Annotated in this window: 51 protein-coding genes, 1 tRNA gene and 1 pseudogene (2 of these 53 running past the window's edge); 33 read left to right on the forward strand and 20 right to left on the reverse strand. The window is 67.6% G+C overall.

Annotated elements, in window-relative coordinates; genetic code table 11:
• The 6 genes from AC3WXD_RS09990 to AC3WXD_RS10015 all read right to left on the reverse strand — a co-directional run.
• On the reverse strand, positions 1-206 hold the start of the coding sequence (locus AC3WXD_RS09990; RefSeq protein WP_454731411.1) for an ABC transporter ATP-binding protein. Its footprint begins 637 nt before the window's first position; the window shows 206 of its 843 coding nt (coding positions 1-206); it begins with the start codon at positions 204-206; the stop codon falls past the left edge of the window.
• Positions 203-1,240 carry a branched-chain amino acid ABC transporter permease gene (locus AC3WXD_RS09995; RefSeq protein ID WP_454731410.1) on the reverse strand — a complete coding sequence of 346 codons (1,038 nt, stop codon included), beginning with the start codon at positions 1,238-1,240 and terminating at the stop codon, positions 203-205. Before AC3WXD_RS09995 ends, AC3WXD_RS09990 begins: the two co-directional genes overlap by 4 nt.
• A gap of 4 nt (positions 1,241-1,244) precedes the next feature.
• Complete coding sequence (locus AC3WXD_RS10000; protein ID WP_020201210.1) at positions 1,245-2,111, reverse strand: branched-chain amino acid ABC transporter permease; 867 nt, start codon at positions 2,109-2,111, stop codon at positions 1,245-1,247.
• A gap of 161 nt (positions 2,112-2,272) precedes the next feature.
• Positions 2,273-3,460, reverse strand: a complete 1,188-nt coding sequence (locus AC3WXD_RS10005; protein WP_020201209.1) for an ABC transporter substrate-binding protein — start codon at positions 3,458-3,460, stop codon at positions 2,273-2,275.
• A gap of 92 nt (positions 3,461-3,552) precedes the next feature.
• Entirely contained in the window at positions 3,553-4,368 is an 816-nt protein-coding gene (locus AC3WXD_RS10010) for an alpha/beta fold hydrolase (RefSeq protein WP_059413089.1), read from the reverse strand.
• A 46-nt stretch (positions 4,369-4,414) separates the two neighbouring features.
• Complete coding sequence (locus AC3WXD_RS10015) at positions 4,415-6,046, reverse strand: benzoate-CoA ligase family protein (protein ID WP_492323613.1); 1,632 nt, start codon at positions 6,044-6,046, stop codon at positions 4,415-4,417.
• 455 nt (positions 6,047-6,501) lie between these two features.
• Between AC3WXD_RS10015 and AC3WXD_RS10020 the strand changes: the two genes are divergently transcribed.
• The 3 genes from AC3WXD_RS10020 (at position 6,502) to AC3WXD_RS10030 (ending at position 7,786) form a co-directional block, all read left to right on the forward strand.
• A complete protein-coding gene (locus AC3WXD_RS10020) occupies positions 6,502-6,891 on the forward strand; it encodes an MbcA/ParS/Xre antitoxin family protein (RefSeq protein ID WP_020201206.1) in 390 nt (129 codons plus the stop codon).
• Positions 6,851-7,603, forward strand: a complete 753-nt coding sequence (locus AC3WXD_RS10025) for an RES family NAD+ phosphorylase (protein WP_492323614.1) — start codon at positions 6,851-6,853, stop codon at positions 7,601-7,603. Before AC3WXD_RS10020 ends, AC3WXD_RS10025 begins: the two co-directional genes overlap by 41 nt.
• A gap of 107 nt (positions 7,604-7,710) precedes the next feature.
• Positions 7,711-7,786 (forward strand) — tRNA-Met (locus tag AC3WXD_RS10030).
• Between the two features lie 214 nt (positions 7,787-8,000).
• On the opposite strand, the gene AC3WXD_RS10035 is transcribed toward AC3WXD_RS10030, so the two are convergent.
• Positions 8,001-8,399 (reverse strand): hypothetical protein, encoded by a 399-nt coding sequence (locus AC3WXD_RS10035; RefSeq protein WP_492323615.1) that lies wholly within the window; start codon positions 8,397-8,399, stop codon positions 8,001-8,003.
• A 79-nt stretch (positions 8,400-8,478) separates the two neighbouring features.
• Between AC3WXD_RS10035 and AC3WXD_RS10040 the strand changes: the two genes are divergently transcribed.
• From AC3WXD_RS10040 to AC3WXD_RS10105, 14 genes are all read left to right on the forward strand, one after another.
• Complete coding sequence (locus tag AC3WXD_RS10040; protein WP_492323616.1) at positions 8,479-10,968, forward strand: type VI secretion system Vgr family protein; 2,490 nt, start codon at positions 8,479-8,481, stop codon at positions 10,966-10,968.
• Positions 10,969-10,970: 2 nt separating this feature from the next.
• Entirely contained in the window at positions 10,971-12,914 is a 1,944-nt protein-coding gene (locus tag AC3WXD_RS10045) for a T6SS effector phospholipase Tle3 domain-containing protein (RefSeq protein WP_492323617.1), read from the forward strand.
• Entirely contained in the window at positions 12,914-13,603 is a 690-nt protein-coding gene (locus tag AC3WXD_RS10050; protein WP_492323618.1) for a T6SS immunity protein Tli3 family protein, read from the forward strand. The genes AC3WXD_RS10045 and AC3WXD_RS10050 overlap by 1 nt, the downstream gene beginning before the upstream one ends.
• Positions 13,600-14,292 (forward strand): T6SS immunity protein Tli3 family protein, encoded by a 693-nt coding sequence (locus AC3WXD_RS10055; protein WP_492323619.1) that lies wholly within the window; start codon positions 13,600-13,602, stop codon positions 14,290-14,292. The genes AC3WXD_RS10050 and AC3WXD_RS10055 overlap by 4 nt, the downstream gene beginning before the upstream one ends.
• A complete protein-coding gene (locus AC3WXD_RS10060) occupies positions 14,289-14,546 on the forward strand; it encodes a PAAR domain-containing protein (protein WP_420993832.1) in 258 nt (85 codons plus the stop codon). The genes AC3WXD_RS10055 and AC3WXD_RS10060 overlap by 4 nt, the downstream gene beginning before the upstream one ends.
• The gene (locus tag AC3WXD_RS10065; protein WP_492323620.1) at positions 14,543-15,937 is read left to right on the forward strand and encodes a hypothetical protein; all 1,395 of its coding nucleotides are present in this window, start codon (positions 14,543-14,545) and stop codon (positions 15,935-15,937) included. The genes AC3WXD_RS10060 and AC3WXD_RS10065 overlap by 4 nt, the downstream gene beginning before the upstream one ends.
• A 375-nt stretch (positions 15,938-16,312) precedes the next feature.
• The gene (locus AC3WXD_RS10070) at positions 16,313-16,897 is read left to right on the forward strand and encodes an NUDIX hydrolase (protein ID WP_020201204.1); all 585 of its coding nucleotides are present in this window, start codon (positions 16,313-16,315) and stop codon (positions 16,895-16,897) included.
• A gap of 49 nt (positions 16,898-16,946) precedes the next feature.
• The gene (aat, locus tag AC3WXD_RS10075; protein WP_492323621.1) at positions 16,947-17,699 is read left to right on the forward strand and encodes a leucyl/phenylalanyl-tRNA--protein transferase; all 753 of its coding nucleotides are present in this window, start codon (positions 16,947-16,949) and stop codon (positions 17,697-17,699) included.
• A 76-nt stretch (positions 17,700-17,775) separates the two neighbouring features.
• Positions 17,776-18,606, forward strand: a complete 831-nt coding sequence (locus AC3WXD_RS10080; protein WP_059413093.1) for an arginyltransferase — start codon at positions 17,776-17,778, stop codon at positions 18,604-18,606.
• A gap of 85 nt (positions 18,607-18,691) precedes the next feature.
• Positions 18,692-19,726 (forward strand): quinone-dependent dihydroorotate dehydrogenase, encoded by a 1,035-nt coding sequence (locus AC3WXD_RS10085; RefSeq protein WP_020201201.1) that lies wholly within the window; start codon positions 18,692-18,694, stop codon positions 19,724-19,726.
• 126 nt (positions 19,727-19,852) lie between these two features.
• The gene (locus AC3WXD_RS10090) at positions 19,853-20,914 is read left to right on the forward strand and encodes an aldo/keto reductase (protein ID WP_020201200.1); all 1,062 of its coding nucleotides are present in this window, start codon (positions 19,853-19,855) and stop codon (positions 20,912-20,914) included.
• Positions 20,915-21,252: 338 nt separating this feature from the next.
• Positions 21,253-22,224: an ABC transporter substrate-binding protein gene (locus tag AC3WXD_RS10095; RefSeq protein WP_059413096.1), complete on the forward strand. Its 972-nt coding sequence runs from the start codon at positions 21,253-21,255 to the stop codon at positions 22,222-22,224.
• Between the two features lie 148 nt (positions 22,225-22,372).
• Entirely contained in the window at positions 22,373-23,266 is an 894-nt protein-coding gene (locus tag AC3WXD_RS10100) for an ABC transporter permease (protein ID WP_020201198.1), read from the forward strand.
• A gap of 1 nt (position 23,267) precedes the next feature.
• Complete coding sequence (locus AC3WXD_RS10105; protein ID WP_020201197.1) at positions 23,268-24,062, forward strand: ABC transporter ATP-binding protein; 795 nt, start codon at positions 23,268-23,270, stop codon at positions 24,060-24,062.
• Between the two features lie 68 nt (positions 24,063-24,130).
• Here AC3WXD_RS10105 and AC3WXD_RS10110 read toward each other — a convergent pair whose 3' ends face one another.
• From AC3WXD_RS10110 to AC3WXD_RS10120, 3 genes are read right to left on the reverse strand one after another with little or no spacing between them, the layout of a single operon-like run.
• Positions 24,131-24,415 (reverse strand): hypothetical protein, encoded by a 285-nt coding sequence (locus tag AC3WXD_RS10110; protein WP_492323622.1) that lies wholly within the window; start codon positions 24,413-24,415, stop codon positions 24,131-24,133.
• Positions 24,412-25,824, reverse strand: a complete 1,413-nt coding sequence (locus AC3WXD_RS10115) for a LutB/LldF family L-lactate oxidation iron-sulfur protein (RefSeq protein ID WP_029043220.1) — start codon at positions 25,822-25,824, stop codon at positions 24,412-24,414. The genes AC3WXD_RS10110 and AC3WXD_RS10115 overlap by 4 nt, the downstream gene beginning before the upstream one ends.
• A 40-nt stretch (positions 25,825-25,864) precedes the next feature.
• A complete protein-coding gene (locus AC3WXD_RS10120) occupies positions 25,865-26,590 on the reverse strand; it encodes a (Fe-S)-binding protein (RefSeq protein ID WP_492323623.1) in 726 nt (241 codons plus the stop codon).
• A gap of 248 nt (positions 26,591-26,838) precedes the next feature.
• Between AC3WXD_RS10120 and AC3WXD_RS10125 the strand changes: the two genes are divergently transcribed.
• The 3 genes from AC3WXD_RS10125 to AC3WXD_RS10135 all read left to right on the forward strand — a co-directional run bounded on the left by AC3WXD_RS10125 (position 26,839) and on the right by AC3WXD_RS10135 (position 29,991).
• Complete coding sequence (locus AC3WXD_RS10125; protein ID WP_020201193.1) at positions 26,839-27,627, forward strand: IclR family transcriptional regulator; 789 nt, start codon at positions 26,839-26,841, stop codon at positions 27,625-27,627.
• Between the two features lie 196 nt (positions 27,628-27,823).
• On the forward strand, positions 27,824-28,552 hold the full coding sequence (locus AC3WXD_RS10130; RefSeq protein ID WP_020201192.1) for a FadR/GntR family transcriptional regulator: 729 nt from the start codon (positions 27,824-27,826) through the stop codon (positions 28,550-28,552).
• A gap of 26 nt (positions 28,553-28,578) precedes the next feature.
• Positions 28,579-29,991, forward strand: coding sequence for an FAD-binding oxidoreductase (locus AC3WXD_RS10135; protein ID WP_492323624.1), 1,413 nt, complete (start codon positions 28,579-28,581; stop codon positions 29,989-29,991).
• Between the two features lie 119 nt (positions 29,992-30,110).
• Here the strand turns inward: AC3WXD_RS10135 and pbpG are convergent, their stop codons facing one another.
• Positions 30,111-31,070, reverse strand: coding sequence for a D-alanyl-D-alanine endopeptidase (pbpG, locus tag AC3WXD_RS10140; protein ID WP_020201190.1), 960 nt, complete (start codon positions 31,068-31,070; stop codon positions 30,111-30,113).
• Here pbpG and AC3WXD_RS10145 point away from each other — a divergent pair.
• Positions 31,063-31,326, forward strand: a complete 264-nt coding sequence (locus AC3WXD_RS10145) for a hypothetical protein (protein ID WP_231586543.1) — start codon at positions 31,063-31,065, stop codon at positions 31,324-31,326. The two genes, pbpG and AC3WXD_RS10145, sit on opposite strands and share 8 nt — an antisense overlap.
• Before the next feature lie 233 nt (positions 31,327-31,559).
• Here AC3WXD_RS10145 and AC3WXD_RS10150 read toward each other — a convergent pair whose 3' ends face one another.
• From AC3WXD_RS10150 to AC3WXD_RS10160, 3 genes are read right to left on the reverse strand one after another with little or no spacing between them, the layout of a single operon-like run.
• Positions 31,560-32,261 carry a nitroreductase gene (locus AC3WXD_RS10150; RefSeq protein ID WP_020201189.1) on the reverse strand — a complete coding sequence of 234 codons (702 nt, stop codon included), beginning with the start codon at positions 32,259-32,261 and terminating at the stop codon, positions 31,560-31,562.
• A 45-nt stretch (positions 32,262-32,306) separates the two neighbouring features.
• Entirely contained in the window at positions 32,307-32,765 is a 459-nt protein-coding gene (locus AC3WXD_RS10155; protein WP_492323625.1) for an acyl-CoA thioesterase, read from the reverse strand.
• A gap of 59 nt (positions 32,766-32,824) precedes the next feature.
• Complete coding sequence (locus AC3WXD_RS10160) at positions 32,825-33,754, reverse strand: histone deacetylase family protein (protein ID WP_492323626.1); 930 nt, start codon at positions 33,752-33,754, stop codon at positions 32,825-32,827.
• A 428-nt stretch (positions 33,755-34,182) separates the two neighbouring features.
• Here AC3WXD_RS10160 and phaP1 point away from each other — a divergent pair, with 428 nt between their 5' ends.
• Positions 34,183-34,764 (forward strand): TIGR01841 family phasin PhaP1, encoded by a 582-nt coding sequence (gene phaP1 / locus AC3WXD_RS10165; RefSeq protein WP_020201186.1) that lies wholly within the window; start codon positions 34,183-34,185, stop codon positions 34,762-34,764.
• A gap of 303 nt (positions 34,765-35,067) precedes the next feature.
• On the opposite strand, the gene AC3WXD_RS10170 is transcribed toward phaP1, so the two are convergent.
• Entirely contained in the window at positions 35,068-35,421 is a 354-nt protein-coding gene (locus AC3WXD_RS10170; RefSeq protein ID WP_020201185.1) for a carboxymuconolactone decarboxylase family protein, read from the reverse strand.
• 141 nt (positions 35,422-35,562) lie between these two features.
• On the opposite strand from AC3WXD_RS10170, the gene AC3WXD_RS10175 reads away from it, so the two are divergent.
• From AC3WXD_RS10175 to AC3WXD_RS10185, 3 genes are all read left to right on the forward strand, one after another.
• Positions 35,563-35,874 carry an ArsR/SmtB family transcription factor gene (locus tag AC3WXD_RS10175; protein WP_029043217.1) on the forward strand — a complete coding sequence of 104 codons (312 nt, stop codon included), beginning with the start codon at positions 35,563-35,565 and terminating at the stop codon, positions 35,872-35,874.
• A 26-nt stretch (positions 35,875-35,900) separates the two neighbouring features.
• Complete coding sequence (locus AC3WXD_RS10180; RefSeq protein ID WP_059413105.1) at positions 35,901-36,428, forward strand: rhodanese family protein; 528 nt, start codon at positions 35,901-35,903, stop codon at positions 36,426-36,428.
• Between the two features lie 66 nt (positions 36,429-36,494).
• Positions 36,495-36,692: a YgaP family membrane protein gene (locus tag AC3WXD_RS10185; protein ID WP_020201182.1), complete on the forward strand. Its 198-nt coding sequence runs from the start codon at positions 36,495-36,497 to the stop codon at positions 36,690-36,692.
• Positions 36,693-36,910: 218 nt separating this feature from the next.
• On the opposite strand, the gene lpdA is transcribed toward AC3WXD_RS10185, so the two are convergent.
• The 4 genes and pseudogenes from lpdA to aceE form a co-directional block, all read right to left on the reverse strand.
• Positions 36,911-38,686 carry a dihydrolipoyl dehydrogenase gene (gene lpdA, locus AC3WXD_RS10190; protein WP_492323627.1) on the reverse strand — a complete coding sequence of 592 codons (1,776 nt, stop codon included), beginning with the start codon at positions 38,684-38,686 and terminating at the stop codon, positions 36,911-36,913.
• A gap of 28 nt (positions 38,687-38,714) precedes the next feature.
• Positions 38,715-39,332: an Ntn hydrolase family protein gene (locus AC3WXD_RS10195; protein WP_020201180.1), complete on the reverse strand. Its 618-nt coding sequence runs from the start codon at positions 39,330-39,332 to the stop codon at positions 38,715-38,717.
• 105 nt (positions 39,333-39,437) lie between these two features.
• A pseudogene (gene aceF, locus AC3WXD_RS10200) lies at positions 39,438-41,103 on the reverse strand (dihydrolipoyllysine-residue acetyltransferase).
• 163 nt (positions 41,104-41,266) lie between these two features.
• On the reverse strand, positions 41,267-43,954 hold the full coding sequence (gene aceE, locus AC3WXD_RS10205; RefSeq protein ID WP_020201177.1) for a pyruvate dehydrogenase (acetyl-transferring), homodimeric type: 2,688 nt from the start codon (positions 43,952-43,954) through the stop codon (positions 41,267-41,269).
• 396 nt (positions 43,955-44,350) lie between these two features.
• Here aceE and AC3WXD_RS10210 point away from each other — a divergent pair, with 396 nt between their 5' ends.
• Positions 44,351-46,966 (forward strand): PAS domain S-box protein, encoded by a 2,616-nt coding sequence (locus tag AC3WXD_RS10210; protein WP_059413109.1) that lies wholly within the window; start codon positions 44,351-44,353, stop codon positions 46,964-46,966.
• A 144-nt stretch (positions 46,967-47,110) separates the two neighbouring features.
• Complete coding sequence (locus AC3WXD_RS10215; protein WP_020201175.1) at positions 47,111-47,743, forward strand: response regulator transcription factor; 633 nt, start codon at positions 47,111-47,113, stop codon at positions 47,741-47,743.
• A 70-nt stretch (positions 47,744-47,813) separates the two neighbouring features.
• Here AC3WXD_RS10215 and AC3WXD_RS10220 read toward each other — a convergent pair whose 3' ends face one another.
• The gene (locus tag AC3WXD_RS10220; RefSeq protein WP_454732457.1) at positions 47,814-48,488 is read right to left on the reverse strand and encodes an energy-coupling factor ABC transporter permease; all 675 of its coding nucleotides are present in this window, start codon (positions 48,486-48,488) and stop codon (positions 47,814-47,816) included.
• A gap of 147 nt (positions 48,489-48,635) precedes the next feature.
• Here AC3WXD_RS10220 and folD point away from each other — a divergent pair, with 147 nt between their 5' ends.
• The 6 genes from folD to AC3WXD_RS10250 all read left to right on the forward strand — a co-directional run.
• On the forward strand, positions 48,636-49,487 hold the full coding sequence (folD, locus tag AC3WXD_RS10225; protein ID WP_020201173.1) for a bifunctional methylenetetrahydrofolate dehydrogenase/methenyltetrahydrofolate cyclohydrolase FolD: 852 nt from the start codon (positions 48,636-48,638) through the stop codon (positions 49,485-49,487).
• A gap of 91 nt (positions 49,488-49,578) precedes the next feature.
• Positions 49,579-51,672, forward strand: a complete 2,094-nt coding sequence (locus tag AC3WXD_RS10230; RefSeq protein ID WP_492323628.1) for a M3 family metallopeptidase — start codon at positions 49,579-49,581, stop codon at positions 51,670-51,672.
• Between the two features lie 186 nt (positions 51,673-51,858).
• Complete coding sequence (gene hutC / locus AC3WXD_RS10235) at positions 51,859-52,572, forward strand: histidine utilization transcriptional repressor HutC (protein WP_020201171.1); 714 nt, start codon at positions 51,859-51,861, stop codon at positions 52,570-52,572.
• A 135-nt stretch (positions 52,573-52,707) separates the two neighbouring features.
• Positions 52,708-55,440: a cation-translocating P-type ATPase gene (locus AC3WXD_RS10240; protein ID WP_492323629.1), complete on the forward strand. Its 2,733-nt coding sequence runs from the start codon at positions 52,708-52,710 to the stop codon at positions 55,438-55,440.
• A gap of 68 nt (positions 55,441-55,508) precedes the next feature.
• Complete coding sequence (locus tag AC3WXD_RS10245; RefSeq protein ID WP_454731399.1) at positions 55,509-55,865, forward strand: type II toxin-antitoxin system RelE/ParE family toxin; 357 nt, start codon at positions 55,509-55,511, stop codon at positions 55,863-55,865.
• Positions 55,862-56,081, forward strand: the 5' portion of a protein-coding gene (locus tag AC3WXD_RS10250) for a helix-turn-helix domain-containing protein (protein WP_020201168.1). It continues 65 nt past the right edge of the window; only the first 220 of its 285 coding nucleotides appear in the window; the start codon lies at positions 55,862-55,864; its stop codon lies off the right edge, out of view. Before AC3WXD_RS10245 ends, AC3WXD_RS10250 begins: the two co-directional genes overlap by 4 nt.

Raw genomic sequence — 56,081 nt, forward strand, 5'->3', positions numbered from 1 at the left:
ACGTCGCGCCCCTGCAATTGCAGCAAGCCCGCGGACGGCGGCAATTCGCCCGACAGCATGTTGATCAGCGTGGACTTGCCCGCGCCGTTGGTGCCGATCACGGCGTGGATCTCATGCAAGGCGAGGTCGATGTCCACCTCGCCCACCGCGGTAAGGCCGCCGAAGCGGCGCGTCAGCCTGCGCGCCGACAGGACCGGTGCGTTCATCGCGATTCTCCTTGTCCGCGGCGCGCCCGCGGCAGCGCCAGCACGCGCGCCAGGCTGACCAGCCCGTGCGGCAGCAGCGCCACCGCCACGATGATGAAGCCGCCCATCAGCAACTGCCAGTGCCGGGTCAGCGTGCTGAACCACTCCGCCAGCAGCACGAAGGAAAAGGCGCCCAGCACGGCGCCGGCCAGGCTGCCGGCGCCGCCCAGGATCACCATCAGCATGGCATTGCCGGACTGGTGCCAGGACGCGATCTCCGGATTGACGAAGCCATACTGGATCGCATACAGATAGCCCGCCAGCCCGGCGAAGGTGCCGGCCACCACGAACGCGCCGAGCTGGTAGCGGTAGGTGGCGTAGCCCGCCGCGCGCATGCGCTGCTCGTTGTGGCGGATGCCCACCAGCGCGTGGCCGAAGCGCGAGCGCAGCACCAGCGCCAGGCCCGCCACGGTGAGCACCAGCGCGCCGAGCACCAGCCAGTAGAAATGCGCGACGTCGTTGACGTCGAACGGGCGCGCGCCGAGCAGGTCGAATTCCGGCCGGAAATAGATATAGGTGCCGTCGCTGCCGCCCGCGATCCTGGTGTCGTGGAACACGAAGAACACCATCTGCGCGAACGCCAGCGTGACCATGATGAAATACACGCCGCGCGCGCGCAGCACCAGCGCGCCCACCACCAGCGCCAGCGCCGCCGCCGCGGCGAGCGCGCCGAGCAGCAGCAGCCAGCCGTTGCCGGGCCCGGCCTGCGGCGCCAGCATCGCGGTGGCATAGGCCGCCACCGCGAAATAGGCCGCGTGCCCCAGGCTGACCAGCCCGGCATAGCCGATCAGCAGTTGCAGCGACAGCGCGAAGATGGCCATGATCATGACCTTGCTGAGCAGCTCGATATAGAAGCGCTGCCCCTGCTCGCCCAGCAGCAGCGGCAGCGCGGCCAGCAGCGCGAACAGCGCCAGCCAGCCCAGGCCGCCGCGCCACGGCGCCGCGCCCGCGCGCAGGCGCGGCGCGCCCTCCAGTGCATTGATGTCGCCCGGCATATGCCTACCCCGCCTTGAACAAGCCCTGGGGTTTCCAGAGCAGGATGAGTGCCATCAGCAGGTAGACCAGCACGCCCGAGGCCTCCTGCCAGAACACCTTGCCGAAGGTGTCGACGAATCCCAGCAGCAGCGACGCCACCAGGGCGCCCTTGACCGAGCCGATGCCGCCGATCACCACCACCACGAAGCACACGATCAGCACCTGCCCGCCCATGCCCGGGTAGACCGACGACACGGGCGCCGCGATCATGCCGGCCAGCACCGCCAGCGCCACGCCGAGCGCGAACACGAAGCGGTACAGCACCGTCACGTTGATGCCGAGCGACTGCACCATCTCGCGGTTGGTGGCGCCGGCGCGGATCATCATGCCCAGCCGCGTGCGGCGGATCACCACGTACATGGCCGCGGCCACCAGCAGGCACACCGCCGAGATGAACAGGCGGTAGACCGGGTAGGTCATCTCGTTGCCGATCGGCAGCGCCCAGTCGAGGAACGGCGGCACCGTCACGCCATGCACGTCGTCGCCCACCAGGATGCTGCGCATTTCCTCGAAGACCAGGATCAGGCCGTAGGTCATCAGCACCTGCTGCAGATGCTCGCGCTGGTAGAGATAGCTGAAGAACGCCCACTCCAGCACATAGCCGAACGCCACCGCCAGCACGATGCCGAGCGGGATGGCGGTCAGCAGGCTGCCGGTCAGCCCGGCCAGCGTGAAGGCCAGGTAGGCGCCCAGCATGTAGAAGCTGCCGTGGGCGAGGTTGATCACGCCCATGATGCCGAAGATCAGGGTCAGGCCGCTGGCCACGAGGAACAGCAGCAAGCCGTACTGGATGCTGTTAAGGCACTGTATGAAGAAGGAAACGATGTCCATGCGGCAAGGCGGCAGCCCGGTTGCGAAACGAGGAAGGCGGGAAGAAGGACCGCGGGAAGACGGAACGCGCGAAGCAGGCCGGACCCGGACCGGGCCGCCGCGCCCGCGGCTGGCGCGAAAGACGCGCAGATGCGGAAAGCGCGGCGCCGCGGCCCGGGCGCTCAGATCCGGCAGCCGCGCGCCGGGTCGGCCAGCGCCTTGACGGCGATGCCACCGACCTTGTTCTCGCGGCCGTCGACCTTGCGCAGGTAGAAGTCCTGCACCGGGTTGTGCGCCTTCGACAGCGTGAACGAGCCGCGCGGGCTGTCCACCCGGGTCAGCTCCATCGCCTTGACCACTTCGGCCTTCCTGGTCATGTCGCCCTTGACCGCGCTGGCGCCGGCGGCCAGCAGCTGGGCCGCGTCGTAGCCCTGCACGGCGTACACGTCCGGCTGCAGCTTGTAGGTCTTGGCGTAGCCCAGGCGGAAGCTCTGGTCGCGCGGGTTGGCCAGGCCGTCGGCATAGTGCAGCGTGGTTTCCAGGCCCTGCGCGGCCGCGCCCTGCGCCTCCAGCGTGCCGTCGGTGAGGAAGCCCGAGGCGTAGAGCGGGATCTTTTCCTTGAGGCCCGCCGCGGCCCAGTCCTTGACGAACTTCACGGCGCCGCCGCCGGCGAAGAACACGAACACGGCGTCCGGCTTGATCGACGCCACCTCGGTGATGAGCGCCTGGAACTCGACGTTGGGGAACGGCAGGCTCAGTTCCTTCACCACCTTGCCGCCCTTGGCCTCGAAGGCTTCCTTGAAGCCCTTGACCGACTGCTCGCCGGCCGCGTATTTCCACGTCAGCGTGACCACGCGCTTCATGCCGCGCTCGGCCAGCACGTGGCCCATCGCGTAGCCGGGCTGCCAGTTCGAGAACGAGGAGCGGAAGATGTTCGGCCCGCACAGCGGCCCGGTGGCTTCGTCCACGCCCGCGTTGGGGATGATCAGCAGCGTGTTGTTTTCCTTGGCCACCTTGACGATGCCCATCTGCACGCCCGAATGGACCGTGCCCACCACCACGTCGACCTGGTCGCGCTTGATCAGCTTGCTGGCGTTCTCGGGCGCCTTGGCCGGATCGGATTCGTCGTCCACCTTGAAGTATTCGATCTCGCGCCCGCCGAGCCTGCCGCCCTGCTCCTGCACGTACATCCTGAAGCCGTTCTCGATGGCGTTGCCGAGCGAGGCGTAGGTGCCGGTGTAAGGCAGCATGAAGCCGACCTTGATCTTGCCGCTGCCCTGGGCGGCGGCGGTGCAGGCAAAGGATGCGGCGAAAGATGCGGCGATGGCAAGGCAAGCGGGGGCCAGCCCGCGCGCTGTGAAGCGATGCATGGACGTCTCCTGGTGGTCAAGCCGATTTCCGTCGCCGTGGCTGGCATCGCCGGACGGCGGGGTTGCCGCGGGCCGGCGCGCAGGGCGCGAAATTATTTTAGGTATGAAGTATGTGCCGTTATAAACCGGACCGCCGCCTCCGTCAACGGTCCCGGCTGGTCGCGGTGCGGGGAGTGTGCGCACCGCGCGAGTTTAAGCAGGACGGTTTGCGGCGCATATCGATGGATACCCTCGATCTGCATCATGGTCCCGTACTCGTCGTCCTCGCCCTGCACCGCCAGCACCGGGCAGCGCAGCTGCGGCAGCAGCGGGCGCAGGTCGAAGGCGCGGAAGGCGGGATCGAGCCAGATGTCGTTCCAGCCCCAGAAGGCGGAGTCCACGTCGTCGTGATGGCGCGCGAGCTTGCCGCGCAGGTCGGTGTTGAGGTAGGTCTCGCGCGTGGCGCGGATGCTCTCGACCGAGACGTCCTCGACCAGGATGTGCGGCGCCAGCACGGTGATGCCGTCCACCGCCTGCGGGAAGCTGGCCGCGTAGATCAGCGCGATCGAGCCGCCGTCGCTGTGGCCGAACAGCCAGGGCGCGCCGCGGCCGCGGCCGGGCCCGATGTCGAGCGCGTCGAACAGCGCGGGCAGCGCTTCGCGCGCCTGCCGGTGCATGAAATCGACGCCCCATTTTTCCTCGGCCGGGCGCGGCGTGGAGCGGCCATATCCGTAGCGCGACAGCACCAGTCCGCGGAAGTCGCCGGCCTCGCACAGCGCGGCGGGATAGTCGCGCCACAGGCTCACCGAACCCAGCCCCTCGTGCAGGAACACCAGCAGCGGCCGCGCCTCGCGCTGCGGCCTGAGCCACTGCACTTCCATGTGGATACGGCGCCCGTCGAAGGGAATCTCAACCAACTCGCTTTGCATGCCTCTTTGCCTCTGCTTCCGTTCTGTTGTCTTCAATCCGCTGCGTTCAGCCCGCCGCGCCGGCTTCCTCGCGCTGGCGCAGGCGGAAGCGCTGGATCTTGCCGGTGGCGGTCTTGGGCAGCTCCGCCACGCACTCGATCTGGCGCGGGTATTTGTAGGGCGCCAGCCGCGACTTGACGAAGGCCTGCAGCTCGGCCGCCATGCCATCGTGCCAGGACTGGCCCGGGCGCGGCACCACGAAGGCCTTGGGCTTGACCAGCCCGTCGGCATCGCTCACGCCGATCACCGCGGCCTCCAGTATCGCCGGGTGCTGGGCCAGCACGGCCTCCACCTCGAACGGCGAGACGTAGATGCCGCCGACCTTGAGCATGTCGTCGCTGCGCCCCGCGTAGATGAAATAGCCGTCGGCGTCCTGCCGGTACTTGTCGCCGCTGCGCGTCCACTCGCCCACGAAGGTGTCGCGGCTCTTGTCGCGGTTGCCCCAGTACATCAGCGCCGCGCTCGGCCCCTTGATGAACAGGTCGCCGATCTCGCCGGGCGCGCACGACTGGCCGGCTTCGTCGAGCAGCTTCAGCTCGTAGCCCGGCACCGGCTTGCCGGTGGTGCCGTAGCGCACCTCGCCGGGCCGGTTCGACAGGAAGATGTGCAGCATCTCCGTGGAGCCGATGCCGTCGAGGATGTCGCAGCCGAAATGCGCGCGGTAGCGCTCGCCGATGTCCCGCGGCAGCGCCTCACCGGCCGAGGTGCACACGCGCATCGACACCTGCGCGCGCGGCGGCAGTTCGGCCGCCGCCAGCATGCCGGCGTAGAGCGTGGGCACGCCGCAGAACACGGTCGGGCGCTGCTCGCAAAGACGGCGGAACACGGCCTGCGGCGTGGGGCGCTCGGCCATCAGCACGGTGGTGGCGCCGACCGACAGCGGGAAGGTCAGCGCGTTGCCCAGGCCGTAGGCGAAGAACAGCTTGGCCGCGGAGAACACCACGTCGTCCTCGCGCAGCGCGAGTATCTGGCGCGCGTAGAGATCGGCGGTATGGAACAGGTTGGCGTGCGTGTGCACGGTGCCCTTGGGGCGGCCGGTGGAGCCGGACGAATAGAGCCAGAAGGCGATGTCGTCGGGCCGCGTGGCGGCAGCCTGCGGCAGCGGCGCGCCCCGCGCCGCCATCGCGGCCACACTGTCCGTATCGTCGCTCGCCTCGCCATCCGCTTCGCCATCCGCGGGCGCGGCGAGGATGAAGGCCGGCGCGGTGCCCGCGCGGGCGGCGGCCTCGCGCAGCACGGCCGCCAGCGGCGCCGACACCACCACGGCGCGCGCGCCGCTGTGCTCCAGCATGTAGGCGTAGTCGTCGGCGGTCAGCAGCGTGTTGACCGCCACCGGCACCACGCCAGCCAGCAGGCAGCCGAGAAAGGCCGTGGGGAAATCGACGGTGTCGAGCGCGCATAGCAGCAGGCGCTCCTCCGGGCGGATGCCGGACGCCAGCAGCGCCGAGGCGAAGCGGCGGCAGCGCGCATCGAGCGCCGCGTAGCCGAGCGCGCCGGCGTCGTCCACATAGGCGGTCTTGGCGCCGCGGCCGGCGGCGAGGTTGCGGCCGAGCAGGTCGGCGGCGGCGTTGTAGCGGGCCGGCAGCACGGCCACGGCCGCTCCGGCCGGCGCTTGCGGGGGGGCCACTGGGGGCGTCATGTCTCCACTCCTCCAAGCCGTGCCCCGCCTTGTGCGCAAGGGCGGCGGGGTGGCGGCATCCGGTTGGTGCTTGGTCGGCAGCCTGCTTGTCTGCCTCTTTTGACAATGCATTTTATTGCATATCAATCATTATGCAATCAGAGAAATGCACTATATGGCAGGATCGATGCGTCGCTTATCATCGCCGCCCCCGACATATCGCAGCGGCCTTGCCTTTGCCGCTTGACCGGATGCCTTGGGCACCCCGCGCGGGAGAGCCGCCCCATCGAAAGGCATTATTTTGCATATCACGAGACAAGCAAGAATGGAAAGCGCACATCCGGGCAGACCGTGCGCGCCTTGGCCGCAAAGACCTCCGGCAACGCGGGCATGGGAGATACCCGAAAGGTGTGCTTTAGTGCTTCCCTTGCGAAACATGGCACCTATAATGTTTCTCAAGAAACAGGAGCGAGGCGATGCAAACCAGGCAACTCCCCGAGCGCGATCCCGCCGGCGGTCCCGACCCCGGCACCACCCTGACCAAGGCGGTCATGCGCGCCGCCGGCTTTCTCGGCATCAGCCAGGCAGGCGTGGCCAGCGTGCTGGGCATCAGCACGGCCTCGGTGTCGCGCATGGCCTCCGGCGGCTATGTGCTCGACGCGCATCGCAAGGAATGGGAGTTCGGCGTGCTGTTCGTGCGCCTGTTCCGCTCGCTCGACGCCATCCTCGGCCACAGCGACCAGGCCCGCCTCTGGCTGGCCAACGAAAACCTGGCGCTCGGCGGCAAGCCGGGCGAACTGATCCGCACAACCGAGGGCCTGGTACGTGTCGTCCACTATCTGGATGCCACCCGCGGTCGCGTCTGAGCGCCGGCCGTTCGCGCTGACGCTCTGGCGCGCGGTGGAGGCGCAGCACGTGGTCTCGACCATGCCCCTGGTCGACAGCCTCGAGGAGCAGGCCGTGCTGGAGGCCGTGCTCGACGCCGGCAAGCCCGCCGTGCCGGCCGAGGCGCGCCATCTCCATTACCTGCTGTTCACGCCGTTCCGCTATCCGCCCTCGTCGTGGGGCTCGCGCTTTCGCGGCCCGCAGGACCCGGGCGTGTTCTATGGCGCCGAGCAGGTCCGCACCGCGTGCGCGGAGCTCGGCTATTGGCGCTGGCGCTTCCTGCGCGACAGCCCGGCGCTGCCGCGCATCGACGCGCGCCCGCACACGCTGTTCCAGGTCAGCGTGCGCACCGACGGCATCGCGCTCGACGCGCCGCCGCTGTCCGAGCACGCGGCCCGCTGGACCGACCCCGACCACTACGATGCCTGCCATGCGCTGGCGCGCGCCGCGCGCGAGGCCGGCCTCGGCATGATCCGCTACAGCTCGGTGCGCGATCCCGAGCACGCCCCCTGCGCCGCGCTGCTGACGCCGCGCGCGTTCGCCGAGCCGCAGCCGCTGACCACCACCACCTGGATGCTGACGGTGCGGCCCGACCGCGTGATCTGGCAGCGCGACGACCTGCTTCAGCGCGACAGCTTCCAGTTCCCCGCCGCGCCGTGGCAGGCGCCCGCCGCGGACGGCGCGCAGGACTGAGCGCCGTCGGGTCCGCGTGGCGGGGCCGCCGCCTCGCCTAGCAGGGAATTGTGAATCGGGTGTTGCAATGCAAAAGGAATAGCCTTATAATCTTTTTCTTCGACGGACGCGGGGTGGAGCAGTTGGCAGCTCGTCGGGCTCATAACCCGAAGGTCGCAGGTTCAAGTCCTGCCCCCGCAACCACATCCCAAATGTGTAGCAGATTTCACATCGCTAGCCATTTGCCTACGGGATCGCCAAAGACCCCGTAAATACCCCCTCTTGCCGCACAATCGACCCGATCAGTTGGGCGACTGCCTCGCGGACTAGCCCAATCCTCTCGACTGACAATTCCCTCAGCAGTTCGCGCAAGTGCGTCACCTTGGCGTGAGTCCGGGAACGAAGTCACCGCCTTTCGCTAGACATGGGCCCGCGCCGCTTTCAATTCCCGCTGCTCAGCCTGCAAAGCATCCGCTTTGACCTGTGCCCAGGCGAACTCATCATCGCTTCCACGAAATTCGAGAGATTTTTCTCGACCACGGCCAGCCGTGGCGTGCATTTTCGCGTCTCCTCGCCGTAGCGCATGATTTGCGACGGCGTAGCGGAATATCCCGCGCGCTGGAATTTGTTCGTCCGCCCACACCTGCCAATAGAAATAATTCGAGTAAATTGCGATTTCCTTAATTCTGATTTCAATCAATTCGAGCTTTTTTTGGGAAACGTCCCATATCACATTAGATGTCACTTCCGTACCATTCCATACGTATTGATATGCCTTCATGCGGGCGCAGAAATTGCCCCGCAAAACAGCCGCCATCGGCGGACTGCGAGGGCGGCTATCCAACCTGGCACGACACACCAGGCGTAACGGCATGGCGAAAACGGAGTGAACACCGATGGCGGAAGGTTTTAGCGAAGTCAGGACAATCGGCGCCCGCGCGTTCAATGCACTGACTACCGGACGGCAGCCGTACTTTCTCGAAGTGCCCGGCACGGCAAACGCCGTCGCACTGTCCGTGGTGTCGTTCGAAGTGGTGGAACGGCTGGGCTCCCCCTACAGCGTCACCATCCAGTTGACACACCCGCTGGCACTGGAACGGGCGGACTATCTGGGCAAGCCCGCGGCCTTCCTGATCGATCCCGCAGACGGCACTGAGCCACGCAAGTTTGCGGGCTGCATCACCCACTTCAGCCAGACCCGGCAGACCCGCGATTTCTACGGCTACGAGATCGTGGTCGAGCCGCTGGTCGCGCGACTGTCGCTCACACGCGCCAGCCGCATCTATCAGCAGAAGACCGCCCCGCAGATCATCGAGGCAATCCTGCGCCGTCACGGCCTGCAAGGCCACCAGTTCGCCTTCAAGACACGCCGCACGTACAGGCAGCACCCTTTTCGCATGCAGCACCAGATGGACGATTGGTCCTATATCCGGCTGCTCATGGAGCAGGAAGGCCTGTATTGCTACTTCGCCCCCGGCGAGTTCGGCGAGATGGTGGTGTTCGGCGACGACATCGACCATTACCTTTACCAGCCCGAACTGCGGGTGCCCTACCGCGAGACAGCCGGACTGGAGTCCGGCCGGGAAGCGGTGTTCTCGCTCAGGACGCACGCCAAGACCATACCGGAATCGTTCCGCGTCGCAGACTACAACCCCGACAAGGCCTGGGAGCGTCCCACTGGCGAGGCGAACGTCGTCCGCAAGGAGAAGACGACCTACGGCCAGTCCTACGTCTACGGCACGCACCACCTGGACTTCGGGGAGGCCCGGTGGGAGGCGCAGTTGCGCCATGAGGCGGAGTATGCCGGGCAACTGATCTACGCGGGCGAGAGCAATGTGCTGGCACTGTGTCCGGCGCGCATCCTGCGCCTGGACCGCGCACTGCCCGATGCGCCCAACGGACAGGTGATTACCGAGGTCATCCACAGCGGCGGACGCGATGCCGCCTACCGCAACACCTACCAGGCCATTCCCTCGGACCGGCGCTATCGTCTGCCGATGAACGAGGCGAACTGGCCGCGTATCGCCGGTACCCTGAGCGCGCGCATCACGTCGCCCGGCCAGTACAAGTACGCCTACCTCACGCAGGAAGGCCGCTACATCGTCCGTTTCGACTTCGACTTCGATGCATGGCCCAACGGCGGCGAGAGCGTGCCGCTCGCGTTCGCCAAGCCGTTCGCGGGGGCGAACCAGACGGGCTTCCATTTCCCGCTGGTCGACGGCACGTATGTGGACGTGGCCTTCCGCGACGGCAATCCGAACAAGCCGTATATCGCGCACGTGCAGCACAACAGCCAGCACACCGACCTGATCACCAGCCAGGATCGCTGGCTGTCGCGCAATGTCATCCGCACGCAAAGCGACACCAAGCTGGAAATCGAAGACTGGGAGGGCCAGGAGCACGCCAAACTGTCCACCGAGCACTCGGGCAAGAGCCAACTGACCCTCGGCCACATCGTCAACGGCAAGCGGCAAAAGCGCGGCGAGGGGTTCGAGTTGCGTACCGACGCACAAGGCGCGTTACGGGCCGGTGGCGGCCTGCTGTTGTCGGCGGACCTCCAGCAGCGGGCGAACGGCAAGCAGAACGATACGAGCGCCGCCCTGAACCAGTTGGAGATCGCCTTGGCCCAGGCGCAGGGCCTGGCCGCGGCCGCGCGCACCGCCAATGCCGAGATCGCCGACCTGAAGGCCGAGAACGTCTGGCTCAGGGACAGCGTCAAGGAACTGAAGCAGGCCGTCATGGTGCTGTCCGCGCCAGCGGGCATCGCGGCGGCCACGCCGGGACGGGTCGGGATTGCGGCAGGCAAGGACGTTGGTGTCGCCACCTCGGCGGGTTTCCACGTCAACGCGCTGAAGAATGTCGTCTTGGCGGCCAGCGGCGTCCTGTCGCTGTTCGCCCACAAGCTGGGCATCAAGCTCTTCGCGGCGCGCGGCAAGGTCCAGATACAGGCCCAGTCGGATGCCATGGACTTGATCGCGGACAAGAATTTGCACCTGACCAGCGCCAGCGGCACGCTGATCGCCAACGCGGCCAACGGCGTGGTCCTGCATGGCGGGGGCAGCGCCTACGTGAAGGTGCAGGGCGACAACGTCGAGATCGGCGGCACCGGCAACCTGATCCTGAGGATCATCGAGGTGCAGAAATCCGGTCCGGGATCATTGTCGTTGCCGCGCCCGAAGTTTGCCCAGACGGACACGGCAAACAATGAACGATTCGTCCTGACCGATGCCGTCAGTGGCGAACCGGCAGCCAATCGCGCCTACCGGATGAAGCTGGCAAACGGGGAGATTGTCGAGGGCGTGACCAATGCCAGTGGTGAGACCTCGCTGCTGGCCAAGGATATTGCGCAAGGTATGCAACTGCTGCGCGTGAAACCGGGCCTGTGAACATGACCGCGAACAGCAATAACGAAAATGCCGGCGTGAACGCCTCCGACGAAGCGGCGACCCCGCAGCCAGACTGGCGGAAAGAGGCCACGCGAGTGGTGCCCATGCAACGGGACGTGAATGGCAATCCGTTCTGGGAATCGTACATGACGCCCGCAAGCTTTCGCGTGCGTGCCGAAGCCCAGATTCCGCCGCACATGCCGGGCATCATTATCTTCGTGCATGGCGTCAACTCAGAGGGGGAGTGGTATGACCCTGCTGAGGAGGCCCTGTGTGACGGATTGAACGAACGCCTGGGGCTCACGAAAACCGACTTCAAGTTGATACCAAACAGCTATGTCGATCAAGATCCGACTCCGCCCGGGAAGAAGCACGAACGCCGATACGATTCCACTAAACCGGGCAATTCGCCTGTTATCCGCTTCTATTGGGGCTACCGAGAGCCCGACGAAGGCCAAGGCCAATACAAGGTGCCGCTGCGCAACCTCAAGGGGACGGACTTCCAGAAGCGGACCGAGAATGATGCTGGGCCGTGGTTCTGGGGCGGCGGCGCGTTCCAGAACGGCACCAACAACCTTCAGCAGATGTGGAGCCACAAGGGGTTCAACCGAACGATCCTACGCGTTGTGGACCTTGAGTTACTGAACACCGAGCCTGAACGTCAGTTGCAGAACGCCCCGCTGCGGGACTACTACCCGCATGCCGCCAAGCGGCTGGCGAACCTGATCGACAAGATCCGCAACAGCTATCCGCATGACACGGTGACGCTCATGTCGCACAGCCAGGGCACGATGATTGCCATGGCGGCTACCGCTTTATGCGAAACACGCGCCCCGGATGCCCTGTTCGTCATGAACTCGCCGTTCGCACTGGATGACAAGGCGACGGACTTTGCCGCGTGCGGCAATGACCGGCCCACAGCCGGGGCGCGTGTCCGGACGTTCCGCAATATCGTCAACCGGATCAAGGACGACCGGCGCATGCTGGACGACCGCCTCAAGGAATTGCTGGCGGTCGGGAAAGGCCCGGACGGCAAGCGATGGCATCCGGATATCCAGATCACGCCAGAGATCAAGGAACGTGACAACCATGGCCGCCTCTATGTCTATTTCAGTCCGCACGACCGCGTGATGGGCATGACTGCGCTCCAGAGCATCGGCTGGCAAGGCCTCGGCGACGCGCTGATCGGCTCCCTTGGCGATACGGTCAAGCAGCGCATGCTGACGCGCTTGACGCCGTGCGGCGATGCGCCCGGCCAGAAACCGTACGGCACCCTGCCCGACATGAAAGGCGGCAGGCTCTATGACCCGGACCACCCCAAGGAATTCTGGGACGGCAACCGGGGACCGTTCTTCAACGCCGTCAAGCTGTGGGCCGTGCCGCACGCGAACCAGAAGGTGACCATCAACGCCGAGCAGGTGCCGAATCCGCTGACGGCCGAGGATACGAAAGGTTTTGACGAATCAGTCAAGAACCCAAAGGTCCATGAGATGGGCGCGACTGCCCCGAGGACCGGTGAGTACCTTGACAAGGACTATCCCTACTTTGAGTCGATCTATGAGCCTGAGCAATACCTGGACCGTGGCGAGGACATCTACAACGACGGTCGCCGGGTGAGAACGAAGGAAACCGTGGAAGAGGCCCGGGATCGATTGAAGCACTACAAGGCCGAACCCGCCGACCACAGCACGCTGCCGTCCAATCCGGAGTTCATGAGCCGAGTGGCTGCGTATGACCTGCCGATCGGATTCTGCGAATCCTTTGATGACCGAGCCTTTTGGCGCGGCTTGATGATGGACGCGGACTGGACGCAATGCACTGATACCTATTTCGAGAGAGATGTATTGCTCAAGCCGGACATGCCAACAGTCTATATCGACAAAGAGACGGTCTTGGACGCCATCGCACGGGAACAGGCCGAACGAGAAAAGCGGGAGAGACACTGATGCGCACAAACATCCTCGGCACTGCCGCCATACTTTTGATCGCTGGGTGTGCTGTAAAGAATGTGAATCCGCCAGAGATTGAGCGGCACTACGACGTGCCACCGCAGGTGATCTACCGGATCGACGAGCACCGCTTCATCTCGCTGGAGAACTATAAGGACTGTCACCACGGTACGACGTACTACAACGATACGCGACAGGGCATTCGAACCGAGCTTGGGATCGATAGCGTTGAGAACTACCAAGGGCGGTTGATAAATGCCGATCTGACAGGGCAGAACATCGTCATTCCGAATTCAGAACCTCCCGACCGCGCATGCCCCGATAAGGGATGTCGTGTCTCGTTTGGGTATTCTACGGACGGTGGCCGTACATTTAAGGGCGAATGGTATATGCGCAATACGTGGAATCCATATCGGGATTCTGCCAAGTATATTGTGGCTGCTACGACAGATCGAATCTATATCGCGAGGAAGGTGAGTAATACAGTCAATGACTACGGCGTCGATCAGTTCCCGCTTTTCGCTGGCATCGATTTCCGAAAGGAATACCCGCCCAGCGTGAAAGGGGACAGCTTCCTCGCGTCCAAGCGTCCAGACTACCTCAAAGGGCTGCGCACGCCTTCCGGTCAGGAATACCTGTCCTGTGACGATTCCATCCGCCCCAAAAATCTGCCAACCAAACAATGAAAGAACCTGCACTGCTGGGCGCCGTCGCCATGCTATTGATCGCTGGGTGTGCTGTAAAGAATGCGAAGCTGCCAGAGATTGAACGGCACTACGACGTGCAGCCGCAAGTCATCTACCGGATCGACGATCACCGCTTTTTCTCGTTGGAGAATTATTCCGACTGTCATCATGGCACGACGTACTACAACGACACTCACCAAGGTATTCGCACCGAACTGGGGTGGGCAAACAAAGAGAACTTTCGCGGACGGCTGATCAACGCCGACCCCACCGGGCAGAACATCGTCATTCCGAATTCCACACCTCCGAAATTTGCATGCCCCGATAAAGGGTGTCGCGTCTCGTTTGCCTATTCCACAGACGGAGGCCGTACATTCCAGGGGGAGTGGTATATGAGCAATACTCAAAATCCCTATCTGGATTCTGCCCAGTACATCGTTGCAGCCACGTCAGATCGCATTTATGTCGCGAGAAAGGTAAGTGATACGGTCGATGACTACGGCGTTGATCAGTACCCGCTCTTCCCCGGAATCGATTTCCGAAAGGAGTATCCGCCAAGCGTGAGAGGAGATAGTTTCCTCGCTTCCAGGCGCCCGGACTACCTCAAAGGCCTGCGCACGCCTTCCGGTCAGGAATACCTGTCCTGTGACGATTCCATCCGCCCCAAGAATCTGCCAGCCAAACAATGAAAGAACCTGCACTGCTGGATGACCCGACCAGCCATGGCGGCAAGGTCAAGACCGCCTCATCGACCTATGTACTGGACGGACGCCGCGCGGCCCTGGTCGGCGACATCGTGTCCTGCCCGATCCATGGCGACAATCCGCTCATGGAAGGTGGCGAGGGTATGACCGACGAGGGCCGGCCGCTGGTCGTCACAGGCTGCCGCTCACAGTGCGGCAGTATCGTCCTGCCGGGCTACTCGGGAGTCAAGATCGGATGACTTCGCCGTGGTTCCATCCCGAGCCCAGAAAACGGCCGGAAGTCGTTTGGGGCGGCTTTTGGCCCTACATCATTTTCTACATCGTCATCCAGGCAATCAGCGCCGCGATTGTGGTCGCCGCATGGCCCAAAGGAAAGCCGACAGCGACGGCAGATTTCGTCTTCGCCATGCTGATGCCAGCCCTGTTCGTCACGATCATCGTTGGCGGCTTCTTTCATTACTTCTCGTTTGAAAGACCGCTGACGAGGGTCATCGAGTGGAACAGGCTATGCGACCGGCGTCGGTACTACTGGCACCGGTGGGCGCGGTCGCGCCTTGCCATCGTGACAAGCATGATGCTTGCTCCGGAGGACGCCATCGCGGAACGCATGCTCGGCCTGGAGGGCAGTGCCCCGGCCAACCCCGACAAGATTCTGCCGCTGAAGCTGGCGGTGCCCGCAGGCATGACCCGATTGGCCTACGTCCTGGACTTGATGCTCCGGCCGCTGGCGCAAACGGTCAGGCAATTGCAGCAGACCGGCGAATTTCGCGTCATCTTGCAAACGGATCGGCAGGCCGATCTTGACGAACTGCAACGGGTCATGCGCAAGCTGGATATGTCCCCGCCGAATCTCTCATGGGTCTCCGGCAACGATTCGGCGCCGATGAACCTCCTGTGGGCCGATGACCGAATCCCATCCGGGAGTCTGCTCGTCCTGGCTTGCCAGTTGCACGAAGGGAAGGAAGCGCCGGACTGCTCGGAACTGGCGCTTGCCTTGCTGCTGTGCCATCCGGATAGGCTGGCGCGAAGAAAGCTCAAGCCCCAGGCCTACTTGTATCGCCCGATCTCGGTCGATACCGATGCGCTCGACACGGCGCTGGCAACGTTGCTGCGCGCCGAGCAGACCCCGCCCAAGCGCCTCAAGCATTTCTGGTTCAGCCGGCTGGAAAAGCGGACCCGGCACGCGGTGACCACGGCGGTGAGGGATACGGGGCTGACCCTGGGCCTGCAGGACATCGACCGCTGCCTTGGGAAGGCGAGCCACGCCAGCGACTGGCTGCCCGCCGTGCTGGCCGCGCAGATGCTCCATCACGGGCAAGGTTCACAGTTGATCGCCACGCGGGACCCACTCGGCGTGACGCTGAACGTGGTGGCACCTGAGGTCGCGGGCCTGTCCCTCTCACCCCCGCAAGCATATGCCGGGATAACGTGGGTAGCCTCCATATTTGGCCTCTCCGGGGGCGGATGGCTGCTGGATTTCATGTGTGCCAAAGGGATGCCCGAGGATATGTTCATGGCATGGTGGGTCTATCCGGTGATTGCCCTGTTGCTGATCGTGCTCGGCCTTGTCGTGGAAGGACTGAGTCTGGGCCAGATGATCCAGGACTTCGAAGACAGGTATTTTTGGTAGCACACCAAGCAGACAAGACATCGATAGAGCAAGCACGAAGAAGAGGCTGGCATATCGACTGCGCACTCCGTGTAGCGAAGTCGGCCTTCCAGCAGATAGTTCGGATGTGCGACCAATATAGTGCAGCCAAGCTAACACCGCGGCGCACGGTTTCCTGTCGTCTCCTCGGCACAGACTAGAAAAATGCCGTTCAGGCTTCAACGGCACCCCATTGCGATTCGGATCAGGCGTTCTTGTGGTGTGCGCCCGGCGCCCCGCCCTGACCGCATACCAGCATCCGGACATTCCCCGGGCGCCCCGCGCAAGCGCATCGCACGGCTCCGGCCGCGTCCACGGGCGGTGATACACTTTCGCCATTCCTCCCGGACGCCCCTCATGAAATTCTGCTCGAACTGCGGCCATGCGGTCGTGCTGCGCATCCCCGAAGGCGACTCGCGCCCGCGCCACCTGTGCGAGAACTGCGGCACCATCCATTACGTCAACCCGCGCAACGTGGTCGGCACCATTCCCGTGTGGGAGGACAAGGTGCTGCTGTGCAAGCGCGCCATCGAGCCGCGCTACGGCTTCTGGACGCTGCCGGCCGGCTTCATGGAGATCGGCGAGACCACCGCCCAGGGCGCCGCGCGCGAGACACTGGAAGAAGCCGGCGCGCGCGTGCAGGTCGGCGAGCTGTTCTCGATCCTCAATGTGCCGCACGTGCACCAGGTGCACCTGTTCTACCTGGCCACGCTGGAGGATCTCGACATCAGCGCGGGCGAGGAAAGCCTGGAGGTCAAGCTGGTCGAGGAGGCCGACGTGCCGTGGGACGAGCTGGCCTTCCCCACCGTGATCCACTCGCTGCGCTGCTTCTTCGCCGACCGCGCGGCGGGCAGGCTGGCCGACGGCAGTTTCCGCCTGCACAGCCTGGACATCGACAAGCCGATGCGCCCGCTCACCAGCCGCGCCACGGTCGAGCCCTGATCCCTTCACCCGAGGCCGCTCCCGCCGCCCGCGCACCCGCCCATCCCGCATGATCACCTGGCTGGATCCGCATGATCCGTTTCCGCCGGTCGAGCGTGCGCTCGGCCCGGGCACGGACGCGCCCGGCCTGCTCGCCGCCAGCCGCGAGCTGTCGGCCCAGCGCCTGCTGCTGGCCTACCGGCAAGGCATCTTTCCGTGGTACGCCGAAGGACAGCCGGTGCTGTGGTGGAGCACCGACCCGCGCATGGTGCTGCCGCCGCGGGCGTTGCGCGTGTCCGCCACCTTCCGCAAGACCCTGCGGCGCGTGCTGCGCGACCCGGACTGGGAGATCCGCGTCGACGCCGGCTTCACCGAGGTCATGCAGGCCTGCGCGCTGACGCCGCGCGACGGCCAGCACGGCACGTGGATCACCGAGGACATCATCGCCGCCTACGGCGCGCTGCACCAGAACGGCCTGGCCCACAGCGTGGAGAGCTGGTACCGCGGCGAGCGCGTGGGCGGCCTGTACGGCGTGGCGCTGGGGCGCATGTTCTACGGCGAATCGATGTTCGCGCGCCGCACCGACGCCTCCAAGATCGCGCTGGCCGCGCTATGCGCGTTCCTCGGCATGCACGGCGTGGCGATGATAGACTGCCAGCAGGAAACCGACCATCTGGCCTCGCTCGGCGCCAGCCCGATTCCGCGCGCGGAGTTCGCGGCGCATGTGCGCCTTGCCACCCGCCAGCCGGACATCGAGCCGTGGCGCTTCGACAAGACAGTGCTCCGGCACTGGACCCTGGCGCCGGACACGGCCTGCGGCTAGCGCCCGCGAGCGCACGCCGCACACCGCGCGGCGGCTTCCCTTGCATCGCCGTTTCATCCCTGGCCGCCGCAGACAAATGAGCAAGCTAAAGGAACTACCCCTTTCCGCGCTGCAGTTCTACGCCACCGCGCCCTATGCTTGCAGCTACCTGGACGGGCGCATGGCGCGCTCGCAGGTGGCCACCCCGGCCCACCTGATCAACGCGGACGTCTATTCGCGGCTGGTGCGCGCGGGCTTCCGCCGCAGCGGCATCTTCACCTACCGCCCCTATTGCGACGAATGCCACGCCTGCACGCCGTGCCGCGTGCTGGTGGACCGCTTCGCGCCGGACCGCAGCCAGCGCCGCGCGTGGCGCCAGCACGAGGGCCTGCAGGCGCTGGTGGCGCCGCTGACCTACGTCGAGGAACACTACGCGCTCTACCTGCTGTACCAGTCGATGCGCCACGCCGGCGGCGGCATGGACCAGGACAGCCGCGACCAGTACGAGCAGTTCCTGCTGCAAAGCCGCGTCAACTCGCGCCTGGTGGAATTCCGCGAGCCGCCGGGCTCGCCCGAGGCCGGGCGCCTGCGCATGGTCAGCATGATCGACGTGCTCGACGACGGCCTGTCTTCCGTCTACACCTTCTACGACCCGCTGGAGATGGGCGCGAGCTACGGCACCTACAACATCCTGTGGCAGATCCGCCAGGCGCGCGAGCTGGCGCTGCCGCACCTGTACCTCGGCTACTGGATCGCCGACAGCCGCAAGATGGCCTACAAGGCACGCTACCAGCCGCTCCAGGTCCTGACCGGCAACCAGTGGCGGCCGTTCGACGCGCCCGCCGCGCCGGCGCCGCAGGGCGCGCCCACCGCCGCGCCCGTGATCCCGCCGCAGCCCGGCGAGAACGGGCCCGGCGGCACGCTCTAGCCGCCACGCGCGGCGCGCAGTGCGCTCGCGGGGCGGCCCAGCCGTTACAATGCCGGCCTGGCCCCGACTTCCAAGCTGATCCCCTGTGCTGAACGCGCTCTATCCCCTGTTTCGCCCCGCCCTGTTCTCGATGGATGCCGAGGACGCCCACCACTTCACGCTGAACAACCTGCGCCGCGCCAAGCGCCTCGGGCTGGCGGGCTGCATCGGCAACACCATCGCCGACGACCCGCGCACCGTGATGGGCGTGCGCTTTCCCAACCCGGTCGGCCTGGCCGCCGGCCTGGACAAGGACGGCGCGTACATCGACGCGCTGGCCGCGTTCGGCTTCGGCTTCATCGAAGTGGGCACCGTGACGCCGCGCGCGCAGCCGGGCAACCCGCGCCCGCGCATGTTCCGCCTGCCCCAGGCCGACGCGCTGATCAACCGCATGGGCTTCAACAACGGCGGCGTGGACGCCTTCATCGCCAACGTCACCGCCTCGCGGTGGAAGGCCGAGGGCGGCGTGCTGGGCCTGAACATCGGCAAGAACGCCGACACGCCGATCGAGCGCGCGGTGGACGACTACCTGCACTGCCTGGAGCGCGTCTACCCGCACGCCAGCTACGTCACCGTCAATATCTCCTCGCCCAACACCAAGAACCTGCGCCAGCTGCAGGGCGCGAGCGAGCTCGACAGCCTGCTGTCCACGCTCAAGGCCGCGCAGCAGCGCCTGGCCGACCAGCACAAGCGCTACGTGCCGCTGGCGCTGAAGATCGCCCCCGACCTCGACGCCGACCAGATCGGGAACATTGGCGACGCGCTGGTGCGCCACCGCATCGACGGCGTGATCGCCACCAACACCACCATCGCGCGCGACGCGGTCAAGGGCCTGCCGCACGGCGAGGAAGCCGGCGGCCTGTCGGGCCGGCCGGTGTTCGCGGCCTCCACGCGGGTGGTCGAGGGCCTGCGCGCGGTGGTCGGCGAGGCCGTGCCCATCGTCGGCGTGGGCGGCATCTTCGGCGGCGCCGACGCGCGCGCCAAGATCGCCGCGGGCGCGCAGCTGGTGCAGGTCTACAGCGGGCTGATCTACCGCGGGCCGGTGCTGGTGAAGGAATGCGCGGAGGCGCTGCGGGGCTGACACGGGTCTGGTGCAGGGCCCGATGTGGGGCCGATGCGGGCCCGATGTGCGCCTCATACGCGGTTTTCCCAATCGCCGTATCATCCCCATCCCACTCTCCTCCGTGTGACAAGGACAAAGAACGTCATGGAAACCATCCGTCTGGGCCGCAGCGACCTGGAAGTCTCTCGCATCTGCCTCGGCACCATGACCTTCGGCGAGCAGAACACCGAAGCCGAAGGCCACAGCCAGCTCGATTACGCCGTCTCGCGCGGCATCAACTTCATCGACACGGCCGAGATGTATCCGGTCAAGCCGCGCGCCGAAACCTACGGCAGCACCGAGCGCATCGTCGGCACCTGGCTCAAGCGCCAGCAGCGCGACCGCATCGTGCTGGCCACCAAGGTGGCCGGCCCGGCCCGCATGCCGTGGATCCGCAACGGCGGCGACCTCACGCCGCAGAGCATCCGCGAGGCGGTGGACGCCTCGCTGGCGCGCCTGCAGACCGACTACATCGACCTCTACCAGATCCACTGGCCGGCCCGCAACGCGCCCAACTTCGGCCAGAAGCAGTTCGATCCGGCCAAGGAGCGCGAGTGCACCTCGATCCAGGCCCAGCTCGAAACAATGGGCGAACTGGTGCGCGCCGGCAAGATCCGCTACGTGGGCGTGTCCAACGAAACGCCGTGGGGCGTGGCGGAGTTCGCCAAGCAGGCCGAGCTGCACGGCCTGCCGCGCATCGCCACCATCCAGAACCCGTACAACCTGCTCAACCGCAGCTTCGAGCAGGGCCTGGACGAGGCCTGCTTCCGCACCGACGTGAGCCTGCTGGTGTACAGCCCGCTGGCGTTCGGCCAGCTCACCGGCAAGTACCTCGCCGGCACGCCGGAGCAGCCCGCGTTCGACGCGCAGGCCAAGGGCCGCCTGACCCGCTTCCCGGCCGACTGGAGCCCGCGCTACCTGCGCCCGGAAAGCCTGGCCGCGTCGGCGCGCTACGTGAAGCTGGCGCGCGCGCACGGCATCTCGCCGGCCACGCTGGCGCTGGCCTGGAGCTACTCGCGCTGGTTCGCCGCGAGCACCATCATCGGCGCCACCTCGCTGGAGCAACTGCGCGAGGACATCGATGCGTGGCAGGCGCGCTCGTTGCCCGAAGACGTCACCGCGGCGATCGAGCGCATCCACGCCGAAATCAACAACCCGGCGCAATAAGAACGCGCAGCAAGCAGGCGCCGGGCGCGCGCCAGGCGCCGCGCCACCCGCGCCCCGCCCTACCCGCGGCTGGCCCCTTCCGGCGCACTGGAACGGGGCAAAGCGGGCAAATCGGGCGGCGAAAATGGTATCCTCGCAGGCTTATCGCCGTCGCAAACCGTCGCGCCACGGCGACTGCCTGCCCGCCGCCAGGCAAGTCGCCGCGCCACGGCTGCGGCCGGCCCGCGCCGATCCGCCACGGATCCGCGGCCGGCCGGGACGGCGGACCGGACCTGAGACCGGTGAAAAACAATGAGCGGCTCACCACCCAGAACCCATATCCGGGGGAGATCATAACCATGAAGTGCCTGAAGACATCGACCAAGACCATCCTGGCCAGCGCCGTGGCCCTCGCGCTGCTGTACGGCGGCGCCGTGCAGGCCCAGACCGTCAAGGTGCTCTCGATCGTCGACCATCCCGCGCTGGACGCCATCCGCGACGGTGTGCGCGACGAGCTGAAGAGCGCCGGCTATGACGCCGACAAGAACCTGAAGTGGGAATACCAGAGCGCGCAGGGCAATACCGGCACCGCCGCCCAGATCGCCCGCAAGTTCGTCGGCGATCAGCCCAGCGTGATCGTCGCCATCGCCACGCCGTCGGCGCAGGCCGTGGTGGCCGCCACCAAGTCGGTGCCGGTGGTGTATTCCGGCGTGACCGACCCGGTCGCCGCGCAACTGGTCAAGGGCTGGAGCGCCTCCGGCACCAACGTGACCGGCGTGTCGGACAAGCTGCCGCTGGACAGGCAGGTCGCCCTGATCAAGCGCGTAGTGCCCAAGGTCAAGACCGTCGGCATGGTCTACAACCCCGGCGAGGCCAATTCGGTGGTCGTGGTCAAGGAACTGAAGGCGCTGCTGGCCAAGGAAGGCCTGGCGCTCAAGGAAGCCGCCGCGCCGCGCACGGTGGACATCGGCGCCGCCGCCAAGAGCCTGATCGGCAAGGTCGACGTGATCTACACCAACACCGACAACAACGTGGTATCGGCCTACGAGGCCCTGGTCAAGGTCGCCAACGAGTCCAGGATCCCGCTGGTGGCGGCCGATACCGACAGCGTCAAGCGCGGCGCCATCGCGGCGCTGGGCATCAACTACGGCGACCTCGGCCACCAGACCGGCAAGGTGGTGGTGCGCATCCTGAAGGGCGAGAAGCCCGGCGCGATCGCCTCCGAGACCAGCGACAAGCTCGAACTGTTCGTGAACACCGGCGCGGCCGAGAAGCAAGGCGTGACGCTCTCGCCCGAACTGATCAAGGAAGCGAAGACCGTCATCAAGTAAGACGGCACGCCGAGCCTGCGCGCACGCGCGCAGGCGGCTCTATCCGGGCCGCCCCCCGGAACGCCCGCGCCGCGCCGCCTGACCCGGGCGGCGCGCCGGGCGTTTCAGATCCGGCCTCCCGTGCCGGAAACAGCAACTGGATTTCCCCATGTCCCTCTTTTCCATCCTGGGTGCACTGGAGATCGGCCTGATCTTCAGCCTCGTCGCCCTGGGGGTGCTGATCTCCTTTCGCATCCTCAACTTCCCCGACCTGACCGTCGACGGCAGCTTCCCGCTGGGCGGCGCCGTGGCCGCCACGCTGATCGCCTCGGGCCAGGACCCGTTCCTGGCCACCGCGCTGGCGATCGTGGCGGGCGCCTTCGCCGGCTTCGTCACCGGCTGGCTCAACGTGCGCCTCAAGATCATGGACCTGCTCGCCAGTATCCTGATGATGATCGCGCTGTACTCGGTCAACCTGCGCGTGATGGGCAAGCCCAACGTGCCGCTGATCACCGAATCCACCATCTTCACCATCCTGCAGCCCGACTGGCTGCCGGACTACGTGCTGCGCCCGGCGCTGCTGCTGGTCGTGGTGGTCGTGGCCAAGCTCGGCCTCGACTGGTTCTTCTCGTCGCAGCTCGGCCTGGCCATGCGCGCCACCGGCGCCAACCCGCGCATGGCGCGCGCCCAGGGCATCGCCACCGGCCGCGCCACGCTGGCCGGCATGGCGCTGTCCAACGGCCTGGTCGCGCTGGCCGGCGCGCTGTTCGCGCAGACCCAGGGCGGCTCCGACATCTCGATGGGCATCGGCACCATCGTGATCGGCCTGGCCGCGGTCATCATCGGCGAAAGCATCCTGCCGGCGCGCCGGCTGGTCTACACCACGCTGGCCGTGGTGCTCGGCGCCATCCTGTACCGCTTCTTCATCGCGCTGGCGCTCAACAGCGAATTCATCGGCCTCAAGGCGCAGGACCTGAACCTCGTCACCGCGGTGCTCGTCACCGGCGCGCTGGTGCTGCCGGGAACCCGCAAGAAGCTGTTCGGCCGCAAGGGAGGTGCCTGAGATGCTGCGCGCGCAAGACCTGAAACTGACCTTCAATCCCGGCACCCCGATCGAGACGCGCGCGCTGCGCGGCCTCAGCCTGGACATCCCCACCGGCCAGTTCGTGGCCGTGATCGGCTCCAACGGCGCCGGCAAGTCCACCTTCCTCAACGCCATCAGCGGCGACCAGATGGTGGACAGCGGCAGCATCACGATCGACGACACCGACGTCACGCGCAAGCCGGCGTGGGACCGCGCCCACCTGGTGGCGCGCGTGTTCCAGGACCCGATGGCGGGCACCTGCGAAGCGCTGACGATCGAGGAAAACATGGCGCTGGCGATGGCGCGCGGCAGCCGCCGCGGTTTCCGCGCGGCGCTCAACAAGCCCTCGCGCGAGCTGTTCCGCGACAAGCTGCGCCTGCTCAACCTGGGCCTGGAAAACCGCCTGACCGACCGCATCGGCCTGCTCTCCGGCGGCCAGCGCCAGGCCGTGAGCCTGCTGATGGCCTCGCTGCAGCCCTCGCGCATCCTGCTGCTCGACGAGCACACCGCCGCGCTCGACCCCAAGACCGCCGCCTTCGTGCTGGAACTGACCGCCAAGATCGTGGAGGACAGCAAGCTCACCACCATGATGGTCACGCACAGCATGCGCCAGGCGCTCGACTACGGCCAGCGCACGGTGATGCTGCATCAGGGGCAGGTGGTGCTGGACGTGTCCGGCGAACAGCGCGCCGGACTCGACGTGCCCGACCTGCTGCGCATGTTCGAGCAGACGCGGCACGAGCAACTGGATGACGACGCGTTGCTGTTGAGCTGATTCGAGCGTTGCGGTTCTGCCCCCTCGCCCATGCATGGGCGAGGGGCGCAAAACCATCGGCAGGCCGTCTACGCCGCGGCCGCCTTCTCCAGCCACCGCTTCATCTGGTCCGTCACCGCCGAGCCCGAGAACGAGCAACTGTCCTGCGCGAACACGGCGGACATCTCCAGCCGGCGCAGCAGTTCTTCCATCGCCTGGCCGAACACCGGCGGCAGCGCCAGCGCGGGCGCCGCCGCGCGCCAGTTGCGCACCAGCGCGTCGGCCGCCAGCGTGCCGCCGAGGTGCTGATCCAGCGCCGCGCGCATGCCCGCCAGCGCGGGCGCGTTGCCGGTGGAAGAGACAGAAACACTCATCGGCGTGCCCTCCTTTCCTTGTACAGCTCGCGGAACGTGCGCCCGCTCGGGGCCGGCATGTCGCGCGTCTCGGTCCAGCCGCGGCCGGCCATCGGCAGGCTGGCGATCAGCCTGCTGCTGCCGCCCATGCGCGCCAGCAGGCGCGCGCCGATGCGGGTGGCGAACGCGTACAGGCCCGGCCGGCTGGCCACGTAGCCCCAGGCCTTGAGGCCGAGCCGCTCCTGCCAGGGCCGCAGGCCGCGTTCCATCTGTTTTTCGCGCAGCTTGCGCAGCAGGTCCGACAGCGGGATCGAGGCCGGGCACACGCGGTTGCATTCGCCGCACAGCGTGGCCGCCTGCGGCAGGTCCAGCGCGTTGGCCAGGCCGACATAGCTCGGCGTCAGCACGCTGCCCATCGGCCCGGGATAGACCCAGCCGTAGGCATGCCCGCCGATCTTCTGGTAGACCGGGCAGTGGTTCATGCAGGCGCCGCAGCGGATGCAGCGCAGCATCTCCTGGAACTCGCCGCCGATCAGGCCGCTGCGACCGCCGTCGACCAGCACGAAATACATGTGCTCGGGGCCGTCGCGCTCGCCCGCGGCGCGCGGGCCGGTGAGCAGCGAGAAATAGTTCGAGATCGCCTGGCCGGTGGCCGAGCGCGGCAGCAGGCGCATCACGGTGGCGAGGTCTTCCAGCGTGGGCAGCACCTTCTCGATGCCGGTCACGGCCACGTGCACGCGCGGCATCACCGTGCACATGCCTTCGTTGCCCTCGTTGGTCACTACCGCCACCGAGCCGGTCTCGGCGATGATGAAGTTGCCGCCGGTCACGCCCATGTCGGCCGAGAGGAATTGCGGGCGCAGCACCTCGCGCGCCTCGCGCGTCATCTCGGGGATGTCGGTCAGGCGCGGCTTGTGGTGGACGCGGGCGAACAGGTCGGCGATCTCTTCCTTGTCCTTGTGCACCACCGGCGCGATGATGTGCGACGGCGGCTCGGCGTCGTTGATCTGCAGGATGTATTCGCCGAGGTCGGTCTCGATGCTCTGCACGCCCATCTCGCCGAGCACCTGGTTCAGGCGCATTTCCTCCGTCACCATCGACTTGCTCTTGATGACCTTCTTCACGCCGTGCTTGCGCGCGATCTCCGCCACCAGCCGCGCGGCGTCCGCGGTGGTCTCGGCGAACAGCACGGTGGCGCCGCGCCGCGTGGCGTTTTCCTCGAAGGTGGCGAGCCACACGTCGAGATTGTCGAGCGCGCGGTTGCGGCGCTCCTTGAGCGCTTCGCGCGTGGCGTCGAAGTCGATGTCGCGCATCGCGTCGGCGCGCGCGGTGACGAATTTGGTGGAGAGCTTCTTGAGGTTCTGCTGCAGGCGCTGGTCGGCCAGCTTCTGGCCCGCGCGCGCCTTGAATTCCATGCTGCGAACTTGCATAGCGGGGATCTCGCTGAAGTTGTTTTCCGATCCGGCGGACTCAGGCGTCGCCGGCCAGCACCTGCGCGATGTGCAGCACCTGCGTGCGCGTGTCGCCGGTGCGGCGCAGCCGGCCTTCGATGTTCAGGATGCAGCCCAGGTCGCCCAGCACCACGGCATCGGCGCCGCTGGCCTTGATGTTGGCGCACTTCTCGTCGACGATGGCCGTCGAGATATCGCCGTACTTGACCGAGAAGGTGCCGCCGAACCCGCAGCAGGCCTCGCAGTCCTTCATCTCGCTGAGCTGCACGCCGGGCAGGTGCGCCAGCAGCGCGCGCGGCTGGCTCTTGACGCCGAGCTCGCGCAGCCCGGAGCAGGAATCGTGGTAGGTGACGCGGCCGGCGAACGTCGAATCGAACTCGCCCAGCTTCGCCACGTTGACGAGGAAATCGGTGAGCTCGAACACGCGCGCGCGCAGGCTTTCGTAGCGGCCGTTGAGCTCGGGGTCGTCGCGCAGCAGGTCGGCGTAGTGATGCAGCACCATGCCGCCGCAGGAGCCGGACGGGATCACCACGTACTCGAACATCTCGAACTCGCGCAGGAATTTCTCGGCGAGGTCGCGCGCCACGGCGCGCTCGCCCGAGTTGTAGGCGGGCTGCCCGCAGCAGGTCTGCGCCTCGGGCACCAGCACTTCGTATCCCGCCTTTTCCAGCAGCTTGAGCACCGAGAAGCCGATTTCCGGACGCATCAGGTCCACCAGACAGGTGGCGAACAGGCCGACTCGCATTGTTTCCCTTTTCCAGACCCCGAAACCCCGCAATTATGCGCTTTCGCGCACCGTGCCGCACCTGTCGGACAGCCGTCGGAACCACTTTCATGCCATTGAAAAGTGCGTGTCAGCGCATTTCCTAGGGCTTATACCGAGGCCGGCGCATGCAAGGTTTTGTTCGGCAATCGCATTTCACCTATTGAAATTTTCACAATGCGAGATAGAATCAGGCAACCGCTTAATTTGCCGCATGGCAACATTTCCTCATGGCAGACGCAGACAAAGAACCCGGCAAGACATCCATCCAGGTCATCGAACGCATGATGACCCTGCTGGATTCGCTCGCGCAGCACGCGGATCCCGTCAGCCTGAAGGAGTTGTCGCTGGCCACCGGCCTGCATCCTTCCACCGCGCACCGCATCCTCAACGACATGGTGGCCTGCCGCTTCGTCGACCGCTCCGATCCCGGCAGCTACCGGCTCGGCATGCGGCTGCTGGAGCTGGGCAACCTGGTCAAGGCGCGCCTGTCGGTGCGCGACGCGGCGCTGGCGCCGATGCGCGCGCTGCACCGCGTGACCGGGCAGACCGTCAACCTGTCGGTGCGCCAGGGCGACGAGATCGTCTATATCGAGCGCGCCTACAGCGAGCGCTCCGGCATGCAGGTGGTGCGCGCCATCGGCGGGCGCGCGCCGCTGCACCTGACCTCGGTCGGCAAGCTGTTCCTGGCGGCCGACGAGCTCAGCCGCGTGCGCAACTACGCCACCCGCACCGGGCTGGCCGGGCACACCCGCACCTCGATCACCGACCTGATCAAGCTCGAGCGCGAGCTCAACTGGGTGCGCACCAACGGCTACGCGCGCGACAACGAGGAGTTGGAGCTCGGCGTGCGCTGCATCGCCGCCGGCATCTACGACGACTCGCGCCGCCTGGTCGCCGGCCTCTCGCTGTCGGCCCCGGCCGACCGCCTGCAGGAAAGCTGGCTGCAGAATCTCAAGGACACCGCGCTGCAGATCTCGCGCGGCATGGGCTACGCGACCGACGTCGCCGCGGCCTGACCTGGGCGGCGCGCGTCGCACGGACGCGCGCCGTGCATCATGCCCGCCTGCCGCCGCTTCGTGCCACCGCTTCGTGCGGCGGCTTTCCCGTGCGATGGCGTCCCCTCCCCCTGGTCTGCCCTTTGTTCTGCCCTTTGTTCGATCAAGCGTTTACCCTTAGTTTTCAGATAACCTGATTAGCAGTATCCTGCCGGGCATGCGAACCAAGGCCATCACGCTGACCGAACAGGTCGCCCAGCAACTGCGCGCGGAAATCGCCGACGGCGTCTATCCCGTCGGCGCCCGGCTGCCTTCGGGCAAGCAACTGGCCGAGCGCTACGGCGTCAGCCCCGCGGTGATCCGCGAAGTCACCGAGCACCTGCGCTCGCAGGGGCTGGTGGAAAGCCGCCAGGGGCTCGGCAGCACGGTGCTGTCGCGCACCGGCAGCGGCGGCTTCCGGCTGCCGCAGGAAATCGGCATCGACCGCGGCGGGCTGGCCAGCCTCTACGAGCTGCGGCTCGACCTGGAAAGCGCCGCCGCCGCGCTCGCGGCGCAGCGGCGCACCGCCGAGGAACTGGCGCGGATGCAGGCGCTGCTGGCGCAGCTCGGCGCGCAACTGCACGACCCGGACCGCAGCGTGGAGGCCGATACCGCCTTCCACGTGGCGATCGCCGCCGCCACCCACAATCCCTATTACCTGCAACTGCTGCAATACCTGAACCTGCAGCTGCACCAGGCCGTGCATGCCGCGCGCCGCAACACGCGTCAGCAGGAAGGCCTGTCCGAGCAGGTCCACCAGGAACACCTGGCGATCTTCCATGCCATCCGCGCCGGCGACGCCGGCCTGGCGCGCGCGGCCGCGGTGTCGCACCTGCAAGGCGCCGCCGCGCGGCTGGGCCTGCCGGTCGCGCCGCGCCACCCCGATCCTTCCCATCCAGCGGCCTGAGCCGCGCCGCCTTACCGGACAGCACCATGCAAACTTCCGCCTTCCTGCCCCGCCTGGTCGAAGCCCTCGGCCCCGATGTGGCCGCCACCGAGCCCGACCAGGTCGCACCCTGGCTGGCCGACTGGCGCGGCCTTTACCGCGGCAACGCGCAGGCCGTGGTGCGCCCGCGCAGCGTGGACGAAGTGGCGCGCTGCCTGGCGCTGTGCCAGCAGGCCGGCGTGCCGGTAGTGCCGCGCGGCGGCAATACCGGCCTGTGCGGCGGCGCCGCGCCCGACAGCAGCCCCGCCAACGTGGTGCTGAGCCTGGACCGCATGAACGCGATCCGCTCGGTCGATACCATCGCCAACACGATGGTGGCCGAGGCCGGCTGCATCCTCGGCAACCTGCGCCGCGCCGCGGCCGAGGCCCACCGCCTGCTGCCGCTCAGCCTGGCGGCCGAGGACTCGTGCCAGATCGGCGGCAACCTCGCCACCAACGCGGGCGGCGTCAACGTGGTGCGCTACGGCATGACGCGCGAGCTGGTGCTGGGCGTGGAAGCGGTGCTGCCGAACGGCGAGGTCTTCCACGGCCTGCGCGCGCTGCGCAAGGACAATACCGGCTACGACCTCAAGCAACTGCTGATCGGCTCCGAAGGCACGCTCGGCGTCATCACCGCCGCCTCGCTGCGCCTGTTCCCGCGCACCGACGCGCGCTCGGTGGTGCTGGCGGCGGTGGCGTCGCCGCAGCAGTCGCTGGAACTGTTCGAGCTGCTGTTCGAGCAATGCGGCGCGCGGCTGCAGGCGTTCGAGTTCTTCACCGGCGACTGCCTGGACCTCGTGCTGCGCCACGCGGAGGGCGTGCAGGAGCCGTTCGGCCAGCGCTATCCCGCCTACGTGCTGGTGGAACTGGCCGACACCACCGACGAGGCCGCGCTGGGCGCCCTGCTCGAGCGCGTGATCAACGAAGCGCTGGAGCGCGAGCTGTGCCTCGACGCGGCGGTCTCGGCCTCGCTGGCGCAACTGCAGAGCCTGTGGAAGCTGCGCGAGGAAATCTCCGAGGCGCAGCGCGCGGACGGCCCTCACCTGAAGCATGACGTGTCGCTGCCGATCGAGCAGATCCCGGCCTTCATGGCGTCGATGGAAGCGCGCCTGAAAGCCACCAGCCCCAGCATCCGCCCGTTCATCTTCGGCCACTTCGGCGACGGCAACCTGCACTACAACCTGTCGCGCCCGGCCGACGCGGAACGCGACTGGGCGGCCGTGCACGGCAAGGCGCTGACCGCCGAGGTGCTGGACGAAGTGGCGCGCTACGGCGGCAGCATCAGCGCCGAGCACGGCATCGGCCAGCTCAAGCGCGACGATTTCCTGCGCCTCAAGGACCCGCTGGAACTGCGCCTGATGCAGGGCATCAAGCAGTTGCTCGACCCGGCCGGCATCATGAATCCCGGCAAGCTGCTGTAAGCGCATCGCCGCCGTGACGGCGACAAAAAAACGCGCCGGGGACGGCGCGTTTTTTCATTACGGGACATCGGCGGACGACCCGAGCCGCGCAGCGGCTCAGCCCGCCGCCGCCGCGGCCATCAGATGCCGCGTGCCTGCTGGGCGGCCAGCACGGCCTGCGGGCTGTTGGCGGGCGCCTGCGTCAGGTTGGGCGAGGCCGGGAACGGATGCGGCGCCGGGCCGGACGGCGAATGCTCCAGCCAGTCCTTGACGCGGGTGGCATCGGCGAAGCGCGACAGCTTGCCCACCGAGTCGAGGAACACCATCACCACGTTGCGGCCGTTCACGCGCGCCTGCATCACCAGGCACTGGCCGGCCTCGGAGATGAAGCCGGTCTTCTGCAGGCCGATCTCCCAGTTGCCGCCGCGCACCAGGCGGTTGGTGCTGACGTAGTGCTGGGTGCGGCCCAGCACGTTGACTTCATGCTCGGTCTGCGTGGTGAACTCGCGGATGGTCGGGTTGCGGTAGGCCGCGTTGACCATGCGCACCAGGTCCACGGCGCTCGAGACGTTGCCGCTCGACAGGCCGCTGGAATCGACGAAGTGGCTGTCGTTCATGCCGAGCTCGCGCGCCTTGCGGTTCATCGCCTGCACGAAGGCCGGCAGGCCGCCCGGGTAGCTGCGGCCGAGCACGGAAGCGGCGCGGTTCTCGGAGGACATCAGCGCCAGCAGCAGCAGTTCCTGGCGGCTGAGCTGCGTGCCGAAGCGCAGGCGCGAGCTGCTGTGCTTCTCGTTGTCGCGGTCTTCCTCGCCGATGGTCAGGACTTCATCCATCGGCAGGTGCGAGTCCATCACCACCAGCGCCGTCATCAGCTTGGTGATGGAGGCGATCGGCAGGACCGCGGCGGAATTCTTCTGGAACAGCACTTCGTTGCTGTTCTGGTCCATCACCAGCGCCACGCTGGAGCGCAGGGCGAGCGAGTCCTCGGTGTTGCGCAGGCCGAGCGCCTCGCCCAGCGACGGCTTGGCCGGCGTGAACGCGGCGCGCACCGGCGCTGCCTGGCGTTGCGCGACCACCTGGTGCCGGCCGTTCTTGAGCACGACAACCTTGCGCGGCGCAGCGCGCCCAGCGACAGTTTTAGAAGGAGTTGCCGGCTTTTTCTCGGACTTCGAGATTTTTGCCGACTTTTTAGACTTTGTCGTTTCCGCCTTGGTGGCGGCATCGGCCGTGGGAACGGCCAGCATGGAAACGGACAGCAGCACTGAAGCCGCGACCGCAGTCAAAGGGACAGAGCCGAAGAATCTGGAAAATAGGGAGGAATCAGACCGGAACATGATTCATTCAGCGCGCAGCTAGGATGGCGCCAGTTTAGGAAAAAAAGAAATTGTTAGCAAGATTAAAGACTTACGAAGCCTCTTTAAAGTTCGATTTGCAAACAATTCCGCATTACGGAAAAAGCGAGCCAAGCATCACACAACACGTGCTGCGCGCCCGACTCGGACTGTGGTAATTCCACCGCACGCCGCCCCCGGCAACGCGCGGCGGCATGCAACCGGGACGGCCCGCATCGCGCCGTCCCGCGATCGCCCTCAAGAAAGGAAACGCGCGAACTCGCTTACCGGTTCACGTTCCGTGCTAAGGGTATTCTCTATGGCCGCGGGATCGGCATAGCCAAGCGCCATCCCGCACACCACCATCTCGTCCCCGGTCAGCCGCAGGTGGCTGGAAATCACCGCATGGAACTGCGTGAACGCGGCCTGCGGGCAGGTGTCGAGCCCGCGCGCGCGCGCCGCCACCATGATGCTCTGCAGGAACATGCCGTAGTCGAGCCAGCTGCCCTGCTCCAGGATGCGGTCGATGGTGAAGATCATGCCCACCGGCGCGTCGAAGAAGGTGAAGTTGCGCGAATGCTGCGCATGCATGCGCGCCTTGTCCTCGCGGCTGATCTCCAGCAGGCTGTACAGGTCCCAGCCCACCTTGCGCCGGCGGTCGATATACGGCTTGACCCACTCGCGCGGGTAGTACGGGTATTCCTCGCGGTACTTGCTGTCGCGCTGCGGATCGTCATACGCCGCCAGCACGTCGGCCGACAGCTTGAGCTTGGCCTCGCCGGTCAGCACGTAGACCCGCCACGGCTGCACATTGGTGCCCGACGGCGCGCGGCTGGCCACGGCCAGGATCTCGCTGACCATCTCGCGCGGCACCGGCGTATCGAGAAAAGCGCGCACCGAGCGCCGCGTGATGATCGCCTGGTCAACCGCCGCGGCGTCGCGTCTTTGCTGCGAATCCATACGTTTATCCTTGTTGTCTCACTGCCCCGGCCTTATGGTCCGGTCTCATTGTCCGGCCCCATTTCCCGGCGTCTCATGCACCAGGGGCCGCAGCGCATCGCGCAGCGCCGCCGGCAGCGGCACCGGACGGCGCGTGGCGCGGTCCACGTAGACGTGCACGAAATGCCCCTGTGCCGCGGCAATCTCTTCGTCGTTGCGGAACAGGCCCACCTCGTAGCGCACGCTGGAATTGCCGAGCCGCGCCACGCGCAGCCCCGCCACCACCGTATCGGGAAAGCTCAGCGCGGAAAAGTAGTTGCACCGCGTCTCGATCACCAGCCCGATGGTCTCGCCCGCCTCGATGTCGAGCACGCCCTGACGGATCAGGTAGGTGTTCACGACGGTATCGAAATAACTGTAGTAGACGACGTTGTTGACGTGGCCATAGACATCGTTGTCCATCCAGCGCGTGGTGATGGGCTGGAAGTGGCGGTAGGCGCTGCGCGTGTCGGCGGTCGGTTTCATCGGTGGCGGGAGCGTGGTGGCAGATCGGTGGCGGGAGGGCAGGCTTCGGCGGCGCGTCGTCAGGGCAACGCCATCGCGGCCGTGGCGGCACGCCGGCGCGCGTGATATTGCGCCGCCAGCGCGACCGTCTGGGCGTGCACCGCCACGGTGTCCTCGATGCGGTTGCCGTAGCCGCCCGCCATCGCCACGGCGACCGGCAGGCCGCGCTGCCAGGCCGCGTCGAACACCATGCGGTCGCGCCGCGCCAGCCCGGCCAGCGTCAGCTTGAGGCGGCCGAGGCGGTCGCCTTCATGCGGGTCGGCGCCGGCCAGATAGATCACGAGGTCCGGGGCAAAGCGGGCGAACAGCGTATCGAGCGCGCCCTGCAGCGCCTCGGCATAGACGTCGTCGCCGCAGCCGTCCGGCAGGCCGACGTCGAGATCGCTCGCTTCCTTGCGGAACGGATAGTTCTTCTCGCCATGCAGCGACAGCGTGAAGACGAAGGGATCGCCGCGCAGGATGGCGGCGGTGCCGTTGCCCTGGTGCACGTCGAGGTCCACCACCGCCACGCGCCCGGCCAGTCCGTCGCGGCGCAACTGGCGGGCGGCGACGGCGGCGTCGTTGAACACGCAGAAACCGCCGCCCTTGTCCGCATAGGCGTGATGCGTGCCGCCGGCGAGGTTGACGGCGATGCCCTCCCGGCACGCGGCGCGGCAGGCCGCGATGGTGGCGCCGGCCGAGCGCCGGGAGCGCTCCACCATCGCCTCCGACCACGGGAAGCCGATCTCGCGCTGGCGCGCCGGATCGAGCTGGCCGCGCGACACGCTGTCGACGTATTCGCGGGTATGCGCCAGCAGCAGGGCGTCGTCCCCGGCGCGCGGCGCCTCGGCCAGCGTCAGCCCCGGCACCTCGCGCCCGACCGCGTCCCTGAGCATGCTGTACTTGCGCATCGGGAAACGATGGCCCTCGGGCAGCGGCAGGACGAAATGATCGGCGTAGAAGGCAAGCATGGGCAACGGGAAACCGGCGTGGCGCGGCCGGCTGCGCCTGCGGAAACGGCGCTTCCGGCAGACCGCGATGGTAGCACTGCCGCGCCGCGGGCGTACGGCGCCAGGCGCCCCGCCCCGGCCCGGGAAACACCGTGCCGGCAACGGTTTCACGTGCGGCATGCGCCACCGGCATCGGCTTCCGGGAGGACGGTCAGCGAGGACTTCGGGGAGATTTATTTGTGCAATGCACAAGAAGACCTTGACAGCCTTTTTCTTTTCCCTACAATTGGAATTGTTGCGGCGCACCATCCGACTTTGCCAAGCAGGCGGAGCGTGTCGGCAACCTCCTGCGCCTGGGGCTGGCTGACGAGAGACTGCTATTCGTCATGGCTTTGACATCTGGGCGGCCTAATTTTGCATGATCTTGAACTTCATCATTGGAGACTCGCATGAACTTCACCCCGGAACAAGTCGCTGCAGCGCAAAAAGCCAACCTGGAAACCATCTTCGGCCTGACCACCAAGGCATTCGAAGGCGTTGAAAAGCTGGTCGAGCTGAACCTGCAAGTGGTCAAGGCGACTTTCGCAGAAAACGTCGACAACGCCAAGAAGGCGCTGTCCGCCAAGGATCCCCAGGAATTCCTGGCCATCCAGGCTTCGCTGGTCCAGCCGGTCGCCGAAAAGACCCTGGCCTACAGCCGCCATCTGTACGAAATCGCCTCGGAAACCCAGTCGGAATTCACCAAGGTCGCCGAAGCCCAGCTGGCCGAGAGCTCGAAGAAGGTGCAAGCCCTGGTCGAGAACTTCGCCAAGAACGCCCCGGCCGGTTCGGAATCCACCGTGGCCATTGTGAAGTCGGCGATCAGCGCCGCCAACAACGCCTACGAGTCGGTCCAGAAGGCCACCAAGCAGGCTGTGGAAATCGCTGAAAGCAACTTCCAGGCAGCCGCCTCGGCCGCCACCAAGGCCGCCCAGCAAGCCAGCGCCTCGGCTCGCACCGCGACCAAGAAGGCCACCACCACCGCCGCCTAAGCAGCGCACGCGGCAGACGGACCGGCTCCGGCCGGTTCGTTGGCAAAGCACGCATGGCACGCGCCGGCGCGTTTTGCCAACGAAGGCAAGCGGGAACCACGAACCACCGGTTCCCCGCCCTCCACCGATGTCTCCTCGGTATCCGGTTTCTTGTATTCCAATACCGTTAATACCCGGCCATGCGCCGGGTTTTTTTCTGCCCGGCGCCGGGCGCGCATCGACCGGCTGCGCCGGCACGCCTGATTCGCGCGCGGCCATGCGGCCACCCTGATGCGGCGGTCCGCATCCTTCCTCCCCTCCTGTTCAGGCCTGCGCGGGCGCGGCGAATTCATTGAAGGCGGCCACGGCATTGGCGGCATACATGGCCACCGGGCCGCCGCCCATGTAGATGGCCACGCCCAGCGCTTCGTGCACCTCCTCCGTGGTCGCGCCCAGCCGCGCCAGCGCCCTGGTGTGGAAGCCGATGCAGCCGTCGCAGCGCGCGGCCACGCCCACGGCCAGCGCGATCAGTTCCTTGGTCTTGGGATCGAGCGCGCCGCCCGCCATCGCGGCCTTGCCCAGGTCGCCAAAGCCTTTCATCACGCCGGCCTGGGTCGTGTGCAATTGAGCGAGGTTGCCGGAGATGCGCTGGGTGAGTTGCTTGTATTGCGTGGTCACGGGGAGCTTCCTTGTCGAGGGTGAATGGCGGATCGCGCGGCGGACCGGATGGCGAGCCAACCCTTCCCGAAACGCTTAATTTAGTTTATTCTAATTTAGAAGTTTCTAAAATATGATGTACGCCGAAAGAGCCCCCGAAGCATGACCCAACGCAAATCCGATCTTGAACGCTTGCAGGACAGTGCCATACAGGCCGCCGCGCTGCTGCAGGCGGTGGGCAACCCCAACCGATTGCTGGTGCTGTGCCTGCTGCTGGAGCACGGCGAGATGACCGTGGGCGCGATCAATGAATTCGTCGCCCTCAGTCCTTCTGCGCTGTCGCAGCATCTGGCCCGGATGCGCGAGGAAGGTCTGGTGATGTACCGGCGCGAAGCGCAGACGCTGTACTACCGGGTCGAGGACCCGAATGTGGCCAAGCTCATCGCTACGCTCAAGGACATCTTCTGCCCCTGATCCACCATTGTTGCGACGTACCCGACATGACCCTGAAGACCCTGTCTCCCGAAGCGGCCCGCCAGCGCCTGGACCACGGCGCGGTGCTGGTGGACATCCGCGCCGCCGACGAACGCGCCCGCGAGCACATTGCCGAATCGCGCCACATGCCGCTGGACCGGCTTGCGGCGCAGCCGCTGCCGGCCGACGGCGCGGCGGTGGTCATCTTCTACTGCCGCTCGGGCAACCGCACGCAGATGAACGCGCAGCGGCTGCGCGCCTGCGTGGCCGGGGAAGGCTATCTGCTCGAAGGCGGGCTGGATGGCTGGAAGCGCGCCGGCCTGCCCGTGGTGGCCGACGCCCGCCAGCCACTGGAGCTGCAGCGCCAGGTGCAGATCGCCGCGGGCGCGCTGGTCCTGCTGGGCACCGCGCTGGGCATCACCGTGTCGCCGTGGTTCCTGGCACTGGCCGGCTTCGTCGGCGCGGGACTGCTGTTCGCGGGCGTTTCCGGCTACTGCGGGCTGGCGCGCGTGTTGATGAAGGCACCGTGGAATCGCCGGGTCATGGCGAACTGAGCCGTCTTTCTTGTCCGCTTCCTAATCCGTTTTTTGTCCGTTTTTTCGTTGTCAACAGGAGGTCTTATGAAATCCAATGTCGGCGGTATCGATCGTGTCCTGCGCATCCTCGTGGGTGTGGTGCTGGTTGCCCTCGCGGCCACGGGCACGGTGGGCTGGTGGGGCTGGCTGGGCCTGGTGCCGCTGCTCACCGGCCTGGCTGGCTTTTGCCCGCTGTATCCCATCCTGGGCTTCAGCACCTGCCCGTTGAAGGGAAACAAGTGAAGCAGGAACAAAGCGCCCCCGCGGCAAGGCCGCGCCCCATCGCGGGCGCGCCCGCCGCTGCCCCCGCACATCCCCTCCCCGGCCATGCATGCCGGCATGCCGCGGCATGGCCGCGCGGTCGGTCGGCTTGATTATCTGGCCGTTAATTGCGATTCAAGGGCAAGAAAAAGGCCCGCCGCAATGGCGGGCCTCGCGGCGGACCAGGACTACCGCGCCGTTCAGCGCTTGCGCGGCGGCGGCACGTCCGTGCAGACGCCTTCGTAGATCTCGGCTGCCATGCCGATCGATTCGCCCAGCGTCGGGTGCGGATGGATGGTCTTGCCGATGTCCACCGCGTCGGCGCCCATCTCGATCGCCAGGCACACTTCGCTGATGAGGTCGCCGGCATGCGTGCCGACGATGCCGCCACCGATGATGCGGTGGGTTTCCTCGTCGAAGATCAGCTTGGTGAAGCCTTCGTCGCGGCCATTGGCGATGGCGCGGCCGGAGGCGGCCCACGGGAACACGCTCTTGGCGTACTTGATGCCCTGCGCCTTGCACTGGTCTTCGGTCACGCCGGCCCAGGCCACTTCCGGATCGGTGAAGGCCACCGACGGGATCTGCTTGGCGTCGAAGTAGGCCTTCTCGCCGTGCGCGGCCTCGGCGGCGACGTGCGCCTCGTGCACCGCCTTGTGCGCCAGCATCGGCTGGCCGACGATGTCGCCGATGGCGAAGATGTGCGGCACGTTGGTGCGCATCTGCTTGTCGACGTCGATGAAGCCGCGCTCGGTCACGGCCACGCCGGCCTTCTCGGCGCCGATCTTCTTGCCGTTGGGCACGCGGCCCACCGACACCAGCACGAGGTCGTAGCGCTGCGGCTCGGCCGGCGCCTGCTCGCCCTCGAACCTGACGTAGATGCCGTCCGGCCTGGCTTCCACGCCCACGGTCTTGGTCTTGAGCATGACCTTGCCGAAGCGCTGCTTGTTCATCTTGTCCCAGACCTTGACGAGGTCGCGGTCGGCGCCCTGCATCAGGCCGTCGAGCATTTCCACCACGTCGATGCTGGCGCCCAGCGTGCTGTACACGGTGGCCATTTCCAGCCCGATGATGCCGCCGCCGATGACCAGCATCTTGTTCGGCACTTCCGGCAGCTCCAGCGCGCCGGTCGAGTCGATGATGCGCGGGTCCTCGGGAATGAACGGCAGCTTGACCGCCTGGCTGCCGGCCGCGATCACCGCCTTCTCGAAGCGGATCACGGTCTTCTTGCCGGTGGTGGCCTTGCCCTCGCCTTCGGTTTCCTGCACTTCGAGGTGATGCGGGTCGAGGAAGGTGCCGATGCCGCGCACCACCTGCACCTTGCGGGTCTTGGCCATGCCGGACAGGCCGCCGGTGAGCTTGCCGACCACCGTGTCCTTGTAGTGGCGCAGGCCGTCGAGGTCGATCTTGGCTTCGCCGAACAGGATGCCGTGGGCGGCCAGCGCCTTGGCTTCGTCGATCACGGCGGCGTTGTGCAGCAGCGCCTTGGACGGGATGCAGCCCACGTTCAGGCAGACCCCGCCGAGCGTGCCGTAGCGCTCGACCAGCACCGTGTTCATGCCGAGGTCGGCGCTGCGGAAGGCGGCCGAATAGCCGCCGGGGCCCGAGCCCAGGACCAGCATCTCGCAGGTGATGTCGGCACTGCCGGCGTGCGTGGCGGCGGCGGGAGCCGCTGCCGGGGCCGGAGCGGCGGCGGGCGCGGCTGCAGGCGCGGGCGCCGGGGCGGCCGGCTTGGCTGCAGCTTCGCTTTCCACCGTGCAGATCACGGCGCCCTTGGCGACCTTGTCGCCCACTTTCACGCGCACCTCGACCACCTTGCCGGCGGCCGAGGCGGGCACGTCCATGCTGGCCTTGTCGGACTCGAGCACGATCAGCGACTGCTCCAGCTCGATCGTGTCGCCGGCCTTGACCAGCACCTCGATGACTTCCACCGCGTCGAAATCGCCGATATCCGGCACCTGGACTTCGATCACACTCATGCTTTGCTCCTCAAGAACGCGCCCCGCCTCAGATGCGGGCCGCGCCGTCGTTATTGGTTGCCCCGTCGCCGGGCATGTCGCGCAACTGCACCACCTGTACTTCGATCGGCCCCGCCGAACTCTTGTCGAACTCCACGCCCGCGTCCACGCCGATGCGGGCGATGTCCGCCGCGCCCAGCCCGGGCCGCTCGAACACCGCGTGCATGGCGCCGAGCGCGTAGTTGCGCCCCGAGCCGATGCCCCAGAAGCGGTCGAACGAGAACACCTCGCGATACGAGTAGACGCCGAAGATGCCCGCCGGATTGGCGATCAGGCAGACGATCTGCGATGACTCGTAGGGGTCGTCCTCGTCTTCCTTGGTGTTGATGAAATACTCGTTCTTGAGCTTTTCATGCACCTTGAGGAAGGTCCGGAAGACCTCGTCCCGCGAGCCCAGCCGGCAGTCCTCGCCGAGCCCGGCCAGCAGGCTGCGCATGACCGGGAAATGCGCCGTGGTCCCGGCCAGCGCGACGAAGCTCTCGCCCACCGGGAACACCTTCTGGTTGCGCTCGTAGGCGCGCGTGAGCCGCGTGTCGCCGAACGTCACCAGCGCATCGGCGGCAATCGCCACTTCACCGGCCTTCTTGACGACGACGCAGGTGGTCATGGATTTCGCTTCCTGTTCGCTTCCTGTTGGGCCGTGGGCCTGCCGGCGGGCGGCGCCCGGGCCGGCGACAGGCGCGCGCGGCGGGCCGCGCGCGCCCCGCCCGCCTTAAAGGATGATGCGGCGGAAGTCCGCCAGCAACTGGCCGAGATACGCGTTGAAGCGCGCCGCCTCGGCGCCGTCGATGACGCGGTGGTCGTACGACAGCGACAGCGGCAGCACCAGGCGCGGCACGAACTGCTTGCCGTCCCAGACCGGCTTCATGTACGACTTGCTGGCGCCCATGATGGCCACTTCCGGCGCGTTGATGATCGGCGTGAAATGCGTGCCGCCGATGCCGCCGAGCGACGAAATCGAGAAGCAGCCGCCCTGCATCTGGTCCGGCTTGAGCTTGCCGTCGCGCGCGGCCTTGGCGAGCTCGCCCATTTCCTGGCTGATCTCGAGCACGCCCTTCTTGTCCGCGTCCTTCAGCACCGGCACGACCAGGCCGTTCGGCGTATCGGCCGCGAAGCCGATGTTGAAGTACTTCTTGTAGACGAGGTTGTCGCCGTCGAGCGAGGTGTTGAAGTTCGGGAATTTCTTCAGGGCCGCCACGGTGGCCTTGATGATGAAGGCCAGCATCGTGACCTTGACGCCCGACTTCTCGTTTTCCTTGTTGAGCTGCACGCGGAAGGCTTCCAGCTCGGTGATGTCCGCCTCGTCATTGTTGGTGACGTGCGGGATCATGACCCAGTTGCGGTGCAGGTTGGCGCCCGAGATCTTCTTGATGCGCGACAGCGGCTTGCTGTCGATCTCGCCGAAGCGGGTGAAATCGACCTTCGGCCACGGCAGCAGGTTCAGGCCCGCGCCGCCGGCCGGGGCGGCCGCGGCTTGCGCCGGGGCGGCGGTCTGGCCGCTCATCACGCCCTTGACGAAGCGCTGCACGTCGTCCTGCGTGATGCGGCCCTTGGGGCCGGTGCCCGGCACGCGCGACACGTCCACGCCGAGCTCGCGCGCGAACTTGCGCACCGAGGGGCTGGCGTGGGCGGCGGCGCCGGTCACGCCGGCGGCGGGCGCGGCAGTGGGCGCCGGCGCGGCCTGCGGCGCCGGTGCCGCGGCAACGGCAGCAGCCGGCGCGGGCGCGGCGGCGGCCGGCGCCGGGGCGCTGGCGGCAGGCGCGGCGCCCGCGCCTTCGAGAATCAGGATCAGCGTGCCCTGGGACACGTTGTCGCCGATCTTGACCTTGACTTCCTTGACCACGCCGGCGGCGGGCGAAGGCACGTCCATCGTGGCCTTGTCGGATTCCAGCGTGACCAGCGCGTCCTCGGCCTTGATGGTGTCGCCGGGCTGGACGTGGACTTCGATCACGGGCACCGCGTCGTAGTCGCCGATGTCCGGCACCTTGACCTCGATGGGGCCGGTGGCGGCGGCCGGCGCAGGCGCACTGGCGGGCGCCGGGGCCGGCGCGGCAGCGGGCGCGGGCGCAGCGGCCACGGGGGCCGGGGCCGGCGCGGCCGGCGCGGGTGCGGCGGCGGGGGGGGGGGGGGGGGGCGCCGCCCGGTTCCAGCATCACCAGCACGGCGCCTTCGGAGACGTTGTCGCCGACCTTGATCTTGACTTCCTTGACGACGCCGCCCTGCGGCGACGGCACGTCCATCGTGGCCTTGTCCGACTCCAGTGTCACCAGGGCGTCCTCGGCCTGGATGGTGTCGCCCGGTTTCACGTGCACTTCGATGACGGGAACGGCGTCGTAATCGCCGATATCCGGCACCTTGATTTCAATCGCTTGACTCATTCAGTGTCTCCTGGGCAGGACGGCGGGCACGGCAAGCACCAGCGGCGAGGGTACCCTCACCGCCCGGATCTGTCACGCCGCCGCGCCGCAAGGCGCCGGGCTTTCAGCCCGGCCGCCCCGGCGCGGCTGCCGCTCCTGCGGGGGTTTCGTGCAGTCAGCCGGCTTAGACCGACATCGGGTTCGGCTTGCTGGGGTCGAGGTTGTACTTCTTGATGGCTTCGGCCACCTTGTCGCGGCCGATCGCGCCTTCGTCGGCCAGCGCCTTCAGTGCGGCCAGCGCCACCCAGTGGCGGTCCACCTCGAAGAAGTGGCGCAGCTTCTCGCGGGTATCCGAGCGGCCGAAGCCGTCGGTGCCCAGCACCACGTAGCGGCGCGGCACGAACGAACGGATCTGCTCGGCGAACGCGCGGACGTAGTCGGTCGAGGCGATCACCGGGCCGCGCACGCCCTTGAGCTTCTGCGCGACGAACGACTCGCGCGGCGTCTCGGTCGGGTGCAGCAGGTTGAAGCGCTCGGCGTCGTGGCCTTCGCGGGCCAGCTCGGTGAAGCTCGGGCAGCTCCACAGGTCCGACTCCACGCCCCAGTCCTTCTTGAGCAGCTCGGCCGCGGCGATGACCTCGCGGAAGATCGTGCCCGAGCCCAGCAGCTGCACGCGCGGCGCGTTGCTGTTCTCCACGCCCTTGCGGAACTGGTACATGCCCTTGACGATGTCGCGCTCCACGCCAGCCGGCATTTCCGGATGCTCGTAGTTCTCGTTCATCACCGTCAGGTAGTAATAGACGTCTTCCTGCTCCACGTACATGCGGCGCATGCCGTCCTGCATCACCACCGCCAGCTCGTACTGGAAGGTCGGGTCGTAGGAGATGCAGTTCGGAATGGCGGCGTGGAACACGTGCGAGTGGCCGTCTTCGTGCTGCAGGCCTTCGCCGTTGAGCGTGGTGCGGCCCGAGGTGCCGCCCAGCAGGAAACCGCGCGAGCGCATGTCGCCCGCGGCCCAGCACAGGTCGCCGATGCGCTGGATGCCGAACATCGAGTAGTAGATGTAGAACGGGATCATCTGCACGCCGTGCGTCGAGTACGACGTGGCGGCGGCGATCCAGTCGCACATGGCGCCGGCTTCGTTGATGCCTTCCTGCAGCACCTGGCCAGTCTGCGATTCCTTGTAGAACATCAGCTGGTCATGGTCCTGCGGCACGTACTTCTGGCCTTCCTGATTCCAGATGCCGACCTGGCGGAACAAGCCTTCCATGCCGAAGGTGCGCGACTCGTCCGGCACGATGGGCACCACGTGCTTGCCGATCTGCTTGTCCTTGAGCAGCGTGTTCAGGATGCGCACGAAGGCCATCGTGGTGGACACTTCGCGGCCTTCGCCGGTGGCCTTGAGCAGCGCGTCGAACGCGGACAGCTCGGGGATCGGCAGCGGCGCGGCCTTGAGGCGGCGGGCCGGCAGGTAGCCGCCCAGTTCCATGCGGCGCGCGCGCATGTATTCGAGTTCCTTCGAGCCTTCCTCGAAGGTGAGGTACGGCACTTCCTCGATCTTGTCGTCGGCGACCGGGATGTTGAACTGGTCGCGGAACGTGCGGATGGCCTCCACCGGCATCTTCTTCTGCTGGTGGGCCACGTTCATGGCCTGGCCGGCGTCGCCCATGCCATAGCCCTTGATGGTCTTGGCCAGGATCAGCGTGGGCTGGCCCTTGTGCTCGCTGGCGGCCTTGTAGGCGGCATAGATCTTGTGCGGATCGTGGCCGCCGCGGTTCAGGCGCCAGATGTCGTCGTCGGACCAGTCGGCCACCATCGCCTTGAGTTCCGGCGTGTTGAAGAAGAACTCGCGCACGTAGGCGCCGTCCTTGGCCTTGAAGGTCTGGTACTCGCCGTCCACGCATTCCATCATGCGCTTCATCAGCAGGCCCTTGGTGTCGCGCGCCAGCAGCGAATCCCAGCGGCTGCCCCACACCACCTTGATGACGTTCCAGCCGGAGCCGCGGAATTCGGACTCCAGTTCCTGGATGATCTTGCCGTTGCCGCGCACCGGGCCGTCCAGGCGCTGCAGGTTGCAGTTGATGACGAAGACCAGGTTGTCGAGCTTCTCGCGCCCGGCCATGCCGATCGCGCCGAGCGACTCCGGCTCGTCGGTCTCGCCGTCGCCGAGGAAGGCCCAGACCTTGCGGTCGCCGGCCTTGGCCAGGCCGCGGCTGTCCAGGTACTTCATGAAGCGGGCCTGGTAGATGGCCATGATCGGGCCCAGGCCCATCGACACGGTCGGGAACTGCCAGAAGTCCGGCATCAGCCACGGGTGCGGGTAGGACGAGATGCCCTTGCCGTCCACTTCCTGGCGGAAGTTGTCGAGCTGCTCGGTGGTCAGGCGGCCGAGCAGGAAGGCGCGCGAATACACGCCCGGAGCCGAGTGGCCCTGCACGAACACGAGATCGCCGCCGTGGTTCTCGGACGGAGCGTGCCAGAAGTGGTTGTAGCCGACGTCATACAGCGTGGCCGCCGAGGCGAACGACGAGATGTGGCCGCCGACGTTGGTGTGCTTGTTGGCGCGCAGCACCATCGCCATCGCGTTCCAGCGCGTGTACGAGCGGATGCGGTGCTCGACGTCCTGGTCGCCGGGGATGTGGGCCTGCTGCTCAACCGGGATGGTGTTGATGTACTGCGTCTCGGCGTGGAACGGCTGGGTGACGCCGTTCACGCGCGCGTATTCGATCTGCTTGTCGATCAGGAAGGCGGCGCGTTCGGTGCCTTCGGCGGCCAGCACGCCCTGCAGGGCGGCGAGCCATTCGTGGGTTTCCTGGGGATCGGCGTCGTTGGCGCTGCTGGCGCCGAGAATCTGCTCTGGTACAGCTGACATGACTGTCTCCTGGTGAATGCATGCCGCGGCGCTCCCGGATTGGTGTCGTGGGAACCCCGTCCTGACGGTGTCGCTACGGTACGGCGCGGGCCCTGCGAAAACCCTGCCAGGCATTGTCGCCTGCAGCAGGCGCAGCCCCGCCGTCCGTGCTTTTCGGTCGGACCGATTCTATGGAAGCAGATAGGGCAAGACAAGCCAAATTTTCAAATTGCGATATTGTTTCTCATAATGCGGAATATTGCGGCGGCGCATCACGGGCGGCGCGAAGCCTTGCAGGCAGGGGCTTCGCGGCGGTACCCTCGTCGGCAGGAATGACGCAGTGCCGCATTGGCGCTTACCCCAAGCGACGCGGCACGGCAATCCCGCTACACTGGCCCGTCAGTCGTCAATCCCGCCATGCCTTCCCTCATCGATTTTCTGTCCCGCCTGCGCACCGCCATCGTGCCGCCCTCCGCTTCCGGCACCGCCCAGGCGGCCAGCGGCGACTCCGCCGCGGCCGCGCCGCCCGGCCCGCTCACGCCGCTCGCACCGCTGCCGCCGCTGCCGCCGCTCGAATCGCTCGGCCACGCTGACGAGCCGGCCGCCGTGAGCGGCCCGCCGCGCGGCCTGTGGTGGCTGCGCTGGCGCAACCTGGTGGCGACCAGCTGGTTCATGTTCATCCCGCTGGTGGCGATCGTGCTGTTCACGGCGGCGATGGGCGTGATCCTGTGGTCGCTGCACGAGACCGAGCGCCAGCAGCAGCGCGACGCGCTCTACCGCGACGCGGCCTGGGCCCAGCAGCGCGTGCGCCTGTCCCTGCTGAGCAACCAGGACCAGATGGCCTCGCTGGCGCGCGACATCGCCGCCGCGCAGCTCGACCAGGGCGCCTACCGCACCGCGGCCCAGGAAATCCTGCGCGAGAACCCCGAGATCGTCTTCGTCAACTGGCTCGACGCCACCCACCGCGGGCGCTGGTCGCTGCCCTCCACCTCCGAGTTCGCCAGCCGGCTGCGCGAGACCCAGGACCAGCCGCTCGAGCCCGAGGTGCTCGACACCTTCGACGCCGCGCGCGAGACCCAGCGCGTGGTGTACTCGCGCCCGCTGGTCAACGACCGCGGCGACAGCTTCATGCTGATGGAAGTGCCGATCGTGCGCGACAACGAGTTCCTCGGCACGCTCGGCGCGCTCTACTCGATCAACGGCATCCTCACCCACCTGCTGCCGCCCGAGCTGACCGAGCGCTACCGTTTCTCGCTGATCGACAAGAACAACCAGATCCGCGCCAGCACCTCGCTGCGGCCGGTGCCGGGCAACGCGCTGTCCTACGAGGTGCTGCTCGACCCGCCCGGGCATTCGCTGTCGCTGCGCGCCGACGCCTACCCGCCCGCCTCCAACCTGCCCAACAACATGCTGCTGTGGCTGGTGGTGGGGCTGTCGTGCTTCCTGCTGTGGAGCCTGTGGAGCATGTGGCGCCATACCAGCCGCCGCTCCGAGGCGCAGCGCGCGCTGCTGGCCGAGACCTCGTTCCGCCGGGCGATGGAAAACTCCATGCTGATCGGGCTGCGCGCGCTCGACCTGAACGGCCGCATCACCTACGTCAACCCGGCGTTCTGCCGCATGACCGGCTGGCAGGACACCGAACTGGTCGGGCGCATGCCGCCCTTCCCCTACTGGCCGCCCAACGACCAGCAGGAAATGCAGAAGCAGATCGACCTCACGCTGCAGGGCAAGTCGCCGGCCAGCGGCTACGAGATGCGCGTGATGCGCCGCGACGGCAGCAGCTTCCACGCGCGCATGTACGTGTCGCCGCTGGTGGACAGCCGCGGCCGCCATACCGGCTGGATGAGCTCGATGACGGACATCACCGAGCCCAAGCGCGCGCGCGAGGAGCTGGCCGCCGCGCACGACCGCTTCACCACCGTGCTGGAAAGCCTGGACGCGGCCGTGTCGGTGCTGGCCACGGACAAGGCCGAGCTGTTGTTCGCCAACCGCTACTACCGCCAGTTGTTCGGCTGGGAGGCCGAGGGCCACCTCAAGCTGGCCGGCGGCGAGGTCGACAAGGAACAGGTGTCGAGCGACGCCACCGACTACATCGACGCCTACGCCGGGCTGCCGGCGTCGGAGCTGATGCCGTACTCGTCGGATGCGCGCGAGGTCTTCGTGCCCGACATGCAGAAGTGGTTCGAGGTGCGCCGCCGCTATATCCAGTGGGTGGACGGCCACCTGGCGCAGATGCAGATCGCCACCGACATCACGGTGCGCAAGGCGGCCGAGGAAATGACGCGCCAGCACGAGGAGCGCCTGCAGTTCACCAGCCGCCTGACCACGATGGGCGAGATGGCCTCGTCGCTGGCGCACGAGCTCAACCAGCCGCTGGCCGCCATCAACAACTATTGCATGGGCGCGGTGGCGCGGCTCAATTCCGGGCGCAGCAACGCCGAGGACCTGATCCCGATCCTGGAAAAGACCTCGGCGCAGGCGGTACGCGCCGGCACCATCATCAGCCGCATCCGCGGCTTCGTGAAGCGCAGCCAGCCGCAGCGGCGCGAGGCCGCGCTGCACGACATCGTGGCCGATGCGGTGGGCCTGGCCGACCTGGAAGCCACGCGCCGCCGCGTGACCATCCTGACCCGCCTGCCGGCGCCGCCGCTGCTGCTGTACGTGGACCCGGTACTGATCGAGCAGGTGCTGGTCAACCTGCTCAAGAACGCGGTGGAGGCGATGGCCGGCCTGCCCGCCATGCGCTCGACCGGCGTGGTGCGCCTGCACGCGCGCGTGGAGCCCGGCGAGTTCGGCCAGATCGTGCGCATCGACGTGATCGACCAGGGCCCGGGCGTGGACGAGGCCACCAAGGAGCGGCTGTTCGAGCCGTTCTTCAGCACCAAGTCGGACGGCATGGGCATGGGCCTGAACATCTGCCGCTCCATCATCGAGTCCCACCAGGGACGGTTGTGGGTGGAAAACAATGCCGACGGCATCGGCTGCACCTTCAAGATCATGCTGCCGCTGCTGCCGGCGCTGGCTGAACAGTAGCGCCGCGGTAGCGCCACCGCGGCGCCGCGCGGCGCCCCGGCAACGCGGCAGTCCGGGCGCCCGCGCCGGGCGCCGGCCCCTGTTGCTAGCCGCCCGGGCCGGTTACACTTGGCGGCAAATGACTTCGATGTCCCAGGAGACTTCATGAACGTGACGCCAAACCCCACCTCCCACCGCGGCGAAACCGTCTTCATCGTCGACGACGACGAAGCCATGCGCGACTCGCTGACCTGGCTGCTGGAGGGCAATGGCTACCAGGTTCGCAGCTTTACCAGCGCCGAACAGTTTCTCTCCGCCTACGACGCCGGCCAGGTCTCGTGCCTGATCCTGGACGTGCGCATGCCGGGCATGAGCGGGCCGGAGCTGCAGGAGCGCATGATCGCGGAGAACATCAACATCCCGATCGTCTTCATCACCGGCCACGGCGACGTGCCGATGGCGGTGTCCACCATGAAGAAAGGCGCGATCGACTTCATCGAGAAACCGTTCGACGAGTCCGAGCTGCGCTCGCTGGTGGAGCGCATGCTGCAGAAGGCGCGCACCGACCACTCCGCCGCGCGCGAGCAGCGCGCCGCCAAGGATCTGCTGGGCAAGCTCACCACGCGCGAGCAGCAGGTGCTCGAGCGCATCGTGGCCGGCCGCCTGAACAAGCAGATCGCCGACGACCTGGGCATTTCCATCAAGACCGTGGAGGCGCACCGCGCCAACATCATGGAAAAGCTCAACGTCAACACCGTGGCCGACCTGCTGCGCCTGGCGCTGTCGAAGAACGCCTGAGCCCCGCCCGCGGTCCCGCAACGGGGCCGCCGCAACCCGCCGCCGGAGCGCCGGCGGCCGCCCCGCCTTCCTATCCCTTCAGGTATTCCTCGTCGCGGAAGGTCACGACCCATTGCGGCTTGTAGACCACGAACACCGCCACCAGCATGCCGGTGAGGAACGCCTCGCCGAACGCCAGGATCAGCACCGCGGTGAGCGTGTCGGGCAGCGTCAGCACGCCGCCGCGCGCACCGTGGCTGTGCCACACGGCGCGCGCCGCGCCGGCGCCCAGCGCCGCCAGCCCGGCGGCGAAATAGCCGTGGCCGAGGATGAAGACGAACGGATGGCGCGGCAGCAGCCGGCGCATGGCGCCCTGCAGCGCCGCCGACAGCAGCGCCGGCAGCAGGCCCATCCACACATAGCGCGGCCACAGCGCCGCCCAGTCGACGCCGCTCCAGCTCGCGCCGGCCAGGTAGCCCAGGCCGAGCAGCGACACCAGGTCCACCACGAACAGCGACAGCAGCGCCAGCGGCAGCCCGAACAGCGTCACCATCAGCGTGGCGCCGAACAACTGGAACACCAGCCCGCCCGGCAGCGCCACGCGCGCCGTCCACAGCAGCGTCACGAACAGCAGCGCGCCCAGCCAGCCGTGCTGGAGGTCGCCGCGCCGCAGCAGGTGCCAGGGCCGGCGCCACAGCGCCCAGGCCAGCCCGGCCAGCCCGCACGCCGCCAGCCAGGCCTGCGCGGCCGGGCCGTCCGGCGCCATCAGGCGGGCCAGCGCCTCGCTCAGTGAATCGATCGGTACATGCATGGGCAGATGCTACCAGCGCCCCCGCCGAGTTCGCCCCGGGTTGCGTCAACCTTTATAATTCCGCTTTGTTCCCTGTTTCCCCACCTTCCCCCTCCCATCCCCATGCCAGCCCAACTGATCGACGGCAACGCCCTTGCCAAGCAACTCCGCACGGAAGCCGCCCAGCGCGCCGCCCGCCTCACCGAGCGCGGCCACCGCCCGGGCCTGGCCGTGATCCTGGTCGGCGAGGACCCGGCCAGCCAGGTCTACGTGCGCAACAAGGTGAAGGCCTGCGACGACAACGGCTTCCACTCCTCGCTGGACCGCTATCCGGCCGACCTGAGCGAAGCCGACCTGCTGGCCCGCATCGACGCCCTGAACCGCGACCCGAACATCCACGGCATCCTGGTGCAGTTGCCGCTGCCCAAGCATATCGACAGCCACAAAGTGCTCGAGGCGATCGCCCCTGAAAAGGACGTGGACGGCTTCCACGTGGCCAATGCCGGCGCCCTGATGACCGGCGCGCCGCTGTTCCGCCCGTGCACGCCCTACGGCTGCATGAAGATGCTCGAATCGGTGCAGTTCCCGCTGCGCGGCGCGCGCGCCGTGGTGGTGGGCGCCTCCAACATCGTCGGCAAGCCGATGGCGATGCTGCTGCTGCAGGCCGGCGCCACCGTCACCATCTGCAACAGCAAGACGCGCGACCTGGCCGCGCACACCCGCGAGGCCGACGTGATCGTGGCCGCCGTGGGGCGCCGCAACATCATCACGGCCGACATGGTCAAGCCCGGCGCGGCCGTGATCGACGTGGGCATGAACCGCGACGACAACGGCAAGCTGTGCGGCGACGTGGACTTCAACGGCGTCAGGGAAGTGGCCGGCTATATCACGCCGGTGCCCGGCGGCGTCGGCCCGATGACCATCACCATGCTGCTCATCAACACGCTGGAAGCCGCCGAGCGCGCCGCCGGCTGAACGCCGCACGCGCCGCCGCGGTACTGGAAAAACCCCGCCCCGCCCCAATGTGCGGGGTATTGCCTTTATGGCCCCCGCCAAGAGAGACGTCATGGACCAAGCCGCCACCGCCAACGCCGCCAATCCGCTGCTGGACTTTACCGACCTGCCCCGTTTCTCCGAGATCCGCCCCGAACACATCGGGCCGGCGCTGGACACGCTGCTGGCCACCGCGCAGGCCGCGGTCGAGCGCGCCGAGGACCCCGCCACCCCGGCCACCTGGGCCAGCGCCGTGGAAGCGCTCGAAACCGCCACCGAGCCGCTCGGGCGCGCCTGGGGCGTGGTCGGCCACCTGAGCGCGGTGGCGGACACGCCGGCGTTGCGCCAGGCGCACGCCGACAACCTGCCGCGCATGACCGAGTTCTGGTCCTCGCTGGGCCAGAGCCTGGCGCTGTACGATAAGTACAAGGCGATCGCCGCCAGCCCCGAGTTCGCCGCCATGAGCGCGGCGCGGCGCCAGTTGATGGAGAACGAGCTGCGCGGCTTCCGCCTGGGCGGCGCCGAGCTGCCGGAAGACAAGAAGCCGCGCTTCGCCGCCATCCAGGAACAGCAGGCGCAGTTGTCCAAGGCGTTCTCGGATCACGTGCTCGACGCCACCAACGCCTACGCGCTGGTGATCGAGGACGAAAGCCGCCTGTCCGGCATTCCCGCCGACGCGCTGGAAGCCGCGCGCGCCGCCGCCGAGAAGGACGACAAGGCCGGCTGGAAGTTCACGCTGCACTTCCCGTCCTACTTCCCGGTGCTGCAGTACGCCGACGACCGCGCGCTGCGCCAGACCATGTACCAGGCCAGCGTGACCCGCGCGTCCGAGCTGGCCGGGCAATACGGCCAGGGCAAGGCCGAATGGGACAACACCGACAACATGCGCGAACAGCTGGCGCTGCGCCAGGAAGAGGCGCACCTGCTCGGCTACGCCTCCTACGGCGAGGTCTCGCTGGTGCCCAAGATGGCGGAGTCGCCGGCCGAGGTGCTGCGCTTCCTCGACGAGCTGGCCGCGCGCGCGCGCCCGTTCGCCGAGAAGGACTGGGACGAGCTCAAGGCCTTCGCCGCCGGCGAGCTGGGCCTGGCGGAGCTGGCGCCGTGGGACGTGGCCTACGCCTCGGAAAAGCTGCGCGAGCAGCGCTACGCCTTCTCCGAGCAGGAGGTCAAGCAATACTTCCCCGAGCCGCAGGTGCTCAAGGGCCTGTTCGGCGTGGTCGAGAAGCTGTTCTCGGTGCGCATCGAGGCCGACCAGGCCCAGACCTGGCACCAGGACGTGCGCTTTTTCCGCGTGGTCTCGCCCGAAGGCAACCTGCTGGCGCAGTTCTACATCGACCTGTACGCCCGCGAAGGCAAGCGCGGCGGCGCCTGGATGGACGACGCGCGCGGCCGCAAGCTGCTCGGCGACGGCCGCGTGCAGACGCCGGTGGCCTACCTGACCTGCAATTTCTCGGCGCCGGTCGGCGGCAAACCCGCGCTGTTCACCCATGACGAAGTCATCACGCTGTTCCACGAGTTCGGCCACGGCCTGCACCACATGCTCACCCAGGTGGGCGAGCTGGGCGTGTCCGGCATCAACGGCGTGGAATGGGACGCGGTGGAGCTGCCCTCGCAGTTCATGGAGAACTTCTGCTGGGAATACGAGGTGCTGACCGGCATGACCGCGCACGCCGACACCGGCGAGCCGCTGCCGCGCGCGCTGTTCGAGCGCATGCTGGCCGCCAGGAACTTCCAGAACGGCATGATGACGCTGCGCCAGATCGTGTTCTCGTCGTTCGACATGCACCTGCACACCGACTTCGACCCCACCGGCGAGAAAACCGTGCTGGCGCTGTCGCGCGAGATCAACGACCACGCCCACGTGGTGCCGCAGCACCCGCTGTCGCGCTGGCCGAACACCTTCAGCCACATCTTCGCGGGCGGCTACGCGGCCGGCTACTACAGCTACAAGTGGGCCGAGGTGCTGTCCGCCGACGTGTACGCTGCCTTCGAGGAAGCCGCCGGGCTGTCGGGCTCCGTGCTCGACGCCGAGACCGGCGCGCGCTACCGCCGCGAGATCCTCTCGGTCGGCGGCAGCCGCCCGGCGATGGAGTCGTTCACGGCGTTCCGCGGCCGCGCGCCGCAGATCGACGCGCTGCTGCGCCACGGCGGCATGGCCGTGGCGTGATCCCGGCGCATGGCGCGGCCCCGGCATCCGGCCGGAGCCGCGCCGGCGCCCGGGAGACGACTCGAAAAGCGACCCGGAAAGCAGCCCAGGAAGCGCCCCGAAGCGACCCGCGCGGCGCACGCGCGCGCCAGTCCGGCGCGCCGGTCCGAATTGGCTAGACAAGCCCGGTCAAGTAAGATGCGGGCCATGAGCTACCTCCCTCCCGCCGCCGCCTACGCGCACATCAAGAACTACCTCAAGGAAGGCCTCAGCGCGGGCCGCTGGCCACCGGGCACGCTGATGCCGTCGGAATCCGAGCTCGTGACCCAGTTCGGCGTCAGCCGCATGACCGCCAACCGCGCGGTGCGGGAGCTGCAGGCCGAGGGACTGGTCGAGCGCGTGCAGGGCGTGGGCACCTTCGCCAGCCAGCCCTACCGCGCCTCGTCCACGCTGACCATCCGCGACCTCCACGACGAGATCACCGAGCGCGGCCACAAGCACCGCTCCGACGTGCACCTGGCGCGGGCCGAGACGGTCAGCGAGGCGCTCGCCCCGCGCATCGGCCTGCCGGTCGGCAGCCAGGTCTTCCACACGCTCATCGTCCACAGCGAGAACGGCGTGCCGCTGCTGTGCGAAGACCGCTACGTCAATCCCGCGCGCGCGCCGGACTACCTCGGCGTGGACTTCACCCGGACCACGCCCACCAACTACCTGCTGGCCGTGGCGCCGCTGTGGGAGGCCCAGTACTCCATCGAAGCGCAGCTGCCCACCGCGGAAGAGGCGCGGCTGCTCGGCATCAAGGCCAGCGAGCCGTGCCTGATCGTGGTCCGCCGCACCGAAAGCCAGGGCTCGCCGATCACGCTGGCGCGCCTGGTGCATCCCGGCTCGCGCTACACCATCGAGGGCTCGTTCAAGCCCTGACGGCACCGGCTTGCGTCACATCAATGCCGGCGCGCCCGCGCGTCCTATGCTGTAACGGATCACATCCACCCCGACACAGCGGCCGTCGCCGGCGCGGGCCAGCCCCGCCGAGGCGATTGCCCGGGAGCGCCTCCATTGTCTCCATCGCCATCGACCCCAGCCGCCGGCACGCCTTCCGGCGCAACCGGCGCCACTCCCTGGCATGCCCGCGAATGCCATGAGGTGGCACGCGAATACGCGGTCGATCCGGCGCGCGGGCTGGACAGCGAACAGGCGGCGCAACGCGCGCGCGCGCACGGGCCGAACGCATTGCAGGCGGCGCCGCGCCGCAGCGTGCTCGCCCTGGCGGCGGCCCAGCTGGCCGACCCGATGGTGGTGATACTGGTCATCGCGGCCATCGCCTCCGCGATCCTCGGCGACAAGCTGGACGCCCTGGTCATCCTGGCCATCGTGCTGATGACGACCGCGCTCGGGCTGAGCCAGACCTGGCGCGCCGACCGGGCCCTGGCGCAATTGCAGCAGCTGGCGGCGGCGCAGGCCACCGTGCTGCGCGGCGGCCACCCGCATGCCATTCCGGCGCACGAGCTGGTTCCGGGCGACGTGGTCCTGCTCGAGGCGGGCAACCAGGTTCCCGCGGACCTGCGCCTGGTGGAGGTGGCGCAACTGATGGCGGACGAATCGGCGCTGACCGGCGAGTCGGCCACGGTCGCCAAGCACGCGGAGGCCATCGCCGCGCCGGCCGCCACGCTCGGCGACCGCCACAACATGGCCTACCTCGGCACCTCGGTCACGCAGGGCCACGGCCGCGGCATCGTGGTCGCCACCGGCACCGGCACCGAGCTCGGCAAGCTGGCGCGGCACCTCGCGCCCGCGCGGCCGGACACCCCGCTGCAGAAGCGGCTGGCCGCGTTCAGCTGGCGGCTCTCGGTGGCCATCCTGCTGCTGTGCGTGGCGGTGTTCTGGCTGGGCCTGCTGCGCGGCGAGCCGCCCGTGTTGATGCTGCTCACGGCGATCAGCCTCGGCGTGGCCGCGATCCCGGAGGCGCTGCCGGCCGTCGTCGCCATCATCCTCGCGCTCGGCGCCAGGAAAATGGCCACCCGCAAGGCGCTGGTGCGCAAGCTGTCCTCGGTCGAGACCCTGGGATCGGTGACGGTGATCTGCACCGACAAGACCGGGACGCTGACGCAGAACCGCATGCGGCTGGAACGCCTGCTCGCCGACGCCCGGCCGTGGCTGCCGGGCGAGGCGCTGGCCACCCCCTGCCAGCGCCAGTTGCTGGTCGCCGCCGCGCTGTGCAATGACGCGCGCCCCGATCCCGACGCCGGCACCGACATCAGCACCACCTGGATTGGCGACCCGACCGAGACCGCCCTGGCGGATGCCGCGTCCGCCGCCGGCATCGACAAGCTGGCGCTGGAGGCGCGGCTGCCGCGCGTGCAGGAGCAGCCCTTCGACGCGGCGCGCAAGCGCATGACCACCTTCCATCGCCAGGCCGCCGGCTATATCGCCTTCACCAAGGGCGCGCCGGAGTCGGTGATACCGTGCTGCACCTCGCGCCAGACCGCGGACGGCACGCTGCCGATGGCGCCGCGAGCCGCACTGCATGACGCGCTGCGTGACGCGCAGGCCCTGGCCGCGCAGGGCCTGCGGGTGCTGGCCCTGGCCATGCGCGAGCACGATGCCTTGCCCGCCCCCGATGCCGTGGCCGGCGCCGAGTCGTCGCTGACCTTTCTCGGCCTGGTGGCGCTGTTCGACCCGCCGCGCCCGGAAGCGGCGGCCGCGGTGCGCGACTGCGTCACCGCCGGCATCATGCCGGTGATGATCACCGGCGACCATCCCGAGACCGCGCTGGCCATCGCCCGCATGCTCGGCATCCTCGGCGAGCACGGCGGCGAGGTCCTCACCGGCGCCACCCTGGCGCAGCTCGACCGCGCGGCGCTGCAGGCCGCCGTCGCCCACGTCCGGGTCTACGCGCGGGTCGATCCCGAGCAGAAGCTGCGCATCGTCGAAGCGCTGCAGGACCTTGGCCACTTCGTCGCCATGACCGGCGACGGCATCAACGACGCGCCCGCGCTCAAGCGCGCCGACATCGGCGTGGCGATGGGCAGGCAGGGCACCGACATCGCCCGGGAAGCCGCCAGCCTGGTGCTGCTCGACGACAACTTCGCCACCGTGGTGGCCGCCGTGCGCGAGGGGCGCCGCATCTACGACAACATCCGCAAGTTCGTCCGCTATGCGATGACGGGCAACTCGGGCGAACTCTGGGTCATCACCCTGGCGCCGCTGTTCCTGCTGCCCATCCCGCTGCTGCCGGCGCAGATCCTGTGGATCAACCTCGTCACCGACGGCTTGCCGGGCCTGGCGCTCGCCGCCGAGCCCGCCGAGGCGGACGTCATGCGCCGGCCGCCCCGCCATCCGCGCGAGAGCCTCTTCGCGCACGGCATGTGGCAGCACATCCTCGGGATCGGCCTGCTGATCGGCCTGGTCTCGCTGGGCGTCCAGGCATGGGCCCTCGGCCAGGGCCGCGACGGCTGGCAGACGATGGTGTTCACCACGCTGACGCTGGCGCAGATGGCGCACGTGATGGCGATCCGCTCGGAGCACGTCCCACTGTGGCGGCTGCCGCTGGCCACCAACCTGCCGCTGCTCGGCGCGGTCCTGCTCACCCTGTGCCTGCAGCTCGCGGTGATCTATCTGCCGGTGTTCCAGGCGCTGCTCCACACCCGGCCGCTGGATGCGCTGGAACTGGCGGTGTCGGTCGGCGCGGCGGCCATCGTGGCGGTCGCCGTGGAGGCCGGCAAGGCCAGGCGCAATGCCCGCGCGGCGCGGGCCGCCCAGGCCGGCGGGACCGCGGCGCCGGCGCACTGACTGCCGGGGAAAATGGCAAGGCTGGGGGTTGCCCTTGAGAAAGCTAATCCACTGGATTAGAATGGGCCATGAACGAAGCCCTGCGCGGCATTGCCGAACTGCCCACGTACAGCCGGTTGGCCGACAAGCTCCTGAGCGCGGAAGAACGCCAGGACCTGATCGACTACCTCGCCGGGCATCCCAGGGCCGGGGACATCATGGAAGGCACCGGCGGCGTGCGCAAGCTGCGCTGGCGCCGTGGCGGCCAGGGCAAGAGCGGTGGCGTGCGGGTCATCTACTACTACCATGACGACCGCATGCCGCTGTACCTGCTGACGCTCTTCGCCAAGGGTGACAAGGCCAACCTGACCAAGGCCGAGCGCAACGAACTGGCCGGCCTGGTCGATGTGCTGACAGGCATCTGGAAGGAAAGGACACCATCATGAGCACGGCATTCGAAAGCATCAAGCAGGGCCTGCAAGAGGCCATCTCCCACGCCAAGGGCGACGAGCACGGCGTGCGCGTGCACCGCCCCCGCGCCATCGACGTGAAGGCCGTGCGCGCCAAGGTGGGCATGACCCAGGAACAGTTCGCCGCGCGCTTCGGCTTTTCCACGGCAACCCTGCGGCACTGGGAGCGTGGCGACCGCACGCCGCGCGGCC

The sequence above is a fragment of the Cupriavidus sp. FW216-B1 genome, from assembly GCF_058789195.1.

Bases quoted from the DNA above. Each gene is read 5' to 3' on its own strand.
- AC3WXD_RS10155 (WP_492323625.1), bottom strand. From the start codon at position 32,765: ATGAAACCGACCGCCGACACGCGCAGCGCCTACCGCCACTTCCAGCCC.
- AC3WXD_RS10110 (WP_492323622.1), bottom strand. From the start codon at position 24,415: ATGAGTGTTTCTGTCTCTTCCACCGGCAACGCGCCCGCGCTGGCGGGC.
- AC3WXD_RS10015 (WP_492323613.1), bottom strand. From the start codon at position 6,046: ATGACGCCCCCAGTGGCCCCCCCGCAAGCGCCGGCCGGAGCGGCCGTG.
- AC3WXD_RS10095 (WP_059413096.1), top strand. From the start codon at position 21,253: ATGAAGTGCCTGAAGACATCGACCAAGACCATCCTGGCCAGCGCCGTG.
- AC3WXD_RS10035 (WP_492323615.1), bottom strand. From the start codon at position 8,399: ATGGCGGCTGTTTTGCGGGGCAATTTCTGCGCCCGCATGAAGGCATAT.
- AC3WXD_RS10090 (WP_020201200.1), top strand. From the start codon at position 19,853: ATGGAAACCATCCGTCTGGGCCGCAGCGACCTGGAAGTCTCTCGCATC.
- AC3WXD_RS10010 (WP_059413089.1), bottom strand. From the start codon at position 4,368: ATGCAAAGCGAGTTGGTTGAGATTCCCTTCGACGGGCGCCGTATCCAC.
- AC3WXD_RS10045 (WP_492323617.1), top strand. From the start codon at position 10,971: ATGACCGCGAACAGCAATAACGAAAATGCCGGCGTGAACGCCTCCGAC.
- AC3WXD_RS10135 (WP_492323624.1), top strand. From the start codon at position 28,579: ATGCAAACTTCCGCCTTCCTGCCCCGCCTGGTCGAAGCCCTCGGCCCC.
- hutC (WP_020201171.1), top strand. From the start codon at position 51,859: ATGAGCTACCTCCCTCCCGCCGCCGCCTACGCGCACATCAAGAACTAC.
- AC3WXD_RS10180 (WP_059413105.1), top strand. From the start codon at position 35,901: ATGACCCTGAAGACCCTGTCTCCCGAAGCGGCCCGCCAGCGCCTGGAC.
- AC3WXD_RS10185 (WP_020201182.1), top strand. From the start codon at position 36,495: ATGAAATCCAATGTCGGCGGTATCGATCGTGTCCTGCGCATCCTCGTG.
- phaP1 (WP_020201186.1), top strand. From the start codon at position 34,183: ATGAACTTCACCCCGGAACAAGTCGCTGCAGCGCAAAAAGCCAACCTG.
- AC3WXD_RS09995 (WP_454731410.1), bottom strand. From the start codon at position 1,240: ATGCCGGGCGACATCAATGCACTGGAGGGCGCGCCGCGCCTGCGCGCG.
- AC3WXD_RS10020 (WP_020201206.1), top strand. From the start codon at position 6,502: ATGCAAACCAGGCAACTCCCCGAGCGCGATCCCGCCGGCGGTCCCGAC.
- AC3WXD_RS10070 (WP_020201204.1), top strand. From the start codon at position 16,313: ATGAAATTCTGCTCGAACTGCGGCCATGCGGTCGTGCTGCGCATCCCC.
- AC3WXD_RS10115 (WP_029043220.1), bottom strand. From the start codon at position 25,824: ATGCAAGTTCGCAGCATGGAATTCAAGGCGCGCGCGGGCCAGAAGCTG.
- AC3WXD_RS10100 (WP_020201198.1), top strand. From the start codon at position 22,373: ATGTCCCTCTTTTCCATCCTGGGTGCACTGGAGATCGGCCTGATCTTC.
- AC3WXD_RS10050 (WP_492323618.1), top strand. From the start codon at position 12,914: ATGCGCACAAACATCCTCGGCACTGCCGCCATACTTTTGATCGCTGGG.
- AC3WXD_RS10160 (WP_492323626.1), bottom strand. From the start codon at position 33,754: ATGCTTGCCTTCTACGCCGATCATTTCGTCCTGCCGCTGCCCGAGGGC.
- AC3WXD_RS10245 (WP_454731399.1), top strand. From the start codon at position 55,509: ATGAACGAAGCCCTGCGCGGCATTGCCGAACTGCCCACGTACAGCCGG.
- aat (WP_492323621.1), top strand. From the start codon at position 16,947: ATGATCACCTGGCTGGATCCGCATGATCCGTTTCCGCCGGTCGAGCGT.
- AC3WXD_RS10195 (WP_020201180.1), bottom strand. From the start codon at position 39,332: ATGACCACCTGCGTCGTCGTCAAGAAGGCCGGTGAAGTGGCGATTGCC.
- AC3WXD_RS10065 (WP_492323620.1), top strand. From the start codon at position 14,543: ATGACTTCGCCGTGGTTCCATCCCGAGCCCAGAAAACGGCCGGAAGTC.
- lpdA (WP_492323627.1), bottom strand. From the start codon at position 38,686: ATGAGTGTGATCGAAGTCCAGGTGCCGGATATCGGCGATTTCGACGCG.
- AC3WXD_RS10080 (WP_059413093.1), top strand. From the start codon at position 17,776: ATGAGCAAGCTAAAGGAACTACCCCTTTCCGCGCTGCAGTTCTACGCC.
- AC3WXD_RS10105 (WP_020201197.1), top strand. From the start codon at position 23,268: ATGCTGCGCGCGCAAGACCTGAAACTGACCTTCAATCCCGGCACCCCG.
- AC3WXD_RS10120 (WP_492323623.1), bottom strand. From the start codon at position 26,590: ATGCGAGTCGGCCTGTTCGCCACCTGTCTGGTGGACCTGATGCGTCCG.
- folD (WP_020201173.1), top strand. From the start codon at position 48,636: ATGCCAGCCCAACTGATCGACGGCAACGCCCTTGCCAAGCAACTCCGC.
- AC3WXD_RS10040 (WP_492323616.1), top strand. From the start codon at position 8,479: ATGGCGGAAGGTTTTAGCGAAGTCAGGACAATCGGCGCCCGCGCGTTC.
- AC3WXD_RS10220 (WP_454732457.1), bottom strand. From the start codon at position 48,488: ATGGCGCCGGACGGCCCGGCCGCGCAGGCCTGGCTGGCGGCGTGCGGG.
- aceE (WP_020201177.1), bottom strand. From the start codon at position 43,954: ATGTCAGCTGTACCAGAGCAGATTCTCGGCGCCAGCAGCGCCAACGAC.
- AC3WXD_RS10215 (WP_020201175.1), top strand. From the start codon at position 47,111: ATGAACGTGACGCCAAACCCCACCTCCCACCGCGGCGAAACCGTCTTC.
- AC3WXD_RS10175 (WP_029043217.1), top strand. From the start codon at position 35,563: ATGACCCAACGCAAATCCGATCTTGAACGCTTGCAGGACAGTGCCATA.
- AC3WXD_RS10230 (WP_492323628.1), top strand. From the start codon at position 49,579: ATGGACCAAGCCGCCACCGCCAACGCCGCCAATCCGCTGCTGGACTTT.
- AC3WXD_RS10130 (WP_020201192.1), top strand. From the start codon at position 27,824: ATGCGAACCAAGGCCATCACGCTGACCGAACAGGTCGCCCAGCAACTG.
- AC3WXD_RS10055 (WP_492323619.1), top strand. From the start codon at position 13,600: ATGAAAGAACCTGCACTGCTGGGCGCCGTCGCCATGCTATTGATCGCT.
- AC3WXD_RS10005 (WP_020201209.1), bottom strand. From the start codon at position 3,460: ATGCATCGCTTCACAGCGCGCGGGCTGGCCCCCGCTTGCCTTGCCATC.
- AC3WXD_RS10000 (WP_020201210.1), bottom strand. From the start codon at position 2,111: ATGGACATCGTTTCCTTCTTCATACAGTGCCTTAACAGCATCCAGTAC.
- AC3WXD_RS10210 (WP_059413109.1), top strand. From the start codon at position 44,351: ATGCCTTCCCTCATCGATTTTCTGTCCCGCCTGCGCACCGCCATCGTG.
- AC3WXD_RS10150 (WP_020201189.1), bottom strand. From the start codon at position 32,261: ATGGATTCGCAGCAAAGACGCGACGCCGCGGCGGTTGACCAGGCGATC.
- AC3WXD_RS10125 (WP_020201193.1), top strand. From the start codon at position 26,839: ATGGCAGACGCAGACAAAGAACCCGGCAAGACATCCATCCAGGTCATC.
- AC3WXD_RS10060 (WP_420993832.1), top strand. From the start codon at position 14,289: ATGAAAGAACCTGCACTGCTGGATGACCCGACCAGCCATGGCGGCAAG.